This is a genomic window from Nocardia thailandica NBRC 100428 (assembly GCF_000308795.1).
GTDB classification, from domain to species: Bacteria; Actinomycetota; Actinomycetes; order Mycobacteriales; family Mycobacteriaceae; genus Nocardia; species Nocardia thailandica.
In genome coordinates, this window is sequence record NZ_BAGK01000061.1 from 1 (window position 1) to 52,806 (window position 52,806).

The 52,806-nt window shown below is 73.6% G+C and carries 43 protein-coding genes and 2 pseudogenes; 28 read left to right on the forward strand and 17 right to left on the reverse strand.

Features of this window, described 5'->3' with window-relative positions; translation table 11 throughout:
• Both ON36_RS06640 and ON36_RS06645 read right to left on the reverse strand, forming a co-directional pair.
• Positions 1-268: FAD-dependent oxidoreductase (locus ON36_RS06640; protein WP_157224804.1), on the reverse strand; the 268-nt coding region annotated here is incomplete at its 3' end.
• Between the two features lie 44 nt (positions 269-312).
• On the reverse strand, positions 313-912 hold the full coding sequence (locus ON36_RS06645; protein ID WP_052313711.1) for a TetR/AcrR family transcriptional regulator: 600 nt from the start codon (positions 910-912) through the stop codon (positions 313-315).
• A 201-nt stretch (positions 913-1,113) separates the two neighbouring features.
• Here ON36_RS06645 and ON36_RS06650 point away from each other — a divergent pair, with 201 nt between their 5' ends.
• Entirely contained in the window at positions 1,114-2,691 is a 1,578-nt protein-coding gene (locus ON36_RS06650; RefSeq protein ID WP_043649115.1) for an FAD-binding oxidoreductase, read from the forward strand.
• Positions 2,688-3,647, forward strand: coding sequence for a diacylglycerol kinase family protein (locus ON36_RS06655; protein WP_043649045.1), 960 nt, complete (start codon positions 2,688-2,690; stop codon positions 3,645-3,647). Before ON36_RS06650 ends, ON36_RS06655 begins: the two co-directional genes overlap by 4 nt.
• Before the next feature lie 37 nt (positions 3,648-3,684).
• On the opposite strand, the gene ON36_RS06660 is transcribed toward ON36_RS06655, so the two are convergent.
• The gene (locus ON36_RS06660) at positions 3,685-4,398 is read right to left on the reverse strand and encodes an AAA family ATPase (RefSeq protein WP_245557953.1); all 714 of its coding nucleotides are present in this window, start codon (positions 4,396-4,398) and stop codon (positions 3,685-3,687) included.
• Positions 4,399-4,708: 310 nt separating this feature from the next.
• Here ON36_RS06660 and ON36_RS06665 point away from each other — a divergent pair, with 310 nt between their 5' ends.
• From ON36_RS06665 to proB, 9 genes are all read left to right on the forward strand, one after another.
• Positions 4,709-7,390, forward strand: a complete 2,682-nt coding sequence (locus ON36_RS06665; RefSeq protein WP_043649047.1) for a valine--tRNA ligase — start codon at positions 4,709-4,711, stop codon at positions 7,388-7,390.
• A complete protein-coding gene (folC, locus tag ON36_RS06670; protein ID WP_043649050.1) occupies positions 7,387-8,847 on the forward strand; it encodes a bifunctional tetrahydrofolate synthase/dihydrofolate synthase in 1,461 nt (486 codons plus the stop codon). The genes ON36_RS06665 and folC overlap by 4 nt, the downstream gene beginning before the upstream one ends.
• Positions 8,844-9,257 carry a DUF4233 domain-containing protein gene (locus ON36_RS06675; protein WP_043649052.1) on the forward strand — a complete coding sequence of 138 codons (414 nt, stop codon included), beginning with the start codon at positions 8,844-8,846 and terminating at the stop codon, positions 9,255-9,257. Before folC ends, ON36_RS06675 begins: the two co-directional genes overlap by 4 nt.
• Positions 9,258-9,316: 59 nt before the next feature.
• On the forward strand, positions 9,317-9,730 hold the full coding sequence (ndk, locus tag ON36_RS06680) for a nucleoside-diphosphate kinase (protein WP_043649055.1): 414 nt from the start codon (positions 9,317-9,319) through the stop codon (positions 9,728-9,730).
• Positions 9,731-10,135: 405 nt separating this feature from the next.
• Positions 10,136-13,435, forward strand: coding sequence for a translation initiation factor IF-2 N-terminal domain-containing protein (locus tag ON36_RS06685; protein ID WP_043649058.1), 3,300 nt, complete (start codon positions 10,136-10,138; stop codon positions 13,433-13,435).
• A gap of 374 nt (positions 13,436-13,809) precedes the next feature.
• Entirely contained in the window at positions 13,810-14,121 is a 312-nt protein-coding gene (rplU, locus tag ON36_RS06690; protein ID WP_043649061.1) for a 50S ribosomal protein L21, read from the forward strand.
• Between the two features lie 25 nt (positions 14,122-14,146).
• On the forward strand, positions 14,147-14,413 hold the full coding sequence (gene rpmA / locus ON36_RS06695) for a 50S ribosomal protein L27 (RefSeq protein ID WP_043649064.1): 267 nt from the start codon (positions 14,147-14,149) through the stop codon (positions 14,411-14,413).
• A gap of 122 nt (positions 14,414-14,535) precedes the next feature.
• The gene (obgE, locus tag ON36_RS06700) at positions 14,536-15,987 is read left to right on the forward strand and encodes a GTPase ObgE (RefSeq protein WP_043649067.1); all 1,452 of its coding nucleotides are present in this window, start codon (positions 14,536-14,538) and stop codon (positions 15,985-15,987) included.
• 135 nt (positions 15,988-16,122) lie between these two features.
• A complete protein-coding gene (gene proB, locus ON36_RS06705; RefSeq protein WP_043649070.1) occupies positions 16,123-17,253 on the forward strand; it encodes a glutamate 5-kinase in 1,131 nt (376 codons plus the stop codon).
• A 1,113-nt stretch (positions 17,254-18,366) separates the two neighbouring features.
• On the opposite strand, the gene ON36_RS06710 is transcribed toward proB, so the two are convergent.
• From ON36_RS06710 to ON36_RS06720, 3 genes are read right to left on the reverse strand one after another with little or no spacing between them, the layout of a single operon-like run.
• A complete protein-coding gene (locus tag ON36_RS06710; protein WP_052313712.1) occupies positions 18,367-19,983 on the reverse strand; it encodes a hypothetical protein in 1,617 nt (538 codons plus the stop codon).
• A complete protein-coding gene (locus tag ON36_RS06715; RefSeq protein ID WP_043649072.1) occupies positions 19,983-20,351 on the reverse strand; it encodes a hypothetical protein in 369 nt (122 codons plus the stop codon). The genes ON36_RS06710 and ON36_RS06715 overlap by 1 nt, the downstream gene beginning before the upstream one ends.
• A 33-nt stretch (positions 20,352-20,384) precedes the next feature.
• Positions 20,385-21,119, reverse strand: a complete 735-nt coding sequence (locus ON36_RS06720) for an ESX secretion-associated protein EspG (RefSeq protein WP_043649120.1) — start codon at positions 21,117-21,119, stop codon at positions 20,385-20,387.
• A gap of 168 nt (positions 21,120-21,287) precedes the next feature.
• Between ON36_RS06720 and ON36_RS06725 the strand changes: the two genes are divergently transcribed.
• Positions 21,288-22,088: a DUF5602 domain-containing protein gene (locus ON36_RS06725; protein WP_043649074.1), complete on the forward strand. Its 801-nt coding sequence runs from the start codon at positions 21,288-21,290 to the stop codon at positions 22,086-22,088.
• 52 nt (positions 22,089-22,140) lie between these two features.
• Positions 22,141-24,897: an ATP-binding protein gene (locus ON36_RS06730; protein ID WP_052313713.1), complete on the forward strand. Its 2,757-nt coding sequence runs from the start codon at positions 22,141-22,143 to the stop codon at positions 24,895-24,897.
• 3 nt (positions 24,898-24,900) lie between these two features.
• Here ON36_RS06730 and ON36_RS06735 read toward each other — a convergent pair whose 3' ends face one another.
• The 8 genes and pseudogenes from ON36_RS06735 to ON36_RS06770 all read right to left on the reverse strand — a co-directional run bounded on the left by ON36_RS06735 (position 24,901) and on the right by ON36_RS06770 (position 33,918).
• Positions 24,901-25,704 (reverse strand): LLM class flavin-dependent oxidoreductase, encoded by an 804-nt coding sequence (locus ON36_RS06735; RefSeq protein ID WP_043649076.1) that lies wholly within the window; start codon positions 25,702-25,704, stop codon positions 24,901-24,903.
• Between the two features lie 32 nt (positions 25,705-25,736).
• A complete protein-coding gene (locus ON36_RS06740; protein ID WP_043649077.1) occupies positions 25,737-26,690 on the reverse strand; it encodes a D-isomer specific 2-hydroxyacid dehydrogenase family protein in 954 nt (317 codons plus the stop codon).
• A gap of 79 nt (positions 26,691-26,769) precedes the next feature.
• Complete coding sequence (ligD, locus tag ON36_RS06745) at positions 26,770-27,729, reverse strand: non-homologous end-joining DNA ligase (RefSeq protein ID WP_043649079.1); 960 nt, start codon at positions 27,727-27,729, stop codon at positions 26,770-26,772.
• Between the two features lie 284 nt (positions 27,730-28,013).
• Positions 28,014-28,403 carry a hypothetical protein gene (locus tag ON36_RS06750; RefSeq protein WP_043649081.1) on the reverse strand — a complete coding sequence of 130 codons (390 nt, stop codon included), beginning with the start codon at positions 28,401-28,403 and terminating at the stop codon, positions 28,014-28,016.
• A 72-nt stretch (positions 28,404-28,475) separates the two neighbouring features.
• The gene (locus ON36_RS06755) at positions 28,476-29,570 is read right to left on the reverse strand and encodes a methyltransferase (protein WP_043649083.1); all 1,095 of its coding nucleotides are present in this window, start codon (positions 29,568-29,570) and stop codon (positions 28,476-28,478) included.
• A 170-nt stretch (positions 29,571-29,740) separates the two neighbouring features.
• A complete protein-coding gene (locus ON36_RS06760) occupies positions 29,741-31,846 on the reverse strand; it encodes a RecQ family ATP-dependent DNA helicase (RefSeq protein WP_043649085.1) in 2,106 nt (701 codons plus the stop codon).
• A gap of 35 nt (positions 31,847-31,881) precedes the next feature.
• Positions 31,882-33,097 (reverse strand): annotated as a pseudogene (locus ON36_RS06765) (RtcB family protein).
• Positions 33,098-33,168: 71 nt separating this feature from the next.
• Positions 33,169-33,918, reverse strand: a complete 750-nt coding sequence (locus ON36_RS06770; RefSeq protein ID WP_052313717.1) for an MBL fold metallo-hydrolase — start codon at positions 33,916-33,918, stop codon at positions 33,169-33,171.
• Between the two features lie 70 nt (positions 33,919-33,988).
• On the opposite strand from ON36_RS06770, the gene ON36_RS06775 reads away from it, so the two are divergent.
• Positions 33,989-34,597 carry a TetR/AcrR family transcriptional regulator gene (locus ON36_RS06775; protein WP_043649089.1) on the forward strand — a complete coding sequence of 203 codons (609 nt, stop codon included), beginning with the start codon at positions 33,989-33,991 and terminating at the stop codon, positions 34,595-34,597.
• A gap of 7 nt (positions 34,598-34,604) precedes the next feature.
• Here ON36_RS06775 and ON36_RS06780 read toward each other — a convergent pair whose 3' ends face one another.
• Positions 34,605-35,564 (reverse strand): linear amide C-N hydrolase, encoded by a 960-nt coding sequence (locus ON36_RS06780; protein ID WP_043649090.1) that lies wholly within the window; start codon positions 35,562-35,564, stop codon positions 34,605-34,607.
• Positions 35,565-35,746: 182 nt separating this feature from the next.
• Positions 35,747-36,640 carry a ribokinase gene (locus ON36_RS06785; protein ID WP_043649091.1) on the reverse strand — a complete coding sequence of 298 codons (894 nt, stop codon included), beginning with the start codon at positions 36,638-36,640 and terminating at the stop codon, positions 35,747-35,749.
• Positions 36,641-36,779: 139 nt separating this feature from the next.
• On the opposite strand from ON36_RS06785, the gene ON36_RS06790 reads away from it, so the two are divergent.
• The 11 genes from ON36_RS06790 (at position 36,780) to lexA (ending at position 46,918) form a co-directional block, all read left to right on the forward strand.
• A complete protein-coding gene (locus ON36_RS06790) occupies positions 36,780-38,045 on the forward strand; it encodes a glutamate-5-semialdehyde dehydrogenase (protein ID WP_043649092.1) in 1,266 nt (421 codons plus the stop codon).
• Entirely contained in the window at positions 38,042-38,914 is an 873-nt protein-coding gene (locus tag ON36_RS06795) for an AAA family ATPase (RefSeq protein ID WP_043649093.1), read from the forward strand. Before ON36_RS06790 ends, ON36_RS06795 begins: the two co-directional genes overlap by 4 nt.
• 4 nt (positions 38,915-38,918) lie before the next feature.
• A complete protein-coding gene (locus tag ON36_RS06800; protein WP_043649095.1) occupies positions 38,919-40,316 on the forward strand; it encodes a vWA domain-containing protein in 1,398 nt (465 codons plus the stop codon).
• A gap of 9 nt (positions 40,317-40,325) precedes the next feature.
• On the forward strand, positions 40,326-40,688 hold the full coding sequence (locus tag ON36_RS06805; RefSeq protein ID WP_043649097.1) for an MmcQ/YjbR family DNA-binding protein: 363 nt from the start codon (positions 40,326-40,328) through the stop codon (positions 40,686-40,688).
• A gap of 121 nt (positions 40,689-40,809) precedes the next feature.
• Positions 40,810-41,985: a hypothetical protein gene (locus ON36_RS06810; protein WP_157224805.1), complete on the forward strand. Its 1,176-nt coding sequence runs from the start codon at positions 40,810-40,812 to the stop codon at positions 41,983-41,985.
• Positions 41,986-41,996: 11 nt separating this feature from the next.
• Positions 41,997-42,638, forward strand: coding sequence for a nicotinate-nucleotide adenylyltransferase (nadD, locus tag ON36_RS06815; protein ID WP_043649101.1), 642 nt, complete (start codon positions 41,997-41,999; stop codon positions 42,636-42,638).
• Positions 42,638-43,051 (forward strand): ribosome silencing factor, encoded by a 414-nt coding sequence (rsfS, locus tag ON36_RS06820; RefSeq protein WP_043649103.1) that lies wholly within the window; start codon positions 42,638-42,640, stop codon positions 43,049-43,051. Before nadD ends, rsfS begins: the two co-directional genes overlap by 1 nt.
• Before the next feature lie 53 nt (positions 43,052-43,104).
• Positions 43,105-43,764: a histidine phosphatase family protein gene (locus ON36_RS06825; protein ID WP_043649105.1), complete on the forward strand. Its 660-nt coding sequence runs from the start codon at positions 43,105-43,107 to the stop codon at positions 43,762-43,764.
• 811 nt (positions 43,765-44,575) lie between these two features.
• A complete protein-coding gene (gene octT, locus ON36_RS06830; RefSeq protein WP_052313718.1) occupies positions 44,576-45,334 on the forward strand; it encodes a diglucosylglycerate octanoyltransferase in 759 nt (252 codons plus the stop codon).
• A gap of 3 nt (positions 45,335-45,337) precedes the next feature.
• Positions 45,338-46,180 (forward strand): DegV family protein, encoded by an 843-nt coding sequence (locus tag ON36_RS06835; protein WP_043649107.1) that lies wholly within the window; start codon positions 45,338-45,340, stop codon positions 46,178-46,180.
• Between the two features lie 84 nt (positions 46,181-46,264).
• The gene (gene lexA, locus ON36_RS06840; protein ID WP_043649109.1) at positions 46,265-46,918 is read left to right on the forward strand and encodes a transcriptional repressor LexA; all 654 of its coding nucleotides are present in this window, start codon (positions 46,265-46,267) and stop codon (positions 46,916-46,918) included.
• A gap of 5 nt (positions 46,919-46,923) precedes the next feature.
• Here lexA and ON36_RS06845 read toward each other — a convergent pair whose 3' ends face one another.
• A complete protein-coding gene (locus ON36_RS06845; RefSeq protein WP_043649111.1) occupies positions 46,924-47,895 on the reverse strand; it encodes a DUF2332 domain-containing protein in 972 nt (323 codons plus the stop codon).
• A 179-nt stretch (positions 47,896-48,074) separates the two neighbouring features.
• Between ON36_RS06845 and ON36_RS06850 the strand changes: the two genes are divergently transcribed.
• The 3 genes and pseudogenes from ON36_RS06850 to ON36_RS36035 all read left to right on the forward strand — a co-directional run.
• Entirely contained in the window at positions 48,075-49,070 is a 996-nt protein-coding gene (locus ON36_RS06850; RefSeq protein WP_043649113.1) for a ComEA family DNA-binding protein, read from the forward strand.
• A gap of 148 nt (positions 49,071-49,218) precedes the next feature.
• Positions 49,219-52,671: a ComEC/Rec2 family competence protein gene (locus ON36_RS35760; RefSeq protein ID WP_218001169.1), complete on the forward strand. Its 3,453-nt coding sequence runs from the start codon at positions 49,219-49,221 to the stop codon at positions 52,669-52,671.
• Positions 52,553-52,806, forward strand: a pseudogene (locus ON36_RS36035) (DNA polymerase III subunit delta); the annotation flags it as partial. The gene ON36_RS35760 and the pseudogene ON36_RS36035, both read left to right, overlap by 119 nt.

Here is a 52,806-nt window from a genome sequence, read left to right on the forward strand (position 1 = left end):
GTTCCACCGCGCTCTCGTGCGCGATGCCGACCTTGCCGCTCGCCAGGTAGCGCAGCCCGCCGTGCACGAGCTTGGAACTCCAGCGGCTGGTGCCGAAGGCCAGGTCGTGCCGCTCCACCAGCACGGTGCGCAGGCCGCGCAGGGTGGCGTCGAGGGCTACGCCGGCGCCGGTCACCCCGCCGCCGATCACCACCAGGTCGACCCGGGGGTCGTCACCGAGGTCGAGCAGGTCGCGGTCGCGGCGGGCGGCGTTCAGGGCGGATGTCATCACGGGGTCCTCGGTGCGGGGCGCGGGGCGCCGGTGGGGGAGCGTCACTCCCGGGGGATCAGATAGCCCTCGACCGTGGTGGCCAGCTCGGCGTCGAACTCCGCGCCGGCGAGCAGCTGCTCGATCGTGCCCGCCGACTGCACCGCCGACTGGGTGACCAGCAGCAGCATCGCGGCCAGCTGCTCCGGGTTGCCCGCCCGGATCGACCCGTCGGCCTGGCCCTCGCGGATGCCCGCGGCGAACAGGTCGATCAGGGTGCGCTGGTTGCGGCCGAGGCGGCCGAACACGTAGGTCAACATCAGGTCGGTGTCGGTGCGGAAGATCTTGGCGAACACCGGGTTCGACCGGATCGCGGCCGCGCCGGCGACGATGCCGCGGGTCAGCCGGTCCCGGGCCGGGCCGGTGGTCGGCATGGTCTCGCCGACGATCTGGCGTAGCTCGCGCACGAGGAGCTCGGCGATGAGGGTCGAGGTGTCGGGCCAGCGCCGGTACACCGTCGGCCTGCTCACGCCCGCGCGCCGGGCGACTTCGGTGAGGGTGGTGCGGCGCACCCCGAACTCGATGACGCAGGCCCGGGTGGCGTCGAGGATCGCCGAGTCGGTCGGCGAGAGTTCGGCGTCCAGGATGGTCGCGAGTTCGGTCATGTCGGTGTCACCGCCGGGGTCGAGGGTGGCGCCGGGGATGGCGGCGCCACGCGCGTGAGCTGGAAAGGCACAAGGGTATCGAGCGTTCCAGCGGGTCGGGCCGCACAGCGCGGCCCGGCTGCTTACTGCTTGACAATATATGTCAGACTGTAACGCATGGTCGAGTCGAACGTCGAGTACTCCGCTGCCGGGACGGCGCGCATGGTGTGGGACGCCTGGGGCGTGCCCGCCGGGCACAAACCCCTCTCCGACGGCATCCGCGCCCTGCTCACGCAGGTCTTCGGGATCTCCGGGCAGCCGGTGGCCCGGCGCGAGGAGGGCGAGGTCCCGCTGGTCCCGTCGGCCCTGAGTGAGACCGACCACACCGGGCTCGGCGCGCTCATCGGCCGCGAACACGTGCGGGTCGGCGACATCGACCGGCTCCGGCACGCCGGCGGCAAGAGCACCCCCGACCTGCTGCGCCGCCGCGCCGACGGCCCCCAGGACGCGCCCGACGCGGTGCTCTTCCCCGCCGACCACCGCCAGGTGCTCGACGTCCTCGCCTACTGCGCCGCCCACGGCCTCGCGGCCGTCCCCTTCGGCGGCGGGACCAGCGTGGTCGGCGGCGTCGACCCGGTGCGCGGCGGCTTCCCGGCGGTGGTCGCCCTCGACCTGCGCCGCCTGGACACCCTCACCGACGTCGACCCCGTCAGCGGCACCGCCACCCTCGGCGCCGGGCTCACCGGACCGCAGGCCGAGGAGAAGCTGGCCGAACACGGCCTCTCGCTCGGACACTTCCCGCAGAGCTTCGAGTTCGCCAGCATCGGCGGGTTCGCCGCCACCCGGTCCTCCGGGCAGGCCTCGGCCGGGTACGGCCGCTTCGACGACATGGTCGAACGCGTGCTGGTCGCGACCCCGCAGGGCACCGTCGACCTGGGCCGCGGGCCCGCCTCGGCCGCCGGGCCCGACCTGCGGCAGCTCTTCGTCGGCTCGGAGGGCACGCTCGGCGTCATCACCGCGGTCACCGTGCGGGTCCACCCGGTGCCGGACGCGGTCGTCCACGAGGCCTGGTCGTTCCCCGACTTCGCCACGGGCGCCGCCGCGTTGCGCAGCGTCGTGCAGACCGGCGCCGCGCCCACGGTCCTCCGGCTCTCCGACGAGGCCGAGACCGGCCTGAACCTGGCCCGCACGGCCGAGATCGGCGCGCCGCCGGTGTCGGGCTGCCTGGCCGTCACCACCTTCGAGGGCACCGTCGCGCACACCGGCGCCCGCATGCGGGAGGCCCGCGACCTGCTCGCCGCCGCGGGCGGCACCCCGCTCGGCCCGGAACCGGCCCGGCAGTGGGAACACGGCCGCTTCGGCGCCCCCTACCTGCGCGACGCCCTGCTCGACCTCGGCGTGCTGTGCGAGACCCTGGAAACCGCGACCAGCTGGTCGAACCTGGGCGCCCTCAAGGCCGCGGTCACCACCGCCCTGGTCGACGCCCTCGCCGCGCAGGGCACCCCGCCGCTGGTCATGTGCCACATCTCGCACACCTATCCGACCGGCGCCTCGCTCTACTTCACCGTCGTGTGCAAGCAGCTCGACGACCCGCTGACCCAGTGGTCGGCGGCCAAGCGGGCCGCCGGCGACGCCATCACCGGCACCGGCGGCACCATCACCCACCACCACGCGGTCGGCGCGGACCACCGCCCGTGGATGACCGCCGAGATCGGCGAACTCGGCGTGCGCGTGCTGCGCGCGGTGAAGCGCGAACTCGACCCCACCGGCATCCTCAATCCTGGAAAGCTGGTGCCGTGAGCAGTGATCCGGCCGCATCGGCGCGGCACGTCCTCGTCGTGACCAACCCGCACTCGGGTGCGGGCAAGGGGCACGACGTGTCCGCGGTCGTGCGGGCCCGCTGCGCCGCGCGGGGCGTGGCGGTCGCCGAGGTGCGCGCGCCGAACGCCGCCGAGTCCGCGCGGCTGGTGCGGGCGGCGATCGCCGACCCGGCGGCCCGGCCGGACGCGGTGGTCTGCGTCGGCGGCGACGGCCTGATGCACGTGCTGCTCGGCGCGCTCGCGGGGACGGGTGTCCCGCTGGGTCTGGTGCCCGCGGGCACCGGCAACGACCTGGCCCGTGAGCTGGGCGTCCCCACCGGCGACCCGGCGGCCGCGGTGGACGTCGTCCTGGACGGCCGCACGGCGGTCATGGACCTGGGCCGCCTCGCAGGCGCCGAGCCGCGCTGGTTCGCCACGGTCGCGGGCGCCGGCTTCGACGCGCGGGTCACCCTGCGCGCCAACCGGATGCGCCGCCCGCGTGGCCCGCTGCGCTACACCTTCGCGGCGGTCGCGGAGATCCTGGGCGGGCACACCCTGCCGTTCGAGATCGAGCTCGACGGCCTCGCGCCGGGCGCGCTGGACAATCCGGCGGGCGAGCGGGCCACGATCCGGACCGAGGCGGTCATGACGCCCATCGGCAACACCCGTACCTACGGCGGCGGCATGCTCATCTGCCCCGACGCGGTCGCCGACGACGGCTATCTCGACCTCACCGTGGTCGGGGCCGTGTCCCGGCTGAGCCTGGCCCGCCTGCTGCCCGCGCTGTCCGCGGGCAGACGCATCGACCATCCCGCCACCCGCCGCTACCGTGCCCGGCGCATCACGGTCTCCGCGCCGGGCGGTCTCGCCACCGCCGACGGCGAGGACATGGGTGCCCTGCCGGTCACCGCCGAGGTCGTGCCCGGCGCGCTGACGGTCCTGGTGCCCCGCCGCTGACGACGGGGTCCGGCCGCGCCCCCCGCGACCCGGTTCTCTAAGCGCCGGTCGCGGCTCCGTCCGCCGGCGAGGGGTGGAAGGCGAAGCGCCGCAGGCGGTCGAGCGCGGGGCGGTCGACGATCACGACCGACGCCGCGCCGAGCAGTTCGGGCCCCGCGATCGCGGCTCGGTCGCGGGCGCCGAGGTCGCGCATGAGCCGTTCCCAGCGGCGGCAGTGGCCGAGGAAGGCCAGGCCGTTGACCCGGCGTCCGCGCGCGTGCTGCCCGGTCCGCGCCTGTTCGGCGGGGACGTCGATCAGCACCATGTGCACCGGGCGCCCGCCGTGGCGCGCCCAGCCGGTGATCAGCCGCCTGCTCCAGCCGAAGGTCGCGCAGTCGTGCAGCGCCACCGGGCCGGGCTCGGTGCGCAGGGCGGTGCGCAGGGCGCGGTAGTGCGCCACGTGGACGACCGGCCGCCACAGCGGGTACGGCAGCCTGCCGAGCCGGTGCCGCAAGCGGTTTCGCGCCTGATGGGAGTCCAGGACCAGGGCGGTGGCCGCCACCGGCGCCTCGGCGTCGGCGCGGACGCCGAAGAAGCGCTGGAGCGCGGTGCTCTTGCCCGCGCCGGGCACACCCGCGAACACCACGACCGCGGCGGCGGGGTAGCGCAGCCCGGTGACCTCGTCGCCGCGCAGGTCGAGCACGGCGGCCGGGGCGATGATCTTTCCCGCCGGAGGGTCGGGGAAGTGGACGGCGTCGAGCGGGGGAGTCACCCTTCCCAGAATCCGTGAATTCGGGCATAACGGCAATAAGGGATTCCCCTGATTTCCCGGGGAGGTGCTGGGGCACAAGAGGATTCGGCGTGTCGGGTGCGTGTCGTCCGCCGGCACTGTGGCGTGGCCCACGGAATCTGAGAATTGCTTGTGGATTCCGGGTCGACCGCCGTTCGGGCGGTAGGATCACAGGTGTAGGCGGAAGCTTCGGTGTCCCTCATCCACCGAAGCTTCCGCCTCCTTCGTTTCTCCGGCCACACCCACGCAGGGGTGATTCGGACGGGTCGGCGCCGCCGCCTAGAATCGTCGCGTGACCAGCGGAGCCCCAGACAACTCGCGTAATCGTGCCGATGCCCTGCCCAAGAACTGGAACCCCGGTGAGGTAGAGGCCGACCTGTACGAGGGCTGGGTAGCGGCCGGTTACTTCACCGCCGACGCCTCCTCGGACAAGCCGCCGTACTCGATCGTGCTGCCCCCGCCGAACGTCACCGGCACCCTGCACATGGGCCACGCCCTCGACCACACCCTGATGGACCTGCTGACCCGCCGCAAGCGCATGCAGGGCTACGAGGTGCTGTGGCTGCCCGGCATGGACCACGCGGGCATCGCCACCCAGACCGTGGTGGAGAAGCAGCTCGCCGTCGACGGCAAGACCAAAGAGGACTTCGGCCGCGAGCTGTTCATCGACAAGGTCTGGGACTGGAAGCGCGAGAGCGGCGGCGCCATCCAGGGCCAGATGCGCCGCCTCGGCGACGGCGTCGACTGGAGCCGCGACCGCTTCACCATGGACGAGGGCCTCTCGCGCGCGGTGCAGACCATCTTCAAGCGCCTCTACGACGCGGGCCTGATCTACCGCGCCGAACGCCTGGTCAACTGGTCGCCGGTGCTGCAGACCGGCATCTCCGACCTCGAGGTGGACTACAAGGAGGTCGACGGCGAACTCGTCAGCCTGCGCTACGGCTCGCTCGACGACGACGAACCGCACGTCATCGTGGCCACCACCCGCGTGGAGACCATGCTCGGCGACACCGCGGTCGCGGTGCACCCCGAGGACGAGCGGTACGCGAAGCTCATCGGCTCGACGGTGTACCACCCGATCACGGGCCGCCAGATCCCGATCGTCGCCGACGACTACGTCGACCCGGAGTTCGGCACCGGCGCGGTGAAGATCACCCCCGCGCACGACCCCAACGACTTCGAGCTCGGCCTGCGCCACGGCCTGCCCATGCCGACCATCATGGACAAGACCGGCAAGATCGCCGACAGCGGAACCGAATTCGACGGCATGGACCGGTTCGAGGCCCGCGTCAAGATCCGCGAGCGGCTCGAGGCCGAAGGCCGCGTCGTCGGCCGCAAGCACCCCTACAAGCACCAGGTCGGCCACTCCGAGCGCTCCGGCGAGCCGATCGAGCCGCGCCTGTCCATGCAGTGGTGGGTCAAGGTCGAGGCCCTGGCCAAGGCCGCGGGCGACGCCGTGCGCCACGGCGACGTCGTCATCCACCCGCCGAGCCAGGAACCGCGCTGGTTCGACTGGGTCGACAACATGCACGACTGGACCATCTCGCGTCAGCTGTGGTGGGGCCACCGCATCCCGATCTGGTACGGCCCCGAGGGCGAGGTCGTCTGCGTCGGCCCCGACGAGACCGCGCCCGAGGGCTACGTGCAGGACCCCGACGTGCTCGACACGTGGTTCTCCTCCGGCCTGTGGCCCTTCTCGACCATGGGCTGGCCCGACGCTACCGACGAGCTGGCCAAGTTCTATCCGACCAGCGTCCTGGTCACCGGCTACGACATCCTGTTCTTCTGGGTCGCCCGGATGATGATGTTCGGCATGTACGTCTCCGACGACCCGGCCATCGCCGCCGGGAAGCCGGCCGCCGACCCGCAGGTGCCCTTCCGCGACGTCTTCCTGCACGGCCTGATCCGCGACGAGCACGGCAAGAAGATGTCGAAGTCGCGCGGCAACGGCATCGACCCCCTCGACTGGATCGAGTCCTACGGCGCGGACGCGCTGCGGTTCACCCTGGCCCGCGGCGCGCAGCCCGGCGGCGACCTCTCGGTCGGCGAATCGCACGCGCTTGCCTCCCGCAGCTTCGTCACCAAGCTGTTCAACGCGACCAGGTTCGCGCTCATGAACGGCGCGCACACCGGCGAGCTGCCCGCCCGGGAGCGGCTCACCGACACCGACCGCTGGATCCTGGACCGCCTGGACGCGGTGCGCGCCGAGGTCGACGCCGCCTACGACAACTACGAGTTCGGCAAGGGCTGCGAGGCGCTCTACCACTTCGCCTGGGACGAGCTCTGCGACTGGTACCTCGAGTTGTCGAAGGTGCAGTTCGCCGACTCGCCGGAGCGTGCGGAGTCGACCCGGCTCGTGCTCGGCCACGTCCTCGACGCCGTGCTGCGCCTGCTGCACCCGGCGATCCCGTTCGTCACCGAGTCGCTGTGGAAGGCGCTCACCGGGGGCGAGTCGGTGGTGATCGCGTCCTGGCCCGCCGCCTCGGGCGTGCCCGCCGACGAGACCGCCGCGCGCCGCATCGCCGACACCCAGCGCCTGATCACCGAGATCCGCCGCTTCCGCAGCGACCAGGGCCTGGCCGACAAGCAGAAGGTCGCCGCCCGGCTGGTCGGCCTCGACGGCGCCGACCTCGCCGGTTTCGCCGCGCCCGTCGCCAACCTGGCCCGCCTCACCGAGCCCGGCGACGACTTCGCCGCCACCGCCGAGGTGGAGGTGCGCCTGTCGAACGCCACGGTCACCGTCCAGCTCGACACGTCCGGCGCGATCGACCTCGACGCCGAACGCCGCCGCCTGGAGAAGGACCTGGCCACCGCGCGCAAGGAGCTCGACCAGACCACCGCCAAGCTCGGCAACGAGGCCTTCCTCGCCAAGGCGCCGCAGCCGGTGGTCGACAAGATCACCGGGCGGCGCGACGTCGCCGCCGCGGAGGTCGAGCGGATCACCGCCCGCCTGGCGGAGCTGAGCGGCAAGTGAACAACGCCGAGCCGGAACCGCAGTACGGCGGGACCGACCGGGCCGCGGCCCGGCTCGGCTCGGGTCCGTCCCCGGTCGAGCTGGCCGAGCTCGCGCTCGTCGAGGCCGAACTCGACAAGCGCTGGCCCGAGACCAAGATCGAGCCCTCGCTGACCCGCATCGCGACCCTGATGGACCTGCTCGGCTCGCCGCAGCGCAACTACCCGGCCATCCACGTCGCGGGCACCAACGGCAAGACCTCGGTCACCCGCATGATCGACGCCCTGCTCACCGCCCTGCACCGGCGCACCGGTCGCATCACCAGCCCGCACCTGCAGCTGGCGACCGAGCGCATCAGCATCGACAACGCCCCGATCACCCCGGCCCGCTACGTGGAGACCTGGCACGAGATCGAGCCGTTCGTGCAGATGATCGACGCGCAGTCCGAGGCGGCGGGCGGACCGGCCATGAGCAAGTTCGAGGTGCTCACCGGCATGGCCTACGCGGCCTTCGCCGAGGCGCCGGTCGACGTCGCGGTGGTCGAGACCGGGATGGGCGGCACCTGGGACGCCACCAACGTCATCGACGGGCAGGTCGCGGTCATCACCCCGATCGGCCTCGATCACATGGACTACCTCGGCCCCGACCTCGCCTCCATCGCCGCGGAGAAGGCCGGGATCATCAAGAAGGCCCCGGAGTCGCTCGTCCCCACCGACACGGTCGCGATCATCGCCCAGCAGGAGCCCGAGGTCATGGACGTGCTGCTGCGCCGGGCCGTGGAGGCCGACGCGGCGGTCGCGCGCGAGGGTTCGGAGTTCCGGCTGGTCGAGCGGCAGGTCGCCGTCGGCGGTCAGCTGGTCACCCTGCAGGGGCTCGGCGGCGTGTACGACGAGATCTTCCTGCCGCTGCACGGCGAGCACCAGGCCCGCAACGCGGCGCTGGCGCTGGCCGCGGTGGAGGCGTTCTTCGGCGCGGGCGCCGAACGGCAGCTCGACCTCGACGCGGTGCGCGCCGGGTTCGCGGGCGTCGCGAGCCCCGGCCGCATGGAACGGATGCGCAACGCGCCGACCATCTTCATCGACGCCGCCCACAACCCCGCGGGCGCCCGGGCCCTCGCCGCCACCCTCACCGGCGAGTTCGACTTCCGCAAACTCGTCGGCGTCGTCGCCGTGCTCGGCGACAAGGACGCGGGCGGCATCCTCGACGCCCTGGAGCCGGTGTTCGACGAGATCGTGGTCACCACCAACGGCTCGCCCCGCGCCCTCGACGTCGACAGCCTCGCGAACCTCGCCGTCCAGCGGTTCGGCGACGAACGCGTCGTCACCGCCGAGACCCTGCCCGACGCGCTCGAGACGGCCATCGCGCTGGCCGAGGAGTCCGGCGACGACGGCGACATCTCCGGCGCGGGCGTGGTGATCACGGGGTCCGTGGTGACCGCGGGCGCCGCGCGCGCCCTGTTCGGAAAGGACCCCGCATGACCGGGCAACGCGACGACGCGCCGGAGACCCCGCCGCCGGCGAACGATCCGTGGAAGGGGTTCCGCGGTGTCATGGCGGGCACCCTGATCCTGGAGGGGATCGTCGTCCTGCTCGCGCTGCCCGTCATCGCGGCGGTCGGCGGGGGCGTCACCTGGTTCTCGGGCACCTACATCGTCGTCGTGGCGGTGCTGATGTTCCTCGGCGCCGGTGTGCAGGGCAAACCCTGGGCCATCGGCTTCAACCTCGCGCTGCAGGTACCGGTCCTGATCGGCACCGTCTTCCACATCTCGATCGGCGTGATCGGGCTGCTGTTCGTCGCGGTGTGGGCCTTCATCCTGCTGCTGCGGATGGATGTCCAGCGCCGGATGGACGCGGGACTGCTGCCGAGCCAGCGCATGAAGCGGACCTAGTTTCCGGCGGCCGAGGGCCCGGTCGGCGCGGTGGCGAAGCCGCCGCTAATGTTACGGCCGTGACTGAGCAGACTTTGGTACTGATCAAGCCCGACGGTGTCGAGCGCGGCCTCGTCGGCGAGGTGCTCGCCCGCATCGAGCGCAAGGGCCTGACCATCAAGGCCCTTGAGCTGAAGAACGTGACCGAGCAGGTCGCCGGCGAGCACTACGCCGAACACGCCGAGAAGCCGTTCTTCGGTTCGCTCATCGAGTTCATCACCTCGGGTCCCGTCGTCGCGGCGATCCTGGAGGGCCCGCGCGCCATCGCCGCGTTCCGTCAGCTGGCGGGCGGCACCGACCCGGTCGAGAAGGCCACCCCCGGCACCATCCGCGGCGACTTCGGCCTCGAGACCCAGTACAACCTGGTCCACGGGTCCGACTCGCCCGAGTCCGCCAAGCGCGAAATCGGCCTCTGGTTCCCCGACTTCGCCTGACGACCGGCATGCTCGCCCGCCGTGTCCACCAGTGGATACGGCGGGCTGGAGCGCCGACGACAACCCGGACGCGAGCGCCGATGGCGATCATCGGTCGCCCCGTATGGGATACTGAACACGGTCGGGTTCCATTCGTGAACCCGGCCGGATGACATCGCGGTCGGCTGCCGATCATCGCTGCCGCGGACGCTCCCGTTGCTGGGGGTGCCCGTGCGGCACGCTGGACGATCGCTCGTTTCGCGAGGTCAAGCCGTACCGCCAGGCCCCACGTGCCGGCAGGTCCGCCCGACGATCCATCCGGGCGACCCACCGCACGCGGGGCGAGACCCAGATGACGATGCCCCCGCGCCGGCCGCGTCACTCCCGTCGCCGGGAGGAACGCGCCCGGGGGCCCGAGGAGACTTCGTGGCCGATCAAGAGCCGCTGGACACAACCACACAGGATGCCGATCAATTGCCGGAGCGAATTCGAGTTCATGCACTGGCCAAGCGGTTGGGGGTGACCAGCAAACGCATCCTGGCCAAACTGGCCGAGCTGGGCGCCGAAGCACGCAGCGTGCAGTCGAACGTCGACCGCGCGGTCGCCGAGAGCGTCCGTGACGCCCTCGCCGCCGCCGACGCCGAGACCGCGGACCCCGCGACCCCGCCCGCCGCCCCCGAGCGGACCCCCGCCCCCGCGGCGACCCCGGCGACCCCCGCTGCCGAGCAACCGGCCGCTCCCGCCGCCACCGAGCCCGCCGCGGGCGGGCTGTTCTCGGCGGTGGAGGACCCGCACGCGAGCCTGTTCACCCACCGCGAGACCGAGCCGGTCGCCGCCGAGCCGGTCGTGTTCGAGTCGGCCGCCGTCGCCGCGCCGCTGTTCCTGTCGCCCGATGTCGCGGCCGCCGAGGAGGCACGCCGTCGCCGCAAGGCCGAGCGCGAGGAACGGCGCGCCGAACCGGCCGCCGAGCCCGAGGCCGAGGCCGACGAGACCGACACCACCGCCGCCGACGACGAGCAGGACTCCGCCGAGAACGCCGGCGACGGTGACGGCGATCAGCAGCCGCGCCGCCGTCGCCGCGGCCGCCGCGGCCGTGGCCGTGGCCGTGGCGAGCAGGGCGGTGACGGCGAGGACGAGTCCGACTCCGACGAGGACGCGGAGCCCGCCGAGTCCGCCGCGACCACCGAGCCGGCCGCCGAGTCCGGCGAGCAGGCCGAGGACGCCGAAGACGAATCCGACGCCGAGGACGAGGACGCGCCGGAGGGCTCGAGCCGTCGCCGGCGTCGCCGTCGCCGCCGCAAGGTCGGTGGCGAGTCCGGTGACTCCGAGGCCGCCGACGACGACCCGCCGAACACGGTCGTGCACGAGCGCGAGCCGCGCAACAAGTCGCGCAACCGCGCCGCCGCCTCCGACGAGGTGCAGGGCATCTCCGGCTCCACCCGGCTCGAGGCCAAGCGTCAGCGCCGCCGCGACGGCCGCGAGGCAGGCCGCCGCCGCCCGCCGATCCTGACCGAGTCGGAGTTCCTGGCCCGCCGCGAGTCGGTGGACCGGGTCATGGTCGTGCGCGAGAAGACCTTCGAGGCCGCCGAGCACGCCCCGCACCACCAGACCACCACCCAGGTGGCGGTGCTGGAGGACAACATCCTCGTCGAGCACTTCGTCACCAGCTCCGGCCAGGCGTCGATGGTGGGCAACGTCTACCTCGGCAAGGTGCAGAACGTGCTGCCCTCGATGGAGGCGGCGTTCGTCGACATCGGCCGCGGCCGCAACGGCGTGCTCTACGCCGGTGAGGTCAACTGGGAGGCCGCCGGCCTCGGCGGCCGCGAACGCAAGATCGAGCAGGCCCTCAAGCCGGGCGACCAGGTGCTGGTCCAGGTCTCCAAGGACCCGGTCGGTCACAAGGGCGCTCGCCTGACCACCCAGATCTCCCTGGCGGGCCGCTTCCTGGTGTACGTGCCGGGCGGCACCTCGACCGGTATCAGCCGCAAGCTGCCCGACACCGAGCGCAAGCGCCTCAAGGAGATCCTGCGCGACATCGTGCCCGCCGACGCGGGCGTGATCATCCGTACCGCCTCCGAGGGCGTCAGCGAGACCGAGCTGGCCCGCGACGTGGAGCGGCTGCAGGCCACCTGGCGCACCATCTCCGAGGCCGCGGAGAAGGAGAGCGGCGCGCCGAAGACCCTGTACGAGGAGCCCGACCTCCTGGTCAAGGTCATCCGCGACCTGTTCAACGAGGACTTCTCCCAGCTGGTGATCGAGGGCGACCGCTCCTGGAACACCGTGGAGAACTACATCCGCACCGTCGCCCCGGACATGCTGTCCCGCGTCTCCCGCCACGAGAACACCGGCGGGCTCGACGTGTTCGGCAAGTACCGGATCGACGAGCAGCTGGCCAAGGCGCTCGACCGCAAGGTGTGGCTGCCCTCGGGCGGCACGCTGGTCATCGACCGCACCGAGGCGATGACCGTCGTCGACGTCAACACCGGCAAGTTCACCGGTTCGGGGTCGAGCAACCTGGAGGAGACCGTCACCAGGAACAACCTGGAGGCGGCCGAGGAGATCGTGCGCCAGATGCGGCTGCGCGACATCGGCGGCATGATCGTCGTCGACTTCATCGACATGGTGCTCGAGTCCAACCGCGACCTGGTGCTGCGTCGCCTGACCGAGGCGCTCGGCCGCGACCGCACCCGCCACCAGGTCTCCGAGGTCACCTCGCTGGGCCTGGTCCAGATGACCCGCAAGAAACTGGGCACCGGCCTGGTCGAGGCGTTCTCGACCACCTGCGAGCACTGCCACGGCCGCGGCATCCTCGTGCACAGCTACCCGGTGGAATCGGGCGGCGCGGCCGAGGAGCCCGCGGGCAAGACCCGCGAGAGCGGTTCGCGCCGCCGCCGCGGCCGCGACAAGGACTCCAGGGACAGCAAGGAGAAGGCCGCCACCCCGGCCCCGTCCACCAACGGCACCGCGCCCGCGGCCGAGCACAGCGAAGAGGACGCCGCCGTCAAGCGCGCGCACCCGGTCGCGCTCGCCATGGCCGCGCACCACACCGAGGACGGCGTCGAGCCGCTCGAGGTCGTCGCCGCCGAGCCCGCCGCGGACGCGGCGGTGGCGGTGGCCGAACCGGCCGCCGAGGCGCCTGCCAGGGGCGGGCGTACCCGCCGCCGGTCGGCCCGCCGGTCGGCCGCGTCCACGGCCGAGGCGGAGGCGGGCGATGCCGCCGAGGCGACGGTGAACGACGAGACGGCCGCCGAGGTGGCCGCCGCGCCTACCGCCGACGCCGGGGCCGTCCCGGAGGAGGCCCTCGCCGCCGCGACGGTGAACGACGAGACGGCCGCCGAGGTGGCCGCCGCGACGGCCGGCGCGGAGACCGCCGCCGAGGCGGCCGCGGCAGGCACCGATCCCGAGGCCGACGACGAGACGGCCGCCGAGATCGCGGCCGCGGGCGACGCCGCGCAGCGGGCCGCGACCGCGGCGGAACCGCAGGCGGAGGTGGCCGAAATCACCCCCGAGCCCGCGGCCCGCGCGCCGCGGCGCCGCCGGGTCGCGCGCTCGACCTCGGCCCCGGCCGCCGACAGCGCGGGCGCGGTGTTCGTCCTGTCCACCGAGCAGGCCCCGGCCGCGAAGGTGGTGGACTTCGACGCCGAGCCGGTGGTCGTCCCGGAGCGCAAGCCGCGCCGCCGGGCGGTCGGCCGCCCGGCCGGGCCCCCGCCCGCCGAGCAGAACTAGCCGCCGGGAATCGGTCGTCGCGGGCACCGGGATGCGGTGCCCGCGACGACCGACTCCCGGCAGCCCGCCGAATGCGGCGATCACTGCCCGGTTCTCGGCCGGTTTCCGCCGGATCGCCGCAGGTCGGTGCGCTGGTGAGCCGCATCCGTGCAGCGCCTTCGAGGCGCGAATTGGGTTAGCCCGAACTGGTCTGGTAGCCTTGACCAGTCGCAGCCCCGTGATGTGGCGCGCTCGGCCGAACAGCCGGGTGCCACCGAGGCCAGTGATCATCGCTCTCCCGGCGCAGGCGGGGATGAGCCCCAGCCGTAAGACAGTCGCGTCGCAGTTGTGGCGCGGGACGAGCACGATCAAACGTGAGTGGAGGAAGCCGACCGATGGCAGCGTACGCAATCGTCAAGACCGGCGGAAAGCAGTACAAGGTCGCGGTCGGTGACCTGGTGAAGGTCGAGAAGATCGAGGGTGCGCCCGGCACCGCCGTGGCCCTGACCCCGGTCCTCGTCGTGGACGGCGCCGAGCTGACCACCGATGCCGACAAGCTGGCCAAGATCTCCGTGGCCGCCGAGGTCGTCGATCAGACCAAGGGTCCGAAGATCCGGATCCACAAGTTCAAGAACAAGACCGGCTACCACAAGCGCCAGGGTCACCGTCAGCCGCTGACGGTCATCAAGGTCACCGGCATCAAGTAAGTCATCCCGAGGAGACGCAGAAGCTATGGCACATAAGAAGGGTGCATCCAGCTCCCGGAACGGCCGCGATTCGAACGCACAGCGCCTTGGCGTGAAGCGCTTCGGCGGCCAGAAGGTCAACGCGGGCGAGATCCTGGTCCGCCAGCGTGGTACTCACTTCCACCCCGGCGTCAACGTCGGCCGTGGCGGCGACGACACCCTGTTCGCCCTGGCGGCGGGCGCGGTCGAGTTCGGCACCAAGCGTGGCCGCAAGACCGTCAACATCGTCGTCCCGGAGCCGGCACAGGCCTGACCGCCTGGAGCGTGCTCCGCAAGACACACCGAAGAGCGGGTCAGGGTAGCAATCCCTGACCCGCTCTTCGCGTTCACTCACACTTACCGCAAACGACCAGTCAGAAGGAGGAGGATCGACCTATGTCCAAATTCATCGACCGCGTCGTACTGCACGTACGTGCCGGTAAGGGTGGGCACGGTTGCGCCTCGGTGCACCGCGAGAAGTTCAAGCCGCTCGGCGGCCCCGACGGCGGCAACGGCGGCAACGGCGGGGACGTGATCCTCGAGGTCGACGCCAACGTCCACACGCTGCTCGACTTCCACTTCCACCCGCACGCCAAGGCGGGCAACGGCAAGCCCGGCGAGGGCGGCAACCGCGACGGCAAGCAGGGCGCCGACCTGGTGCTCAAGGTGCCCGACGGCACCGTCGTCGTGGACAAGCACGGATCCATCGTCGTCGACCTGGTCGGCGCGGGGAACCGCTTCGTCATCGCCCGCGGCGGCCGCGGCGGCCTCGGCAACGCCTCGCTGGCGTCCAAGGCCCGCAAGGCGCCCGGCTTCGCGCTGCTCGGCGAGGACGGCGAGGAGATGGATGTCGTCCTCGAACTGAAGTCGGTCGCCGATGTCGGCCTCGTCGGCTTCCCGTCGGCGGGCAAGTCCTCGCTGGTGTCGGTGCTCTCGGCGGCCAAGCCGAAGATCGCCGACTACCCCTTCACCACCCTGGTGCCGAACCTGGGCGTGGTCGTCGCGGGCGACACCACCTTCACCGTGGCCGACGTGCCCGGCCTGATCCCCGGCGCCAGCGACGGCCGCGGTCTCGGCCTCGACTTCCTGCGCCACCTGGAACGCTGCGCGGTGCTGGCCCACGTGGTCGACTGCGCCACCCTGGAACCGGGCCGCGACCCCGTCTCCGACGTCGACGCGCTGGAGGCCGAGCTGGCCGCCTACAAGCCGGCGCTGGCCGGTGACGCCGGCCTGGGCGACCTGGCCGACAGGCCCCGCGTGGTCATCCTGAACAAGACCGACGTCCCCGACGCCGCCGAACTGGCCGAGATGGTGACCGAGGAGTTCGCCGCCCGCGGCTGGCCGGTGTTCGAGATCTCGGCGGTCAGCCGCGCGGGCCTGCGCCCGCTGACCTTCGCCCTGGCCGACATGGTGCACCAGTACCGGGTCGAGCACCCGAAGGCCGCGCCCAAGCGCCCTGTCATCCGCCCGATCGCGGTGGACGAGACCGGCTTCAGCGTCATCGCCGATCCGGAGCAGCCGGGCGGGTTCATCGTCCGCGGCACCCGGCCCGAGCGGTGGGTGCGCCAGACCCAGTTCGACAACGACGAGGCCGTCGGCTACCTGGCCGACCGCCTCGCCCGGCTCGGTGTCGAGGACGAGCTGGTCAAGCAGGGCGCCGAGCCCGGCGCCTACGTGACCATCGGCGACGTCAGCTTCGAATGGGAGCCGACCGTCTCCGCCGGTGTGGACATGGTGCCCACCGGCCGCGGCACCGACGTGCGCCTCGAGCGCAACGAGCGGATCGGCGCGGCCGAGCGCAAGCACGCCTCGCGGGTGCGGCGCGGTCTGGTGGACGACGAAGGCTAGGACGAACCGGGTCGCCCGCCGCGACGTTCGTCACGGTGGGCGACAGCGGTGCTGTCGGATCGGCATACTGCGGATGGCCCGGCCCCGGCCGGGGCGTGCATGGATTCGATTGCGGTGCAGGGAGTTTCGGTGGCTATGCAGGTGAACTCGGAAACAGGTCTCAGCGCGGCGCGCGAAGCGATCGTCGGCGCGCGCGCCGTCGTGGTCAAGATCGGCTCCTCGGCGCTGACCAGCCTGGAGGGCGGGCTCGACACCGACCGGCTCGACCGGCTCGCCGACGCCGTCGAGGCGCGCATGCGGGCCGGGTCGGACGTCGTCGTCGTGTCCTCGGGCGCGATCGGCGCCGGGATCGCCCCGCTCGGCCTGTCCAAGCGCCCCAAGGACCTGGCGACCAAGCAGGCCGCGGCCAGCGTCGGCCAGCTCGCCCTCGCCCACGCCTGGGGCACCTCCTTCGCCCGCTACGGCCGCACCGTCGGCCAGATCCTGCTCTCCGCCGACGATTTCGCGCGCCGCGAGCACCACCGCAACGCCCAGCGCACCCTGGACCGGCTGCGCTCGCTCGGCGCGGTCGCGGTGGTGAACGAGAACGACACCGTGGCCACCGAGGAGATCCGGTTCGGCGACAACGACCGGCTGGCCGCGCTCGTCGCGCACCTCGTCGGCGCGGACGCGCTCGTGCTGCTCTCCGACGTCGCGGGCCTCTACGACGGCGATCCCCGCAAGGGCGCCGCCACCTTCATCCCCGAGGTGCGCAGCAGCGCCGACCTCGACGGCGTCATCGCGGGCAGCGGCGGCACGCTGGGCACCGGCGGCATGGCCTCGAAGCTGTCGGCCGCCCGCCTGGCCGCCGACGCGGGCATCCCGGTGCTGCTCGCCTCGGCCGCCGACGCCGCCACCGCCCTGTCCACCGGCGGGGTCGGCACCGCGTTCGCCGCGCGCCCGATCCGCCTGTCCGGCCGCAAGTTCTGGGTCAGGCACGCCGCCGACAGCCGCGGCGCGCTGCACCTGGACGCGGGCGCGGTCGACGCGGTCGCCGGCCGCCGCCGTTCGCTGCTGGCTGCGGGCATCGTGGGTGTGCGCGGCCGCTTCTTCGGCGGCGACGTCGTCGACCTGGTCGGCCCCGACAACGAGGTCGTCGCGCGCGGCGTCGTCGAATACGACAGCACCGAGCTGGCGGGCATGCTCGGCCGCTCGACCACCGAGCTCCCCGATTCCATGCAGCGCCCGGTCATCCACGCCGACGACCTGGTGGTCGTCGGCTCCTGACCGCGCCCGCCGTCGTCCTCGGTGCTGGGTCGGTCGTCGGCGTCGGACGTCCCAAGCGAGTTCGCGGATCTCCGGGTGATGACGGCGTCGCGGGGATCGGAAAGGACCGGGACGCTGTCGAGGGGTGCGCCGATGCCCGAGGCGAAGGCGGGACAGTAGCCGGAGTCGGGTTCGAGCGGACCAGGCCCGGTCCTCGGGCCGTTCGTTCCCCACGGTGTTCGTCGCGCGGGGAGGCGTCCGGCGCGCGAGCCTCGTATGGGTCGAGACCGGACGCGGTGTGGCCGGCCGGCGAGCCCTACCCGGCCAGAGCTGCGGCACGATCGCGTCTCCAGCGAAGTGAGTAGCTGCCGTCGGTGTGGACGAGAGCCACCTCGGATCATGGCCCGCCGCCCGGCATCGCGCGCGGGAGTTCTAGGTCGTCGGGGGCGGCATGGTCGCCTTGGTCGAGCCGGCAACCGGGCTGTCGGTTGCCGAACCCGCCGCCTCCGCGTCTGCGGCGGACGGTACTCGGCCGTCGGGATGGCTATGGCCGCTGGCTGGCTGAGCCGCGTCGGCGCCGGCCCGGTTCCGGCGGTGCCGCCCGGCCCAGTTCGCGGGTCGTGTTCGGTTGCCGGGGGCGTGCGGGCTGTATGGCTCGAAATCTTGTCGGTGCCGGGCGTTGCGGCAGTTGTCGGCACGCCGCCGGGTGCGGGCCGAGGGCAGTGCTCGGTCGTCGCGGTCGCGTTGGTCGTGGGCTGGTTGAGCCACGTCGGCGGTGGCCCGGGTTCCGACAGTGCCGCCCGAGCGGTCCGCGGGTCGGTTCGATTGTCAGGGGCGCGGGGCCGTGCGGGGTGAAATCTTGCCGGTGCCGGGCGTTGCGGCAGTTGTTCCCGGCATACCGCCCGGGCGTGGGCCGGGGCGGTGCTCGTTCGTCGGGGTGGCGCGGTGGTCGTGGGCTGGTTGAGCGGCGTCCGCGGACGCCCGGTTCCGGCGGTGCCGCTCGGTCCGGTCCACAGGTCGTGTTCGGTTGTCGGGGGGCGCGATGGTCGTGCGGGTCGAAACCGCGTCGGCTCGGGGGTGCGGCAGCTGCTCCCGGCGCGCCGCCCGGGTGCGGCCGCGGGCGGTGCTCGCTCGTCAGCGTGGCGCGATGACCCCGGGCTGGTCGAACTCGGTCGGTGCCGGGCGCTGGGTCGTCGGCGCGGGCGCGGAGTCCGCGGCCTCCGGGATGGGGCCGGTGACGCCGGGCTGCCCACCCGGGTCGGCGGGACCGGCCGGGGCCGGTGGCAGGTCAGGGAGACGCGGAGCGGTGTGGCCCGCGTCGGGAACCGCCGCGGGCGGGGGAGCGGGCGGCTGGACCGTGGACGGCGCGGGCTGCGGAGGCTGCTGGGTCGTGCCCGCCGGGGGAGCGTCCGGAGCGGGCGGTTGCGTGCTCGGGGGTGGCTGCGGAGTGGTGCCTGCCGGGGGCGCGTCCGGTGCCGGGGTGTGCGGGTTCGTCGGGCCCGGATCGGGATCGGTCGGTGGGGTGACCGGTTCGGGTGCGGGAGCGGGGGTTTCGGGGACCGACGCCGACGGGGCGGGAAGTCCGGGCGTCGCCGGCGCGGGTGCTTCGGGCGCAGCCGGTGGCGCGGGTGTCTCCGGCGCTACCGAAGGCGCCGGAGTCCCCGGTGGGGTCGATGGTGCCGGAGTCTCTGGCAGTGCCGACGGTGCGGGGGCCTCGGGTGCTGGTGGTGGCGCGGGAGTTTCGGTCGCCGACGGGGCGGGCGTTCCCGGTGTCGCCGAGGGCGCCGGTGTCTCCGGTGTCGCCGAGGGGGCGGGCGTCTCCGGTGTCGCCGAAGGGGCGGGAGTCCCGGTCGCCGGCGGCGCCGTGGTGCTCGGCGGCTGGGGTGTGGTTGTCGGGGGCGTGGACGGTTCCGTCGTCGGCGGCGGCGTGGTCGTCGGGCCCGGATCGGTCGTGGTCGGCGGCGTGGTGGCCGACGGGGCCGGGGTCGGGGTGGCGGAGCCGCCGGGGGGTGTGGCCGTCGGCTCGGGCGCGGCCCCGGGAGCCGACGGGTTCGCCCCGTTGCCGCCGGGCTCGCCGGAAGCGCCCGGCGCACCGGAGGTCCCGGCGCCGGGCCCGTCGGTGCCGCTGCCGCCGGGCGCGGATTCGCCCGTCCCCGTGCGTGTCCCGCCGGACCCGTTGCGTGGCGCGCGGGTACCGAGGCCGCCCCACACGGGGTTGTCGGGGATCGCGGGCAGGGCGGGGACGGCGGTGCCGGCCAGGGTGTAGGCGGGTTTGTAGATCATGTTCATCGCCAGCACGGCCTCCTGGCGGACGGTCTCGGCGGCGATCTGGGCGTCGATGACGTGGGCGGCCTCGAGCAGGCGGGCGACGGTACCGAGCGGTCCGGCCGAACCGGGCGGCACCACTGCCAGTTTCACGGCTTCGGCCGCCGCGGCGACGGCGCCGAGCCGGGCGCCCACGTCGGCCAGTACGGTGGCCAGCTCGTCGACGGCGCCCGCGAAGCTGCGGGTGGCGGCCTCGGCCGCGTCGGCGGCGGCTCCGGTCCACGCGGCCTCGTTCATGACGCGGTCGCTGTCGGTGCGGGTGAGCGGCATGGTCGAGGCCAGGGTGGCGGCGGTCTCGAGCCAGGCCGAGGACGCGGCGAGCAGGGCGGCCGCGTCGATCTGCTGGGTGCGGGCGTAGATGTGTTCGTGCGGGAGCGATTCGAAATGCTCCATCGCGCTGATGTAGGTGGGATCGGTGCCGCTCATCAGCGCACTCTCGTCTCGATCGCGCGCAGCGCGGCCGCGGCCGCGGCGTCGGCCTCGTCGTAGAGTCCGGCGCTGAGCAGGAAGGCCTCTTTCATCCGGTAGGCGGCTTCGATGTAGTGGTCGAGCAGTTCGGCGGCGTCGCGGGCCTTGTGCGCGAAGCCGGCCTGCAGCTGCTGGGCGGACACGAATCCCCCGAATCCGGTCACCTCGCTCGCCGCTTCGAGTCGGCCGCGCATCTGCAACAGCCGGTCGGCCTGCTGTTCGTAGACGGCCGCGCACCGGCGGGCGGCGTCCGGGTCGAAACTCATCGAACCCGCGGCGGCTTGGCGGAACCGGGCGATATCGGTCCGGCTGTCCTGAATGGTCAAGCGAATCCCCTCCCTCGAGTTCGAAGTCTCAGGCTAACCCGTCCGCCTGACGCCGGAACTGTGCGCCGGGGCGATGCGGCGCTGGAGCTGAGCGGCCAATTGGGCAGGTGCGGCGGGTACGACGTGCACTGTTTCCCCGGCGCGCAGCAGATATCGGCCGTCCCCCTCGACGTCGATCCAGCTGTAGTGGACGGGCGGTGTCGGTGTGTCGCGGTCGAGCCCGGTCTCGATCCGGATGTGCCCCTCCGCGGTGTGCGGCTTGCGCAGCAGGCGCTGGATGCGCGGCACGGCGGGGTGCGCGGCGAGTACCGTCTCCTCGTCGCGGACGGCCTCGGCGCCTGCTTCGCGCGCCGCCTCGCGTCCGCCCGGCGTCCGCGGCAGGCAGGCGGTGACGCGGGCGCCGATGTCGGCGGTGTGCCCGATCGAGATCCGCACGCCGCCACCGTAATCCGCGCGCGGGCCGGGATCCTGGACGACCAGCACCGCCCGGTCGTAGACGGTCGCGGCCAGGAGGCGGATCTCGCTGCCGGGCGTGTGCCCGCCGCCGATGAGGACCGCGCGCGTGTGCGGTTCGGCCAGGATGCGCAGACAGGCCGCGAGGTCGGGATCGCCGCCCGGGGGTAGTCGCTCGTCGAGGCGCAGGCGAAGGCGGGCCGCGTCGTCGGCGGTCCGGGGCGACTCGAGCAGCCGGATCGGAAACGGCAAGCGGTCCTGCCCGGTCTCGCGCCAGACATGCGCGAATTCATCCGGGGTGAACGTCCAACCCATCGCCGATCCCATCCTCACCGAACCAGGACGGTCATCAGCCTAACGGTCGAACCCCCGAAACGTCAGGCTCGGACCGGAAGGAGATGAGTACCGGAATGAGTATTTCGGCGGACGTTGTGCCGCAGCGGTCTTCCTACCCTCACGAGGGAACCGGAGATCGGAGGAGTCATGGCACATCGCCTGGCGGCGGCGGTGGCCGCCGCGCTGCTGGCCGCGGGCCTGGTGGCCTGCTCGGACGGCGACGACGGCCCGCACACCTACTACGGCGCCGAGCGCGCCATGGGCAACGGCCAGATCCGCACGTTCGTGACCACCGACGGTGACGGCACGCCCACCGAGGTCGGCCTGCGCATCCAGGAGGACGCCGTGCAGGGCCTGCCCGCGGGCGACGGCATGTCGATGACGGCGCCGATGGCCAGCCCCGCGCTGGCGCTGCCCGAGCAGGCCGCGGGCACCGTCGTCGACCATCTCACCTTCGACTGGGTGCCGCACGGGCACCCGCCGGTCGGCGTGTTCGATCAGCCGCACTTCGACACGCACTTCTATTTCGTCGACGCCGCCGCCGTGCAGGCGATCGACCCGGCCGACCCGGACTTCCTCACCGAGGCCGCCGTCGAGCCCGCCCCCCGGTACATGCCCGCGGGATACGTCACGATCCCCGGCGAACCCATCGAGGCGCAGGCGGTGCCCTACATGGGTGTGCACTGGGTGAACCCGGCCGGGGTGGTCCCCGGCCAGTTCACCCAGACCCTGATCAACGGCGCCTGGAACGGGCAGTACATCTTCACCGAGCCGATGTTCACCCGCGAATGGCTGCTGACGAAGCCGGACTTCTCCGGCGAGATCGCCCAGCCGCAGGCGTACCAGCACACCGGCCGCTACCCGACCACCTACGCCATCACCTTCGACGACCAGAGCAAGGAGTATGTGGTCACCCTCGGCGGGATGACCGAACGCACCGCTTCCTGAGCCTCGGCACGCCTCCCACCTGCGAGTACTCTGAGGTACTCGGAGGTGAGGTGTGGCAACCGAGCTGATCGGGCGCGACGCCGAGCTGGCCGAGCTGCTCGCGCGGCTCGGCGAGGCGGTGTCCGGGGAACCCCAGATGGTCGTCTGTTCCGGCGAGGCGGGCATCGGCAAGACCAGACTGGCGGCCGAGCTGGCCGGCCGGGCCCGGCTGCGCGGGGTGCGCACACTGTGGGCGCGGGCCCTCGAACTGCCCGACACCCCGCCGTTCTGGCTGTGGCGCCAGGCGCTGGACGGTGCGGCGCCGGAGCCGGGCACCACCGTCGACCGCATCGCTCTGTTCGACGGCTTCGGGGCCGCCCTCGCCGGTGCCGACCACGGCACGCTGCTGGTCATCGACGACGTCCACTGGGCCGACGAGCCGTCGCTGCAGGCCCTGCTGCACGTGGTCCGCACCCTGGGCCGGCGCCGGATCATGCTGTGCGTCACCCTGCGCGACGACGTCGCCGGGCCGGGCTGGCAGGCCGTGGCGCCGGAGCTGCTGCGCGAGCCGGTGACCGGCTGGTTGGTGCTGCGTGGGTTGTCCCCGGACGACGCCGCCCGCTGCCTCACCGCCGAGGCGGGCCGCGCCCTGCCGTGCGACCTCGCCCGCGACGCCTACGACATGACCGCGGGCAACCCGTTCTACCTGCGGGAACTCGGCCGTTCCCTGCGCGGTTCGGGCACCGACGAGCTCGGCCTGCCCGCGAGCCTGCGCGAGGTGGTCCGCGGCCGGATGGCGCCGCTGTCGGACGCGGCGCGGGAACTGCTGTGGGCGGCGGCCATCCTCGGCGACACCTTCGCCCTCGCGGTGGCCGCGCGCCTGACCGACCGCACCGCCGCCGAGATCCTGGCCCCCGTCGACGAGGCCATCGACGCGGGGCTGCTGGCGGTGGGCGACGAGCCGGGGCAGGCGCGGTTCGCGCACGCGCTGGTCCGCACCGCGCTGCTGGACGGGCTGTCGCTGTGCAGGCGCGTCGAGCTGCACGAACGCGCCGCCCGGGCGATCGAGGCGCTGTATCCCGACGCCGAGGAGGCGAACGCGGCCGCGCTGGCCTGGCACTGGGCCAACGCGGCGGTCGCCGGCGCGCAGGAGCCCGCCGCCCGCTGGGCCCGCCGCGCCGCCGACCTCGCCCGCCGCGAACTCGCCTTCGAGGAGGCCGTCCGCCTGTACGGGCTGGCCCTGAACCACACGGCGGGCCGCGGCCCCGGCGACCGGGGCGCGTTGCTGCTGGCCCGCGCCGACGCCGCCCTGCGCGCGGGGGACCGGTGCGCGGCCAGGGCCGACTGCGTCGCGGTGCGCGAGCTGGCCCGCCGCAACGACCTGCCGGTCCTGCTGGCCGAGGCGGCGCTGGTGTGCGAGCCGATCGGGGACCGCACCTGGGACCGGGACCTGGCCCAGTGGTGCGCCGAGGCGCTGGCCGACGCGCGGGTCCCGCCGTCGCTGCGGGCCCGCCTGCACGCGCGCGCCACCGAGACCGCCGTCTACCTCGGGAGGCTCGACGGCGTCGCCGAATCCAGCCGCGCCGCGCTGGAACTGGCGGGCGACAGCGGCGACCCCGCCGTGCTGGTCGCCGCGCTGCGCGCCCGTCAGCTGGCGTGCAGCGGCCCCGATCACCGCGACGAGCACCCGGAGCTGGCGGCGCGGATGATCCGGGCGGGGGAGCGGCTGCGCGATCCGGCGGTGGAGATGTGGGGCAGGTTGTGGGCCATCGACGCGCACTGGGAGCGCGCGGATCTGGCCGAGGTCGGCGGGGAGCTGTCGCGGTTGCGCTGGTGCGTCGAGCACACCGGCGGCCCGATGGCGCGCTGGCACCTGCTGGTCGCCGAGGCGGCGCTGGCCCAGGCGCACACCGACTTCGACGAGGCCCTGCGCCTGGCCGGTGAGGCGCACACGCTGGCGTGCGCGCTCGGTCATCCGGCGGGTGACGGCGCGTACCGGGCGCTGTGCGTGGCCGTCGGCCACCATCGCGGCCATGCCGGGCCCGCGCTCGAACCCGTGCCGGCACCGCGGTACGGCGAGGTCCGCAACGAGCTGTTCGCCGCCCTCGGCACCGCGTTCCCGCTCGTGGACAGCGGCCGGGTCGCCGACGCCGAACCGCTCTATCGCGGACTCGGGCCGCCCGCGCGGTGGCGGGTGCCGCCGTACTTCCTGCTCGACGTCCTCGCGGTCGGCGGCGCGATCGCGCTCGCCCTGGGCCGCGTCGAGGACCTGGCCTGGTTCCGCCGCCGGTTGCGGCCCTACCGCGGCGGGCACGTCACCGGGGGCAGCGGCAACGCCCACTACCTCGGCCCGGTCCCGCTGTGGCTCGGCCGGTTCGCGCTCGGGCTCGGCGACGTCGAGACCGCCGCCGCCGAACTGACCGCCGCCGCCGACATCGCCCGGGCCTGCGGCACACCGGGTTTCGTGGTGGAGGCCGACTGCGAACTGGCCGAACTGCTGGCCTCGACGGGCGCCGCCGCCGAGGCCGCCGCCGTCGCCCGGGACGCGCTGCCCCAGGCCAGGGCCGCGGGCATGACGCCGTGGATCGCCCGTCTCGACCGGCTGCTGACCGCCACCGCGCCCGCGCCCGGGCTGACCCCGCGCGAGAGCGAGGTGGCCCGGCTGGTGGCGGCCGGGCTGAGCAATCGCGAGATCGCCGACGCCCTGGTGCTCTCCGAGCGCACCGCCCAGAACCACGTGCAGCACATCCTCACCAAGCTGGGCTTCGCCAAGCGCGGGCAGATCGCCGCCTGGGTGGGTTCCGGCGCGACCGCACCCGATCCGCGCTGACGCTCAGGCCGCGACGGGGCCCCGGCGGACGAGCGCGGCGGCCGCGGCGGCGGTGGTGTGCTCGGGCACCTGGGTCAGCCACCACGTGGCCCCCGCGCGGGCGTAGGCCGCGGCGTCGGCCGGGTCGGTTCCGGCGACCACCACGTCGTAGCCGGTGAGATCACCGCGGTGTCCGGCGACGACGTCGAGCATGCGCGCGACGTCGTCCGGCGAACCCTCCGGGCACAGCCCCTCGTACCGGGCCGCCCGCCGCAGCGGCGCATCGCGCACCGACTGCGCGGCCACCCAGACGGGGATCCGGGGCCGCTGCACCGGCCGGGGCGTGAACACGAGATCGTCGACGACGAAGCGCGGCCCGCGATGCTCGACCGGTTCCCCCGTCCACAGCGCGGTGATCACCGCCAGCCCCTCGTCGAGCAGACGGGCCCGTTCGCGCAGGTCGGTGGCCTCGCCGAGGCGGGTGAACTCCCCGCCGGTGTCGCCGCCGAGCCCGACGCCGAGCACGCAGCGGCCGCCGCTGAGCTGATCGAGCGCGACGGCCTGCCTGGCCAGTTCGGCGGGGCGGCGCCGGGACACCGGCGTCACCCGGGTGCCGAGCCGGACCCACGCGGTCGCCGTCGCCATGGCCGCCAGCGCGGTCCACGTCTCGCCGACCGCGAGGCCGCGGTCCCGCGGCCGCACCAGGTGATCCCAGAGGAAGACCCCGTCGAAGCCGGCCGCCTCGGCCTCCGCGGCCAGCGCCGCCGTCACCCGGGGATCGGCCAGCTCACCGAACGGAGCCAGGTATACGCCCTGCCGCAGACCCATGGCCGCAGTGTAGGACCGCCCGCGGCGCCGCCTCAGTAGCCGCGCGCGGGGTCGATCGGCGCCAGCAGCTCCGCGCCCCCCACGAAGCGCGCGACGTTCGCCGCCACGTGATCGGCGAAGGCCGCCAGCCGCAGGTGCGGCGGATTCGAATCGTGCGGCGTGAGGATCACCGTCGGCAGCGTCCAGAGCGGGTGCCCGTCGGGCAGCGGCTCGGGATCGGTGACGTCGAGGCCCGCGCCGCCGATGCTGCCCGCGGTCAGCGCCGCCACCAGCGCGTCGGTGTCGATCAGGCTGCCGCGCGCCACGTTGATCACCCAGGAGGTCGGGCCGAGCCGGGCCAGTTCCTCGGCGCCGACGATGTGGCGGGTCTCGGCGGTGGCGGGCGCGGCGATCACCACGTGGTCGGTGTGCGACCACACGCGGCCGAGCTGGTCCGCGGGCACCGTTTCCACATCGTCCGGGATGCCCGGGCCGGTGACCGGCCTGCCGGACCGGTTGACCGCGATGATCCGCGTGCCCAGCGGCACCAGCAGCGGGATCAGCGCCCGGCCGATGCCGCCCGCGCCGAGGATGGTGACCGTCTTGCCGCGCAGCGACCCCACGTGCGGGTAGAACTCCTCCTGCCGCCAGGAGGTGGCGCGCAGCTGTTCGGGCAGATACCGCACCCCCGCCAGCAGCATCGCCAGGGCGTGTTCGGCCACGCTGGCCGCGAAAGCGCCTGCCGCCGAGGTGAACTCGACCCCCGGGTGCGCCTGGATGATCCCCGCCGCGAACCAGTCCTCGACGCCCGCCGCGGGCAGCTGCACCCAGCGCACGTTCGCGGGCAGCCGCTCGGGAAACGCCGACACCGGCCCGGCGAAGACGAGCCCGTGCGCCTCGTCCAGGTCGGTGACCGTGCCACCGCCCTCGGTGACCGCCTTGACCAGCAGCGTCGGTGCCGGGTCGGCCGGACCGATCGCGATCGGGACCCCTGCGGTCGAGCTCACTGCGTCAACCTCCGCTGTCGATGGTCACCCGCGAACCCCACACGGGTGCTGCCGTCAGCGAAAATAGCATTCGGCGCGGTCAGTCGCCGTCCAGGTCGACCGGCTCCACCCCGTCCCGGTCCGCCCATTCCAGCAGCGGGGCGATGTCGAAGACCGCGTCGTCGATTCCCGCGTGCAGGTCCCCGAGTTCGGCGAAGCGGGCGGGCACCGTCGCCATGGTGAAGTCGCGCGGGTCCACCGCGTCGATCTCGTCCCAGCGCACCGGCGTCGACACCGTCGCCTCCGGCACGCCGCGCACGGAGTAGGCGGCCGCGATCGTGTGGTCGCGGGCGTTCTGGTTGTAGTCGACGAACAGCTGCGCCGGGTCGCGGTCCTTGCGCCACCAGGTCGTGGTGACGTCGAGCGGCGCGCGCCGTTCGACCTCGTGCGCGAAGGCCAGGGCCGCCCGCCGCACGTCGGCGAACCCGTGCTCGGGGGCGATCCGCACGTAGACGTGCAGGCCCGAGCCGCCCGAAGTCTTGGGCCACCCCACCGCCCCCAGCTCGTCGAGGACCTCGCGCACCACCCCCGCCACCCGCTGCACCCGCGACCACGGGCAGTCCGGCCCCGGGTCCAGGTCGATGCGCCACTCGTCCGGGCTCTCGGTGTCGGCGGCGCGCGAGTTCCACGGATGGAACTCCACCGTCGACATCTGCACCGCCCACACCACGTCCGCGAGTTCGCGCACGCACAGCTCGTCGGCGTGCCGCCCGTACCGGGGAAAGAACACCCGCACCGTCGGCACCCAGTCCGGCGCCCCCGAGGGCAGCCGCTTCTGGTGGACCTTGTCCCCCGCCAGCCCCTTCGGGAAGCGGTGCAGCATGCACGGCCGATCGCGCAGCGCGTTGACGATGCCGTCGCCCACGCTGAGGTAGTAGTGGACGAGGTCGAGTTTCGTGGCTCCCGTCGCAGGAAAGTACACCCGGTCCGGATTGCTCACCCGCACCGTCCGTGTCCCGACCTCGAGCTCCACCGCCGGGGTGGAGGACTTACCAGCCACGAAGGTGACGATAGTGCGAGGACAGGAATTCCGCCGGAAACCGACCACGGACGGCGAGCCTACGAACGAGGATGCGGCACCGACCCCACCACGACGGGCCGACCCCGAGGACGCGGCACCGACCCCACCACGACGGGCCGACCCCGAGGAGGCCCCGCCGCGCAGCGGCGGTCGCGGCCGCCCCGACGAAAAGAGACCCGAGACAATGCGCCGAAGGCGCGAGTATCGGGTCTCTTTTCGTCGGGGCCCGAAGGGCCGCGACTCGAGCGCGCCAGCGCTCAAAATTACAGCTCGTACACCCCGAACGCCCGGTTCTGGATGCACATCGGCATGACGTGGACCTGCTTGGTCCATTCGTAACGCGCGGCGGCTTCGACGGTTTCGCGTTCGGCTACGCAGACGCTGACGGTGCCGGGCAGGGTGAGCGGGTTCATCACGGCCAGGGGGATGCCCGCGTGGATGCCGCTGTAGAGGCCGCCGTCGAAGCACAGCGGGGTGATGGCGATGCCGCGTGCGGCGCTCTCGCGGTCCGCGGCGGCCTGCGCGCCGGGCACGCCGGAGCAGTCGAGCGGGTTGGCGTTGGTGGCGTGCGCGGGGGCGGTGAACAGGGTGAAGCCGGCCGCGCAGCCCGCGGCTACCGCCGTCAGGGATCGAGCAATCGTGGTCCAGGTCATAGCGGCATTGAATCATCGGTGTGCCGGTTCACCGGCGAGCGATACGGCGTGTCGTGCGGTGTGGCGTGCGTGTCAGCGGCCGGGTGTGGCGGTCGCGGTGAGGATGCAGTCGGGGGCGGCGGTGGGGACGAGTTCGGTGAGGGTGAAGCCGCCGCGGGCGAGCAGGTCGCGGAACTGGGCCTCGGTCCGTTCGTGTCCGGTGGCGTTGACCAGCATCTCCAGGTCGATGAATTGGCCCGCGTGCGGGCGCCGGTGGTCGGGCAGGACCAGTTCGATCAGCAGCAGGGTGGCGCCGGCGGGCATGCCGGCGCGGACGGTGCGCAGGATCTGTTCGGCTTCGGCGTCGGACCAGTCGTGGACGATGTGCTTGAGCAGGTAGGCGTCGGCGCCGCCCGGGACGGTGTCGAAGAAGGAGCCGGCCTCGGTGGTGCAGCGGCTCTCCAAGCCGGCGGCGGCGATCTCGTCGGGCGCGGCGGCGACGACGTCGGGCAGGTCGAACAGGACGCCCGTGCTGCCGGGATGGCGCCGCAGGACCTGGAGCAGGAAGCTGCCGCGGCCGCCGCCGACGTCGACGATGCTGGCGTGCCTGCCGAAGTCGTAGGAGGCGAGCAGGGGTTCGACCGAGAGGTTGGTCGCGCTGGTCATGGCGTTGTCGAACAGGTCGCCGATGTCGCGGTGTTCGGCGGCGTAGGCGAAGAATTCCTTGCCGTCGAGGACGGGCCCGACGGAGCGGCCGGTGCGGACGGCGTCGGTGAGGTGGCTCCAGTGGTTGCGGTGGAAGGCCGAGCCGAAGAAGCGGGACAGGTCACGCAGGCTGACCGGTGAGTCGGCGCGCAGCGCCGAGCCGACGCGGGTGAGGGCGTAGGTGCCGTCGCGGCGCTGGGCGAAGACCCCGAAGGCGACGAGCAGCCGCATCAGCCGCCGCAGCGCGGCCTCGTCGGCACCGGTGGCGACGGCGAGGTCGGCCGCCGAGCGGGGTCCGGCGCCGAGTTCGTCGGCGATACCGAGGTCGGCGGCGGTGGCGATCGCCTGGGCGAGGAACCCGCCGAGCTGCATCTCGAGCAGCGCGATGTGGCCGGGGACGAGCGTGCGGTAGGCGACCGCGAGCCCGTAGCGCACCCGCTCGACGGCGCGCAGTACCGGCAGCGGCGGAATCCTCGACACCATGTCCGGCCTCCCGGGGCGGATGGACGTTGCGCGTGCTCGGACACAGCCCGTCCGAGGGCTGTGCCGGTCACCCTACGCCCGCCGGTGAGGTCGATGCGGTGTTCGCCGACCACGACGCGCGGGCCGGTTGCGCTCGCGTGCCCGGCGCGAAGGGGCGCGGCGTCCGGTGCTCAGGTGGGGGTGGCCAGGGCGAAGGGCAGGACGGCGGGGGCGCCGCTGCGGCGCAGCGCGTGGGCGGCGACGGTGAAGGTCCAGCCGGTGTCGGTGAGGGTGTCCACCAGCAGGACGGGGCCGTCGAGGTCGGTGAGGTCGGGGATCTCCCACGAGTCGAAGAGCCCGGCGACGCGGTGCGCGGAGTTGGCGGCCGAGACCGGCGGCCGGTCGGGGCGCTGGTGCAGGGTGCCCAGGTCGCGCAGGCGGCCGACGTGCGCCAGGCGTGCCGCGAGATCGGCGGTGCGCCGGGGGTGACGCGGGTTCTCCATGGCCAGCACCGCCGTCGGCCGCCGCGCCCAGTCCCAGTCCCGCAGCACCGCGACGCAGGCGTCGAAGACCGCGTCGGGCACCGGCCCGTCGGGTTCGTCGAGCAGCGCGCGCAGTCGCTGCCCCCAGCCCAGGTCGGTGAGCCTGCCGAGCACGCGCCCGGTCTCCGCGCCGTCGGAGATCTTGCCCGACAGCGGGATGCCGAGCTTGGCCATGCCGGTCGGCCATTGTTTGCGCGGCGCGAGGTCGAGGCCGGGCCGGTCGAGCCGGGCGCGGGTGGCGGCCACCGCGTCGGCGTCGACGGTGGTGTCGGGCCGGGTGCCGGTGCAGTTGTCGCAGCGTCCGCAGCCGGGTTCGGCGCCGTCGAGCGCGGCAAGGCCGGGGTCGTCGAGCTGGCGCCGAAGGAAGGTCATGCGGCAGGCGGTGGTGCTCTGGTAGTCGATCATCGCCTGCTGCTCGACCTCGCGGGCGGCCGCGAGACGTTCGTACCGTTCGGCGTCGTAGACCCAGGGTTCGCCGGTGGAGAGCCACCCGCCGCGCACCCGGCGGACCGCGCCGTCGACGTCGAGGACTTTGAGCACCATCTCGAGCCGGGAGCGGTTCAGTTCGACCAGGGGTTCCAGGGCGGCGGTCGAGAGCGGCCGCTCGGTGTCGAGGGCGGCGAGCACCGCGCGCACGATGTGTTCGCGCGGGAAGGCGACCGAGGCGAAGTAGCTCCAGATCCGCGCGTCCTCCGGCCCGGGCAGCAGCACCACCTCGGCGCGCTCGGTTCCGCGCCCGGCGCGGCCGACCTGCTGGTAGTAGGCGATGGGGGAGGAGGGGGCGCCGACGTGCACGACGAACCCGAGGTCGGGTTTGTCGAAGCCCATGCCCAGCGCCGACGTCGCGACCAGGGCCTTGACCTCGTCGGCGAGCAGCGCGGCTTCCAGCGCCTCGCGTTCGGTGGGGTCGGTCTGGCCGGTGTAGGCGGCCACGGTGTGCCCTTGGCTCGACAGCACGTCGGCCAGGTCGTGGGCGGCGGCGACGGTCAGGCAGTAGATGATGCCCGAGCCCGGCAGCCGGCGCAGCTGCCCCGACAGCCAGGCGGTGCGGGCGACCGCGTCGTCGAACCGGACCACCGACAGGTGCAGCGACTCCCGGTCCAGGGTGCCGCGCAGCACGAGGGTGTCGGTGCCGATCTGGCCCGCGACGTCGGTGACCACCCGGTCGTTGGCGGTCGCGGTGGTCGCCAGCACCGGCACGTCCGAGCCGAGGTCGGCGATCAGGGTGCGGATCCGCCGGTAGTCGGGCCGGAAGTCGTGGCCCCAGTCCGAGACGCAGTGGGCCTCGTCGATGACGACCAGGCCCGCGTCGGCGGCCAGCCGCGGCAGGACCTGGTCGCGGAAGTCGGGATTGTTCAGCCGCTCGGGGCTGACCAGCAGCACGTCCACCGCGCCCGCGGCGACCCGCTGATGGATCTCGTCCCATTCGGTGACATTGCCGGAGTTGATCGTCGCCGCGACGACCCCGGCCCGTTCGGCGGCGGCGACCTGATTGCGCATGAGCGCCAGCAGCGGCGAGACGATGACCGTCGGTCCTCGGCCCGCCGCCCGCAGCAGCTTGGCGGAGATGAAGTACACCGCCGACTTGCCCCAGCCGGTGCGCTGCACCACCAGCGCCCGCCGCCGCTGCACCACCAGCGCCTCGATGGCGGTCCACTGGTCCTCCCGGAGGCGGGCGCGCGGACCCGCCAGGTCCCGCAGCAACTGCTCGGCCGCTTCCCGCAGGTCGGTGGTGGTGCCGGAGGTGGGGGTCATGGCCCCATTCTGGCCCAGGCCACCGACAGACGGGGTCAGCCCTTCACGCAGAGCACCTGACGCAGCGTCGCGACGATGTCGACCAGGTCGGCCTGGGCGGCGATGACCTCGTCGATGTCCTTGTAGGCGGCCGGGATCTCGTCGACCACGCCCGCGTCCTTGCGCGACTCGACGCCTTCGGTCTGCGCGACGAGGTCGGCGACGGTGAACTGCCGCTTGGCCGCCGAGCGGCTCATCCGCCGTCCGGCCCCGTGCGAGGCCGAGCAGAACGAGTCCGGGTTCCCCTTGCCGCGCACGACGTAGGACCGGGTGCCCATCGAGCCGGGGATCAGGGCCAGGTCGCCCGCGCCCGCGCGGACCGCGCCCTTGCGGGTCACCAGCATCGGCACCCCGTCGATCTCCTCCTCGGCCACGTAGTTGTGGTGGCAGGAGATCGGCTCGTCGAAGCGCACCGGCCGCGGCCCGAACTCGTCCCGCACGGCCTGGCACACCAGCGCGAGCATCGTCGCCCGGTTGCGGGCCGCGTACTCCTGCGCCCAGGTCAGGTCGCGCCGGTAGGCCGTCATCTCCGGCGTGCCCGCCAGGAACACCGCCAGGTCGCGGTCCGGCAGCCCCTGGTTGTGCGCCAGCCCGCGCGCCACCGCCATGTGCCGCTCCGCGAGCTCCTTGCCGATGTTGCGCGACCCGGAGTGCAGCAGGATCCACACGTGGTCCTCGGTGTCGAGGCACACCTCGATGAAGTGGTTGCCGCCGCCGAGCGAGCCGATCTGCCTTGTGCGCCTTGGACTCCAGCGCCTGCACGCCCGGGTGCAGGTCGCCGAAGTCGCGCCAGAAGCGGTCCCACCCGCGCGCGGCCCGCGCCTGCCGACCGTGCGAGCCGAGGGCGAGCCGGGCCGGGTCGACGGCGTTCTTGTGCGCCGCGAAGCCGACCGGTACGGCCGCCTCGATCCGGCTGCGCAGCGACCGCAGGTCGTCGGGCAGATCGGCGGCGGTCAGGTCGGTCTTCACCGACTCCATGCCGCAGCCGATGTCGACCCCGACCGCCGCGGGCGCCACCGCGTCCCGCATGGCGATGACGGAGCCGACCGTCGCGCCCTTGCCGAGATGGACGTCGGGCATGACCCGCACCCCGTGGACCCATTCGAGCGAGGCGATGTTGCGCAGCTGCCGCAGGGCGGCCTGCTCGATCTCGTGCTCGGCGGCCCACATGAGCGTCGGCGCCTTCGCGCCGCTCAGCTCGACGGGAAACATGGTCGGGTCCTTTCATCGACTGGTGTCGACGGTAGGCAACGGGACCCGCCCGACGCATCCGAATTTCCGGGTCAGACCGGCACGCGGAACGGGCGCCCGGTCGGCAGGATCTCCACGCAGGTGCCGGGGGCGAGGTCGGTCGCGGCGTCGCGGTAGAGGTCGGGGCGGTCGCGCACGGCGTCGATCATCAGCCGGTCGCCGAGGGGTCCGGCGGTGAAGGCGTAGTGGATGGGGACGGCGACGCCGGGGCGCAGGACGCCGGTGAACTCGGCGGCCTCGGCCGCGTCCATCACCACCTGCCGGCCGAACGGGCGGATCCGCAGGCCGTTGATCGGCAGCAGCGCCAGATCGATCTCCGGGAAGCGCCGGGCGATGTCGTCGAGTTCGCCGACGCGGCGGGTGTCGGCGCCGAAATACACGGTGTGGCCGTCCATCCGGAGGACGAAGGTGACCTCGTGCACGCCGTGGCTCGCCGGTGTCGCGATCACCTCGACCGGTCCGAGCCGCGTGCGCTGCCACGGATCGAGTTCGACGACGTTCGGGAATCCGGCGGCCCGGACGCGGGCGCCGATGCCTGCCGCCACCGCGAACGGTACGGACTTGTCGGGGTAGGCGGCCAGCGCGTCGAGGTCGCAGTGGTCGTAGTGCTCGTGGCTGATGACGACGCCCGCGAGTTCGGGCAGGTCGGCGGCGCCGGGCACGGCGTGGGGCTCGCCGTGCCGGTAGAACCGCCGCTCGGAGAACCAGGGATCGGTGAGGATGCGGGCGCCGCCGAAGTCGAGCAGGGCGCAGGCGTGGACGACGCGGGTGACGGTGAGCATGGGCACTCCTGAGAAGACAGTTGTCTACTTACGGGTGTCAGTAGACAGCTGTCTTTGTTAAGGTGTCAAGGTGTCCGAGAAGACGAACGCGCGCAGCCGCAACCGGCGCGGCGAAGGCGCCCGGTTGCGGGACGAACTGATCGCGGCGGCCGGGACCCTGCTCGAAACCCTGGACGGGCAGGAGTCGCTGTCCCTGCGCGCGGTCGCGCGCGCCGCCGGCGTCGCGCCGCAGAGCGTATACCTGCACTTCGCCGACCGGCGCGAGCTGCTGACCGCGGTCTACGCCGAGCGCTTCACCGAATTGCACGCCGCGCTGGTCGCCGCGCGGGAGGCCGCGCCCGATCCCCGCGAGCGGCTGCTCGCCCTGTGCCGCGCCTACGTCGGCTACGGCACCCGCCATCCCGGTCACTACCGCGTCCTGTTCGGCACCGCGGGCACCCCGGGCTGGGAGCCGACCCCCGATCAGCTCCCCGGCCTGCCGACCTTCGACCTGCTCGTCGACGCCGCCGCCGCGTGCGGCAGCGCGCGGCCGACCGAGACCGCGGCCTGCCTGTGGGCGGGCATGCACGGCCTGATCACCCTGCGTCAGGACCGGCCCAGCTTCCCGTGGCCGGAACTCGACGTGCTGGTCGGGACCATGGCCGAGGCCCACCTCGCCGCCGCGGGCGCACCGGCCTGACGCGGGCTCACGCGCCCGGCACCCCGAACGGCTCGGCCGGGGCGAAGCGGTCGGTCACATCGCCGACCAGCCCGTGGACCGACAGGTCGAGCCGCAGGCACCGGGTGTAGTCGAGGTCGCGCGGCCGCACCCAGACGATGTCCGGACGGAACGAGGATTCGAATCCGTATCGGCCCGCGGTGAGATCGATGAGCGAGCGCCACAGCGTCGAGGAGATCTCCGGATGACCGGGATCGGTGACGCCGAACGGCTGGGCTGCGTTGCGCATGACCGACAGCAGCGCCGCGTAGGCCCGGTCGAGGGTGTCGGTCGCGGGCAGCCGCCCGGAGTAGTAGGCCGCCCGGACGAAACGGTCGGCCGCCGCAGTGGTTCCGGGGATCGACTCGTCGCCACCGAAGCCGTCGTAGCGGCGCAGATGGTCGAGCTGCTCGTCGAAGGGCGGCGAATTCGTCATCACGGTGTAGGCCCGGTCGTGGTGCACCCGCAGCTCGCCGCCGACGTACTCCAGCACGGCCGAGTCGCCGGAGGCGTCGTCGAGGGCGAGGTGGATCGTGGAGACCTCGCCCCGCGCCGACACCGCCTGGACCTGAACGGGTTCGGCGGCGAGGCCCGCCACCACCGCGGCGACACTGTCGTAGCGGTCGAGCAGGTACTGCAGCCACAGTGCCGCGGTCAGCCCCGGCCGGGTCGTGTCGCGCGGGCCGAAGTCGGCCTCGGCCAGCCACAGCACGTGTCCGGCCAGGCCCGCCTCGTTCACCCCGTCGGAGCCGGCGATGTCCCAGGCGGCGGCGACCAGGCTGCCGTACCGCGAGGTCCAGGTCAGCGGATGGGGATCGTCGGCCAGCCCGGTCCGGTCGAGGCCGCGCGGCAGCACCCACAGGTTCGTCGGCATGTCCTCGTGCCAGTCCATGTTCCGCCCGACCAGGACGCCGTGCCCGCTCCCGGTCCACAACACTCGTGTGCACATGGGCGCGAGGCTATCCGCGCGAACGCGCAGGTCGCGGGAGGCCGGGCGAGTGTCGCGGCGACGGCCGACGGACCGAGGACCCGGTGGCGCACGAGGCGCTCCACCCGAACCGGGCCGCGCCCCCGGTCGGCGGCCGCGCGACGGGACGGTCCGGGCCGGGGGTGGTCGCCCGCGCGCCCCGGTCACGGGTGGTCTCGCGGCAGTGCGGACAGGCCGAGGGCCCGATCCACCTCGGCGCGCGTCGGCAACGCGGGAATCGCGCCGTGGCGGGTGGCGGCCAGGGCTCCGGCGGTGACCGCGCGGGCCAGGGCGGTCTCCACCCCGCGATGCCAGTCCGCGACGAGGGCGCCGGTGAACGCGTCGCCTGCGCCGGTGGTGTCCACGGCGGTCACGGTCGGCGCGGGAACGTGCACCTCGACGCCGTCCGGCCCCCGGTAGCGGACGCCGTCGGCGCCGAGAGTCGTCACCAGGTGCGGAACCCGGGCGATCGCCTGCCCGTATTGATCCGCCTCCACCGTGTTCACCACGGCGATGTCCACCGCCGTCCACAGCGCGTCCGGGAGCGCGCGGGCCGGCGACGGATTGAGGGCGACCAGCGTGCCGCCCGCGCGGGCACGTGCGGCGGCCGCGACGACCGCGTCGATCGGGATCTCGAGCTGACACAGCAGGATTCGTGCCCCGTCGATGGCGGCCGCCTCGGCGTCGCCGGGCGGGCCGACGGCGTCGTTCGCGCCCGCGACCACCACGATGCTGTTCTCGCCCGCCTCGTCGACGACGATGCCGGCGACCCCGCTCGGCCCCGGCACCGTGCGCACCAGCGCGATGTCGACACCCGCGTCGGTGAGGGTCTCGCGCAATTGCGCGGCGAAGGCGTCGTCACCGAGCGCGCCGATCAGGCGGACGTCGGCGCCCGCGCGGGCGGCGGCGACGGCCTGGTTGGCGCCCTTGCCGCCCGGCACCGTGGCGAAACCGTCGCCGAGCACCGTCTCGCCGGGACCCGGCCTGCGCGGGCAGGTGAGGACCAGATCCATGTTGATACTGCCCAGGACGACCACCCGGGACGCAGCCGCAGTCATGCCCGCGACGCTAGCCGCCGGACGGCGCCGCGCGGGCCGATCCACCGTGGCCTGTGGACAACCCGCGCCCTGTGGACAACCGCCGGTCGGGACCCGGTGCACCGGTACGGGGCGTTGCCGCCATCCGTAGGCTGTACACATGACCGCAGAAGTGACCACCGAGCTCGACATCCGCGAAGCGGTGCACGATGCCGCCCGCAGGGCTCGCGTCGCGTCCCGTGCGCTGGCCCAGCTCACCACCGCCGAGAAGAACGACGCGCTGCACGCGGCGGCCGACGCCCTGCTGGCCGCCGCCGACACGGTGCTGGCCGCCAACGAGGCCGACCTCGCCGCCGCGGCCGCCGCGGGCACCGCCGACTCCCAGCTCGACCGGCTGCGCCTGACCAAGGACCGCATCGACGGGATCGCCTCGGGTCTGCGCCAGGTCGCCGGCCTGCCCGACCCGGTCGGGGTGGTCGTGCGCGGGTCGACCCTGCCCAACGGCCTCGAGATCCGCCAGGTCCGGGTGCCGCTCGGCGTGGTCGGCATGGTCTACGAGGCCCGCCCCAACGTCACCGTCGACGCGTTCGGCCTCGCGCTGAAGTCCGGCAACGCCGCCCTCCTGCGCGGCTCGTCCTCGGCCGCGAACTCCAACGCCGCTCTGGTCGAGGTGCTGCGCGAAGCCCTTGCCGCCCAGGGGATCCCGGCCGACGCGGTCCAGCTGCTGCCCAGCCACGACCGGTCGAGCGTCACCCACCTCATCCAGGCGAGGGGCCTGGTGGACGTGGTGATCCCGCGCGGCGGCGCGGGCCTGATCAACGCCGTCGTCCGCGACGCGCAGGTCCCCACCATCGAGACCGGTACCGGCAACTGCCACGTCTACGTGCACGCCGCCGCCGACCTGGACATGGCCGAGCGGATCCTGCTCAACTCCAAGACCCGCCGCCCCAGCGTCTGCAACACCGCCGAGACCCTGCTCATCGACGCCGCCGTCGCCGAGGTGGCCCTGCCCCGGTTCACCGCCGCGCTCGAGAAGGCGGGGGTCACCATCCACGGCGATCTGCCCGGCCAGGTGCCCGCCACCGACCAGGACTGGGCCGAGGAGTACCTCAGCCTCGACATCGCCCTCAAGGTCGTCGACGGCCTCGACGCCGCCGTCGAGCACATCAACACCTGGGGCACCGGCCACACCGAGGCCATCGTGACCGCCGACTTGGCCGCCGCCCGCGAGTTCACCACCCGCGTCGACGCCGCCGCCGTCATGGTCAACGCCTCCACCGCCTTCACCGACGGCGAGCAGTTCGGCTTCGGCGCCGAGATCGGCATCTCGACCCAGAAGCTGCACGCCCGCGGCCCGATGGCGCTGCCGGAACTGACCTCCACCAAGTGGATCGTCTTCGGCGACGGCCAGACGAGGCCGGTGTGACCAGCGTGACCGAACCGATCTTCACCTCCGTCGAGGACGTCGTCGAACGGCTGGCCGGGACGGGCTACCTCGCCGACAAGGCCACCGCCACCTCGGTCTTCCTGGCCGACCGCCTGGGCAAGCCGCTGCTCATCGAGGGTCCCGCCGGTGTCGGCAAGACCGAGCTGTCGCGCGCGGTGTCCCAGCTCGCCGGCGCCGAACTGGTCCGTCTGCAGTGCTACGAGGGCGTGGACGAGGCCCGCGCGCTCTACGAGTGGAACCACGCCAAGCAGATCCTGCGGATCCAGGCCTCGAGCGAGAACGACTGGGCCGAGACCAAGGCCGATGTCTTCACCGAGGAGTTCCTGCTCTCGCGGCCGCTGCTCACCGCCATCCGCCGCACCGATCCGACGGTCCTGCTCATCGACGAGGTCGACAAGGCCGACGTCGAGATCGAGGGCCTGCTGCTCGAGGTGCTCAGCGATTTCGCGGTGACCGTGCCGGAGCTGGGCACCATCACCGCGGTGCGGCGCCCGTTCACGGTGCTCACCTCCAACGCGACCAGGGAACTGTCGGAGGCGCTCAAACGCCGCTGCCTGTACCTGCACCTGGACTTCCCCGACGAGGAGCTCGAGCGGCGGATCCTGGCCTCGCGGGTGCCGGAACTGCCGGAGGCGGTCGCGGCCCAGCTGGTCAAGGTCGTGCACGTGTTGCGCGGGATGCAGCTCAAGAAGCTGCCCTCGGTGGCGGAGTCCATCGACTGGGGTCACACCCTGCTCGCGCTCGGCGCGAACGACCTGGACGAGACCACCGTGCGCGCCACGCTCGGGGTGGTGCTCAAACACCGCAGCGATCACCAGCGCGCGCTGGCCGAGCTGAAGCTGGGCTGAGCCGGTGACCGCGCCGCAGCCCGCACCGCACGGCCTGGCCGGGCATCTGACCGGGTTCGTCGCCGCGCTGCGGGCCCGCGGCATCCCCGTCGGCCCCTCGGAGACGGTCGACGCGGGCCGCGTGCTGAGCGTGCTCGAGCTGCTCGACCGGGAGGTGGTCCGCGAGGGCCTGGCGTGCGCGCTGCTGCGCCGCAGCACGCACCGCGCCACCTTCGACGACCTGTTCGATCTGTGGTTCCCGATCGCGACCGGTGCGCGGACCGGTGACGAACCGGAACTCCCGCGTACCCCGGACGGCGCGATCGACGTGCCCGCGCTGCGGGAACTGCTGGCGGGCCTGCTCGCCCAGGAGAGCGCCGGTCCGCAGCTGGAGCTGCTGGCCGGGCGGCTGGTCGAGGAGCTCGGGCAGTACCAGTCCGCGCGCGGACCGTCCTTCTCCGCCTACCAGGCCATGAAGGAACTCTCGCCGCAGAACCTGCTGGCGCAGGTCATGGCGGGCCTTGCCCAGCCGGCGGACGCGAGCGAGTTCGACACCGAGGTGACGCGGCGGCTGGCCCGCGACCGCATCGCCGGCTTCCGGGCGACGGTCGAGGCGGAGACCAATCGCCGTGTCGCCGAACAGATCGGCCGCGACCGCGTGGCCGCCTACGCCGTGGCGCGGCAGGCCGAGGACGCGGATTTCCTCCGGGCCTCGCAGCGGGAGCTGGCCGAACTGCGCCGCAGCTCCCAGCGCCTTGCCCGCATCCTCGCGTCCCGGCTGGCGGTGCGGCGCAGGCACGCGCGGCGCGGGGAGATCGATCTGCGCAAGACCCTGCGCGCCTCCATGTCCACCGGCGGTGTGCCGATCGACCTGGTCAACCGCAAACCGCGCCCGGGCAAACCGGAACTGGTGCTGCTGTGCGACATCTCGGGATCGGTGGCCGGGTTCAGCAACTTCACCCTGCTGCTCGTCAGCGCCCTGCGCGACCAGTTCTCCCGGGTGCGCATCTTCGCCTTCGTCGACCGGGCCGACGAGGTCACCGGCTACTTCACCGCCGACACTCCGCTCGACGACGTGGTGCAGCGGATCTTCACCGAGTCCGCGGTGATGGGGCCCGACGGCCACTCCGATTACGGTGCGGCACTGAGCAGTTTCGCCGAGAACTACGCCGAGGCGGTCACCAGCCGCAGCTCGCTGATCATCCTCGGCGACGGCCGAACCAACTACCGCAATCCCCGGCTCGAGATCCTGCGCGAGCTGGTCGGCCGGGCACGCCACGCGCACTGGCTGAATCCGGAGTCGTCGGTGCACTGGGGGAGCGGGGACTCGGCCGCCCGCGAGTACGGGGAGGTCATCGAGATGCACGAGTGCCGTTCGGCGCGGCAGCTGACCGCCGTGGTGTCACGGCTGCTACCGGTGTGAGGAGCGCGGATGCGTGACGAACTGCTCGCCTACTGCCTGGCCAAACCCGGTGCCCGGCAGGACGAACCGTGGGAGGGCGATGTCGTGGCCAAGGTCGGCGACAAGATCTTCGCCTTCCTCGGCTCGGGCACCGCGATCGGCCTCGAGTGCGGCGCCGACCGCACCGAAGCCGACGAGCTGGTGCGGATCCACCCCGGCGACGTGACGGCCTCGGCCTACATCGGCCGCTACGGCTGGAACAGCATCACCGTCGGCGGATCGGTCCCCCTCGACGAGATCTTCGAGCTGATCGACGCCTCCTACGACGCCGTGGTGGCCAAGCTGCCCAGATCCAAACGGCCGACGGCGCCGGACGTTTCAAGGAAACGTTAAGCGCTTCACAGGCCACGGCGGCCAGGATCCGCGTCATGCTGATTGGGGCGCCGCACCGCGGTGAGCACGATGACCCGCGGCCCGCCGCGCACACCGCCACGGACGGTGCGGGACGCGCCGCATGAACGACCGGTGTGACCCCGATGTGGCGCGCTGGTGGGAGAACGGCCCGGTCTGGACCCGCCGCCCCGGGGAGCGATCGCAGGACGATCCGCTGCCGGGCACCCCCATCGCCCCGCCCTCGCCGAACGCGCCGCTTCCCCGCCTCACGGCCGACCCGCGGACGCCCGACGCCGTGTGGGCGCGCCCGGCGGCCGAGCGCGGCGCCGCGATTCCCCCCGTCTACGGACCCGATGCCGGTCCTGCGGCACAGGCCCCCGGCACGATGCGCGCCACACCGGGCCCGGCGCTGCTCGGGCCGGTGCCCGCCGACCTCGGCGTGGAAGTGACCGTGGCGGCCCTGACACCGCCGGACGCGACACCGGGACCCCCGGTCCCGGGGGAATCGGCGCAGACCGCGCCGCCGGTGCTGTGCATCGGCCGCCTGGCCGCGCCCGGCTCGTCGGCGATCGCCGACCGCTGCGCGGGCACCGCCGAGTCGCCCTGCCGCGGGGTGCAGGTCGCCCGCAAACTGGCCCGGCTCGCCGCCGTCCGGGCGGCCGAGGCACCCGCGGCGGCCGAGGTCCAGCTGCGCCGCGCCCTGCTGATCGGTTCCTGCGGCGCGAGCCCGCGCGAGCTGGCGCTGCTGCGCGCACAGCTGGTCGGCGTCATCGCCGCGCAGGCGGGCCGGGAGGCCGACGCGGCGGAGGCGGCCCTGGCCGCCGCTCGCGCGTGGCGCCCCATCTCGGCCGCCGACACCGCCCACTACACCGTCGTCGCCGCCCGTGCCCTGCGCCGCGCGGGCAGGCACGCGGAGGCGGTCGCGGCCTTCGAGAAGCCGCTGCTGGGCACCCGCACCCCCTACGCCGGCGCCCAGCTGAGCGCGGTCCGCGCCGAATACGCCGACTCCATGCGACGCCTCGGCAGGCACCGCGATGCCGCCTGGCAGTTCACCGAGGCCGCGCGGTTGATCGCCGGCCGCGCCGACGACCGCCATCGCCACGCCGAGCTGGTGTGGGCCGCGGCCACCGCCCGCGAGCAGTGCGGGCAGCTCGAGGCCGCCGTCGCCGGATACGTCCGCGCCGGGGTGCTCTGGGACCAGCTCGACCTGCAGGGTCCGCGGGAGCGTTGCCTGTCCGCGGCTGCGCGCGTCTGGGACGCCCTCGCCGCCGGTGGTGCCCGGCCGCCGACCCGTTAAGCTCGGACCTCATGCACAGCAAGCCTGCGCCGCGGCGCAAGCTCGGGGTGATGGGCGGCACGTTCGATCCCGTTCACCACGGGCATCTGGTCGCCGCCAGTGAGGTGGCGCACCGTTTCGACCTGGACGAGGTCGTGTTCGTGCCGACCGGCAAACCGTGGCAGAAGGCGAACAAGCAGGTCAGCGCCGCCGAGGACCGGTACCTGATGACGGTGATCGCGACCGCGTCCAACCCGCGGTTCTCGGTCAGCCGGGCCGACATCGACCGGGACAAGGTCACCTACACCGTGGACACCCTCCGGGAGATGCAGGCCGCCCATCCCGACGCCGAGCTGTACTTCATCACCGGTGCGGACGCGCTGGCCAACATCCTGACATGGCAGGATTGGGCCGAACTGTTCGACCTGGCCAAATTCGTCGGGGTGAGCAGGCCGGGGTACGAGCTCAACACCGATCATCTCGAGGAACATCTGCGCGATTTTCCCGACGACGCGGTGACCATGATCGAGATCCCGGCCCTGGCCATCTCCTCGAGCGAGTGCCGGCGGCGCGCGGCGCAGGGGCGGCCGGTCTGGTACCTCGTTCCCGACGGCGTCGTGCAGTACATATCGAAGCGGCACCTGTACGAGGCCGCAGGAACGGAAGGCAACTGATGACGGCGTCCGCCGAAGCGGTCACGATGGCCAAGGTCGCGGCACTCGCGGCCGACGACAAGCTCGCCACCGACGTGGTGGTGCTCGACGTGTCCGAGCAACTGGTGATCACCGACTGCTTCGTGATCGCCTCGGCGCCCAACGAGCGCCAGGTCAACGCGATCGTCGACAACGTCGAGGACAAGCTGCGCGAGGCCGGGTACAAGCCCGTGCGTCGCGAGGGCACCCGCGAGGGCCGCTGGGCGCTGCTGGACTACGTCGACATCGTCATCCACATCCAGCACAACGACGAGCGCAACTTCTACGCCCTGGAGCGGCTGTGGAAGGACTGTCCGACCGTCGAGGTGGAGGGCATCCGCCCGCCCGCCGCTCCCGCCCCTGCCGACGCGGAGACCGAGGGCGACACCGAGTGAGTGACCGAGGCCGCGAGGCCACCGGGGCGCCGTCGGCTGCCGGCGCCCGCCGAGTGAACAAATACGCCCACGTGCGCACCCTGATCCTGTTGCGGCACGGGCAGACCGAGTGGAACGCCGTCGATCGGATGCAGGGTCAGATCGACACCGACCTCACCGATCTGGGCAGGCAGCAGGCCAAGGAGGCCGCGCGGGAACTGGTGTCGCGCAACGCGATCGCCATCCACGCCTCGGACCTGCGCCGGGCCAAGGAGACCGCACAGGCACTCGGCGACCTGTCCGGGCTGCCGGTCGTCACCGATCCGCGCCTGCGCGAAACCGATCTCGGTGACTGGGAGGGGCTGACCCACCTCGAGGTCGACGCCGACTACCCGGGCGCGCGGGTGCAGTGGCGCCTGGACGCGACCTACACCCCGCCGGGTGGCGAGAGCAAACTCGAGGTCGGCGCCCGGTCGCTGCCGGTGGTGCGGGAACTGTACAACGACCGGCAGGATTGGCCGGGCCGGACTATCATCCTGGTGGCGCACGGCGGGCTGATCGCTGCTCTCACGGCCGCGCTGCTGGATCTGCCTCCCGGTAACTGGCCCATCCTCGGTGGACTCGCCAACACCAGCTGGGTGCAGCTGTCCAGCCACGGCCCCGACATCGACCGACCCGGCTGGCGTCTCGATGTATGGAACGCAGCGGCGAAGGTAGCTCCCGATGTCCTCTGATGAGCCCGTCCGGTCGGTACCGGACGAATTGTTCCAGCAGGTGACGGCCCGGCCCGAACGGCAATTGCCGGACGCGCTGTTCGGCCCGGCACCAGCGGCGCCCCGGCGCCCCGAACGCGAGGAACCCATCCGCACCGTCCCCGACGAGCTCTTCAAGCAGGCCACCGCCCGCGCCACCCGCTCACTACCCGACGCGCTGTTCGGCCCGATACCGCCCCCGCCCGCCGCGACCCTCGAGACGGCGGACGACGCTGCCCCGGAAGAGGATTCGCTCACCGCCGAGGAAACGGCGGGGGAGCCCGGCGGGGAAGCGCCGTCGGAGGCGCCCGCCTCGCACGGATCCGACCCGGTGGAAGCGGTCGCCGCCGAGGCGAGCCCGGTCCCCGGCGATGTCGCCGCCGAGACGAGTGACGGCGAGGCGGACTCCGCCGTCGGACGCGCCGGGACCCCGACGACGCCGGGCGACGGGCCCGACGAGGCAGACGAGGTAACGGCCGACCGAGACGCCGAGGTGAGCGTGTCGGCTCCCGCCGAGGACGCCGCCGCGGACCTGCCCGCCGAAAACGGTTCCGTCACCGTGGCTTCGGCCCCGGAAATCCTGGACGAGACCGCGGACGCGCCCGACGAACCCGCCGTCGCCGCGTCGGCCCCGGCCGACGACGACTCGGCGGACGGCGTCGAGCCCACGCCCCCGCTCGCACAGGAGACGGCGCTCCCTGCGGCTGCCTCCACCGAGAACGCTTCCGCCGACGCGGTTCCCGAGGTGGCCGTTCCGGCCGCCGAGCTCGCCGCGCCCGCGAACGGCACCGTCGTGCCCGCGAGCGAGGCAGGCGCCCCCGCGCCCGCCGAGGCCGAGCCCGCCACGCCGCGTCCCGTGCTGCTGGTCATCGCCGACTCCCTGTCCTACTTCGGCCCCAAGGGCGGCCTGCCCGCCGACGATCCGCGGATCTGGCCGAATCTGGTGGCCGCGGAACTGGATTGGGACGTCGAACTGGTCGCACGGATCGGCTGGACCTGCCGCGACGCCTACTGGGCGCTCATCGGCGACCCCCGGGTCTGGGCCGCGGTCCCGCGGGCAGGCGCTGTGGTCTTCGCCGTGGGCGGCATGGACACCCTGCCCTCGCCCTTGCCCACCGCGCTGCGCGAGATGATCCGCTACGTGCGGCCGCCGCGGCTGCGCCGCGGCGTGCGCGCGACCTACAACTGGTTGCAGCCCAAGCTGTCGAAACTCGGCCGCCCCGTCGCCCTTCCGCCTCGGGTCAGCGTCGGCTACCTGGAGGACAGCCGCGACGCCCTCGCCCAGCTGCGCCCGGAGCTGCCGATCATCGGCGTGCTGCCCTCGGTACACAAGTGTGACGCCTACGGCCGGGTCCACCGCGGTCGTCCGCGCGCGGTCAAGGCACTGCGCGCGTGGTCCGAACGGACCTCGGTGCCGCTGGTCGACCTCGGCGAGGCCGTGCGCGACGACATCGAGTCCGGCGACGCGAATCCCGACGGCATCCACTGGGGCTGGGCAGGCCATCAGGCGGTCGCGACGGCGATGACCAAGACGCTGCAGGAAATCCGGTAATCCGTGACCGTTGTCGTGGTCACCGATTCGTCGGCGGGGCTCCCGGCCGACGCGGTCGCCGATCTCGGCATCGAGGTCGTGCCGCTGCACGTCCTGGTGGGTGAGCGGCAGATCCGCGAGGGTGTGGATCCGTTCGAGATCGACTACGCCGCCGACGTCGTCACGACTTCGGCGGCCTCGCCCGGGGAGATGCGCGCGGCCTACGAGGCGGCCCTGGCGCGCAGCGACGGCGACGGCGTCGTCGCGGTGCATCTGTCGCGACTGCTGTCGGCGACCTGGGAGGCGGGCAGGCAGGCGATCGCCGACATGGGCGCCGCCGAGCAGGTCCGCTTGGTCGACTCCCTCGGCGCGGGCCTGGCCACCGGCCTGCCGGTGCTCGCCGCCGCCCGTCGCGCGGCGGCGGGCGAATCGCTGTCGGCGGTCTACGACGCGGCCGTCGCCGCGTCGGGTCGGGCCCGGACCTTCCTGCTGGTGAACCGGACCGAGCAGTTGCGCCGTGGCGGCAGGCTCAGCAGCGCCGCCGGCTTCTTCGGCAGCGAGCTGGTCACCAAGCCGCTGCTCCAACTCGTCGACGGCAAGCTGGAGCTGCGGGAGAAGGTGCGAACCCGGTCCCGGGCCTACGCCAAGCTGGTGGCCGCGGCCGTGGAGGCCGCGGGCCCCGACGGCGCCGCCCTCGGGGTGCAGCACCTGGACGCGCCCGACGCGGCCGAGACCATCGCCGCGCAACTGCGCGAGCAGATCCCGGGCGTGAGCGAGTGCCACGTGGCCGAGTTCGGGCCGACGCTCGGCGTCCACCTCGGTGTCGGCGCGCTCGGCGTGCTGGTCCTGCCCGGCGGTTGTTCGTGACCGGAACCCGTTGCCGGGCAGGGTGTTCACGGCGCGGATGACCTCGGTGTCCGGCGCGCGGCGCCGGGCCTCTACGATGCCCCGGTGACCGGACACGACGATTTCGAGCACTTCGACGCCGCCGGGCTGCCGCCGCGCAGGCAGCAGATCCTCGCCGTCATCCGCGACTGGGTACAGGCGCACGGCTACGCCCCGAGCCCGCGGGAGATCGCCGACGAGGTCGGCGTGAAGTCCACCTCCACCGTGTCCCGGCACCTGCGTGCCCTCGAGGAGGACGGCTTCCTCCGCCGTGGCGCCGCGGTGACCCGGCCGATCGACGTGCGGCTGTTCCTGCGCGGCGGCGCGGGCCCGGCCGAATCCGACGCCTCGGTCACGGTGCCGGTGGTCGGTGACATCGCGGCGGGCACCCCGATCCTGGCCGAGCAGCACGCCGACGACCAGCTGACCCTGCCCCGCGAACTGGTCGGCGGCGGCACGGTGTTCGGCCTCCGCGTGCGCGGCGACTCGATGATCGACGCCGCCATCTGCGACGGTGACCTGGTGGTCGTGCGTCGGCAATCCGAGGCCCACCCGGGCCAGATCGTCGCCGCCATGATCGGCGACGAGGCCACGGTGAAGGTGTACCGGCGGCGCAACGGCCATGTCTTCCTCGACCCGTGCAATCCGGCGTACGCGCCGATCGACGGTGACGAAGCGGTCGTCCTCGGCAAGGTCGTGTCGGTGATGCGCCGGGTCTGATCCGGCTACGCCGCCGCCCGCGGCGCCGCCCAGTCCAGGTATCCACCGTGCGGGGCGGCCCAGCCCAGCGGCACACCGTCGCGGGCGAGGGCGAATCGCGCCGTGCCCGAGTCGCTTCCGGGCAGCCCGGCGGCGAGATCCGGGAAGACGCCGGGTCCCTCCTGGGAGATCCAGTGCACGGGCAGCGCGGTGACCAGGTCGCGGAATCGGGTGCGACCGGCGGGGGTGAGGTAGGTCAGGACCGCGCTGTGGAAGACCACGACGGTGCTGCCGGACGGTGCCGAGTGCACCAGGTCCCCGAGCCGGTCGAGCAGGTCGCCGCGCACCAGCAGCGGCGGATCGGCGGCCGCGATCGCGCAGGCCGCGCGCAGCCGTTCGAGCCGCCGGGGGTCGCCCGGCCAGACCAGGGTCTCCAGCCAGTGGCGGTCGTCCGGGTCGGCCGCGTCCAGGGGATTCACATCGATGCCCGCGCGGAACACGATCTCCGGCAGACGTTCCGGGATCGGCGGGCCACCGGTGACCCGGCACGGCAGGCGCACCGGCGACGGCCCGTCCACCGGGTGCAGGAGCCGGTCGCCGTAGTCGTAGCTGAATCGGTCCGGATACAGGCAGAGCCCGGCCGAGGCACCCACCTCGATCAACGCCACCGGTCCCGCCAGGTCGGCGAGTGCGGGCAACAGGGTGGCGGCGCGGCCCGCCTCGTTCGTCTGGGTGCCGCGGCGCCGGATGGTGCCGGTGACCTCGTCCCATCGCCGGAGCAGCTGCCGCCGGAACTCCTCCGCCGAGTCGGTCTCGATGCCGTGGAAGCGGGCCGCGGCCAAGACCAGGTTCGGCTGCTGCTTGTCCGGCGGCAGCGCGCCGATCAGCGCGGTCAGCCGGTCGTCGGCCGCGACGGCCAGTGCCCACCGTTCGTAACGGTCGGACTGTCCGCGCGCCTCGCGGACGGCGAAGTCGTGGAAGCGTTGTCCCGGATGCATGGCTCCAGGCGTACACCGGATCGGCCATGGCGCTCACCGTATCCGCGCACCCTGCGCGAAAGCCTCGGCGAGCAGCGGGACAGCGGGAGTTGTCCACAGGCGCCCGGTTGTCCACAGGCCGCGGGAAAGCCCTGGTCGGCACCGGTCCGCGCGCCGAAGCGGCGCCTAGCGTCGCCGTCATGCCACGACACGAAGAACACGAGCGGATCCGGCAGCGTCTCGGCGTCCTGGCCGCGCCGGAACGCAGCCCGGGCACGGACCCCGTCCGGCCCGGCGGTGCGTCCACGGTCGGCCGGCGCGGAAGCGGTTCGGGGTGGCGTTCCGGCGCGGGCGGCGACGCGCCGCCGGGTCGGGCCGGCGACGGCCGCTGGGACAGTGACGAACTCGACGACCCCGGGCCCGTCGGACTGCCGGACTGGCTGGACGACGGGCCCGCCCGCCGCCGTCGCGGGGGACTCCCCGCGCGGCTGCGGGGCTCGCGCTGGGACCCGGGCAGGCGCGGCGTGGCGGCCTTGGGCGTGGTCGGCGTGCTGGCGGTCGTGGTCACCGCGCTGGTCCTGGTCCGTGATCGTCCGGTCACGCAGGCGGTCGCCCCGGTGCCGTCGGTGCGGGCCGATCACGCCACCCAGACGATCCAGCCGGGCATCGCGCCACCCGTGCCGGTCGCGCGGCAGGACGCCGCGGCCCAGCTGGTGGTCAGTGTCGTCGGCATGGTCGCGCGCACCGGGCTGCAACGGCTGCCCGGCGGCGCGCGGGTCGCCGACGCGATCGAGGCCGCGGGCGGGGCGCTCGACGGAGCCGACCTGAGCAGCCTCAACCTGGCCCAGCGACTGACCGACGGCGATCAGATCGTCGTCGGCGCGAGCGGCCCGTCGGACGGCCCGCCCCGGCTCGGCAGTGTCACCATCGCCGCCGCCGACCGCGCGCCCGGCCCCTCCGGCGCAGGCACCCGTCCGTCCGGCTCGCCCGCTCCTGCCGGCGCGGGCCGGGTGAACCTCAACACCGCGGGCGAAGCGGAACTCGACGCGCTGCCGGGTGTCGGCCCGGTCACCGCGAAGGCCATCGTCGCCCATCGCACGGCGCACGGCCCCTTCACCGACGTCGCCCAACTCGGCGACGTGGACGGCATCGGGCCCGCCCGCCTCGCCAAGCTGCGTGACCTGGTCACCCTGTGAACCGCGTGACGTGTCCCGCCGGTGCCGAGCAGCGTGCTCGGTGAACGCCGGACACCACCCGCGGGCAGGTGCCCCGGCGGCGGAGGCGGAGGGCGGACGGGGGCCTGTCGGGACGCCGCTCGGCGGGCAGCTGCTCGACGGACGGTTGGTGCCCGCGGCGGTGTGCTGCTGGGTGGCGACGCTGGTCGCGTTGACGCTCGGCTGGTGCGCGGGCCTGGCGCTGGCCGTGGCGTCCCTGCTGGCGGCGATCGGCCTGTGGGTCGCGCTCGCGTGGGCGATGGCGCATCGGCGTGAGCGGTGGCGGGTGATCGTGGCGGCGGCGCTGGCGGCGATGGTCGCTGGGGCGGGCTTCGCGCTGGCCGGGTCCTGGCGTGCTCACGAGGTGCAGGCGCATCCGCTCCGCGAGAGCTTCGGCCGCAGTGTCGAGGTCGTCGCGGTGGTGACCGACGACCCGAAACCGGTGCGCGGGGCGGGATTCGGCGGTCAGCGGCGGTGGGTGATCCGGGCGGGGTTGCGCGAGTTCGGGACCGGCGCGACCCGGGTGCGTGCGCGCGGAGACCTCGTGGTGCTCGCGTCCGGCGCCGCGTGGGAACGGCTCGGGCCGGGGCAGCGGATCCGGTTCCGCGCGCGGGTGTCCGAGCCCGACCGGCCCGACCTGACGGTGGCGGCGCTGCACGCGCAGGACATCCCCGAACTCGTCGGCCGGCCGCCGTGGTGGCAGCGCTGGGCAGGCTCCGTGCGGGCCGACCTCGCCGCCGCCGCGCAGCGTGGACTGTCCGCCGACGCCGCCGGCCTCCTGCCCGCCATGGTCGTCGGGGACACCTCACACCTGTCCGGCCGGGTACGGGATGCGTTCGAAACCGCCGGGCTGCAACACCTCAACGTGGTCAGCGGCGCGAACTTCACCATCCTGCTGACGGTCGCGCTGGCCATCCTGCGCGTCGTCTCCGCCGGGCCGAGGGTCGGCGCGGCCATCGCGATCCTCGTCGTCGGCACCTTCGTCCTCATCGCGCGGCCCGACCCGAGCGTGCTGCGCGCGGCGGCCATGGGCTCGGTCACCGTGCTGTCCCTGGTGACCGGACGGCGCAAGCAGGCACTGCCCGCGCTGTGCGCGGCCGTCATCGGATTGCTCGCCGTCACACCGGCGCTGGCGACGAGCGCGGGGTTCGCGCTGTCCGTCGCGGCGACCGCAGGCTTGATCCTGCTCGCGCCCACTTGGGCCGACTGGCTGCGGGGTCACGGCTGGTGGCGGGCGCCCGCCGAGGTGGTCGCGGTCGCGGCCGCCGCATTCGTGGTGACCCTGCCGTTGATGATCGCCCTGTCCGGGAAGATCTCGCTGGTCGCCGTGGCCGCCAACATCCTCGTCGCCCCGGTGGTCGGCGTGATCACCGTGATCGGGGCGGCCGGCGCGTCGGTCGCGGTGCTGTCCACGGGTGCGGGCGCCGTGGTGCTGTGGTGCGCGGCGCTGCCGCTGTGGTGGTTGCTCACGGTGGCCGACACCGCCGCGGGCGTGCCCGGCGCGACCGTCACCGTGCCGTCCGGCATCGCCGGGGGTCTCGTCGCCGCCTGCGTGGTTGCCCTGGCGGTCGTGGTCCTGCGCAGCAGCGTGGTCCGCCACCTGTGCGCGGCGATACTGCTCGGGGTCGCGGCGGTGCTCGTCCCCGTCCGGCTGTGGCATCCCTTCTGGCCGCCGCCGGGCTGGGTCGTCGCCATGTGCGACGTCGGCCAGGGCGACGCGTTCGCCGTGTCCACCGGACCCGGTTCCGCCGTCGTCATCGACGTCGGCCCCGATCCCCGCCCCGTCCGCCGCTGTCTCGACCGCCTCGGTATCGACCACGTCCCCCTCCTCGTCCTCACCCATCCCCACGCCGACCACATCGCCGGCCTCGAAGGCGCCCTGCACCATCGCACCGTCGACGCCATAGCCACCGCGCCCGCCGAACTCCACACCGTCGCCACCCGCCTCTGCCCCGACCGCGCAGCCTCCGCTCCTACCGCCCCTGCGTATTCACCGCCGGTCGTCCCACCCCCACCCCTGCACCGGACCGCAGACCCCACCCCGAATCCCGAACCCACCCCACCCGCCCATGCGAACGTCGATCACCCGACCACGCACCCGACAACCACACACCCCCGGCCGGCGTCCGCACCACCCGCTCCGGCCCAGCCGCCGCTGGCCCAGCCGCCGCTGGCCCAGCCGCCGCCGGCACAACCGCCGCTCGAGGCACCTGCGCCCGAACGCCTGGCGGCCGGGAAACATACGGCCGGACCCACTACCTCCGCGCCGACCTTCGCCCAGCGGGGGCACCCACCTCGAGTGCCACCGACACCGGCGCTGTCGACGCTCGTGGAATCGGCGTCGGCGCGTCGGGCGAGCGAGCAGCCGGCGCACGCGCAGTTGTCCGGCGTCCAGCCGACGTCCGGGTACCTCGAATCCGCGCAGACGGCGTCCGCACGATCAACATCCTCGCCACCGGCATCGATGCGATCGACGGCGTCCCGATCGGCGCGTGCGCCGGGGGCACTCCGGGAACACGCGCCTGTGCGCTCGACGGCCGGGAGCCCTACGGCCGGGAGCCATACAGCCGGGCTCACTACCTCTATGCAACCGCCCTCCGCGCAACCGCCCTTCGCGCAACCGCCCTTCGCGCAACCGCCCTTCGCGCAGCGCGTACTCCCCCCTCGAGTGCCACCGACACCGGCGCTGTCGACGCTCGCGGAAACGGCGCCGACGCGTCAGGCAGCCGTGCAGAAGGCCACACACCCCACCGCGGCACGATCGGCAGAGATCCGGCGCCGAGCCCCTGCCGATCAGCTGCCGCCGACGGCGCCCGACCACGCACACGGCGAACCGTCGACGGGCACCGCGCACCCCGGCGAACCCTGCTCGGGCAGGAGCCCGTCCGCCGACGTCGCCCCGCCGCCGGGCGTCACCGACATCCCGGAAATCGCCGCCGCCCACGGCGTTCCGATCATGGAACTGCACTCCGGTCACAGCTTCGGCTTCGGGCGGGTGGAGCTCGACGTGCTGGCTCCCGGGCCGGAACCTCCGTTCTCGCTCGCGCAGGACGAGGCGAACGACCGCTCGCTGGTTCTGCGCGCCCGGACGCCGGCGGGCACGGTGTTGTTCACCGGGGACATCGAATCCGGCGCGCAGCAGCGGCTTCTGGCGACCCAGGACGTGCGGGCCGACATCCTGAAGGTGCCGCACCACGGGTCGCGCACCACCATCCCGGCGTTCCTCGCCGCGGTGCGGCCGGTGCTCGCGCTCACCAGCGCGGGGCGGGACAACACCTTCGGGCATCCGCATCCGAGGACCCTCGCCGCGCTGGAACAGCTCGGGGCGACCGTCGCGCGCACGGATCGCGACGGGGACGTGCTCGTGCTCGGCACGCCGGGGAGTCTGCGGGTCGTGCGGGCGCGGCCGCGGCGGTGTCGGTGCGGTTCCGTAGGATCGCAGCGTGACCGCCCAACCCGTACACCTGCTGCTCGGCGACGAGGAACTGCTGGTCGAACGCGTGACGGCGCAGATAACCCGCGAGGTCCGCGCCGGCGCGCCGGACCCGGACGCGGTGCCGGTCGACCGGCTGCGCGCCGGTGACGCCGGTCCGGCCGAACTCGCCGAGTTGCTCAGCCCGTCCCTGTTCGCCGAGGACCGGATCATCGTGCTCGAATCGGCCGCGGAGGCGGGCAAGGACGCGGTGTCGGTCATCACCGGTGCCGCCGCCGATCCGCC

Coding starts and splice junctions, on each gene's coding strand:
- ON36_RS06645 (WP_052313711.1), bottom strand. CDS start 912: ATGACCGAACTCGCGACCATCCTGGACGCCGAACTCTCGCCGACCGAC.
- ON36_RS06650 (WP_043649115.1), top strand. CDS start 1,114: ATGGTGTGGGACGCCTGGGGCGTGCCCGCCGGGCACAAACCCCTCTCC.
- ON36_RS06675 (WP_043649052.1), top strand. CDS start 8,844: ATGACCGGGCAACGCGACGACGCGCCGGAGACCCCGCCGCCGGCGAAC.
- rplU (WP_043649061.1), top strand. CDS start 13,810: ATGGCAGCGTACGCAATCGTCAAGACCGGCGGAAAGCAGTACAAGGTC.
- rpmA (WP_043649064.1), top strand. CDS start 14,147: ATGGCACATAAGAAGGGTGCATCCAGCTCCCGGAACGGCCGCGATTCG.
- obgE (WP_043649067.1), top strand. CDS start 14,536: ATGTCCAAATTCATCGACCGCGTCGTACTGCACGTACGTGCCGGTAAG.
- proB (WP_043649070.1), top strand. CDS start 16,123: ATGCAGGTGAACTCGGAAACAGGTCTCAGCGCGGCGCGCGAAGCGATC.
- ON36_RS06710 (WP_052313712.1), bottom strand. CDS start 19,983: ATGAGCGGCACCGATCCCACCTACATCAGCGCGATGGAGCATTTCGAA.
- ON36_RS06720 (WP_043649120.1), bottom strand. CDS start 21,119: ATGGGTTGGACGTTCACCCCGGATGAATTCGCGCATGTCTGGCGCGAG.
- ON36_RS06725 (WP_043649074.1), top strand. CDS start 21,288: ATGGCACATCGCCTGGCGGCGGCGGTGGCCGCCGCGCTGCTGGCCGCG.
- ON36_RS06735 (WP_043649076.1), bottom strand. CDS start 25,704: ATGGGTCTGCGGCAGGGCGTATACCTGGCTCCGTTCGGTGAGCTGGCC.
- ON36_RS06750 (WP_043649081.1), bottom strand. CDS start 28,403: ATGACCTGGACCACGATTGCTCGATCCCTGACGGCGGTAGCCGCGGGC.
- ON36_RS06755 (WP_043649083.1), bottom strand. CDS start 29,570: ATGGTGTCGAGGATTCCGCCGCTGCCGGTACTGCGCGCCGTCGAGCGG.
- ON36_RS06760 (WP_043649085.1), bottom strand. CDS start 31,846: ATGACCCCCACCTCCGGCACCACCACCGACCTGCGGGAAGCGGCCGAG.
- ON36_RS06770 (WP_052313717.1), bottom strand. CDS start 33,918: ATGCTCACCGTCACCCGCGTCGTCCACGCCTGCGCCCTGCTCGACTTC.
- ON36_RS06780 (WP_043649090.1), bottom strand. CDS start 35,564: ATGTGCACACGAGTGTTGTGGACCGGGAGCGGGCACGGCGTCCTGGTC.
- ON36_RS06785 (WP_043649091.1), bottom strand. CDS start 36,640: ATGACTGCGGCTGCGTCCCGGGTGGTCGTCCTGGGCAGTATCAACATG.
- ON36_RS06790 (WP_043649092.1), top strand. CDS start 36,780: ATGACCGCAGAAGTGACCACCGAGCTCGACATCCGCGAAGCGGTGCAC.
- ON36_RS06805 (WP_043649097.1), top strand. CDS start 40,326: ATGCGTGACGAACTGCTCGCCTACTGCCTGGCCAAACCCGGTGCCCGG.
- ON36_RS06810 (WP_157224805.1), top strand. CDS start 40,810: ATGAACGACCGGTGTGACCCCGATGTGGCGCGCTGGTGGGAGAACGGC.
- nadD (WP_043649101.1), top strand. CDS start 41,997: ATGCACAGCAAGCCTGCGCCGCGGCGCAAGCTCGGGGTGATGGGCGGC.
- rsfS (WP_043649103.1), top strand. CDS start 42,638: ATGACGGCGTCCGCCGAAGCGGTCACGATGGCCAAGGTCGCGGCACTC.
- ON36_RS06845 (WP_043649111.1), bottom strand. CDS start 47,895: ATGCATCCGGGACAACGCTTCCACGACTTCGCCGTCCGCGAGGCGCGC.
- ON36_RS06850 (WP_043649113.1), top strand. CDS start 48,075: ATGCCACGACACGAAGAACACGAGCGGATCCGGCAGCGTCTCGGCGTC.